We start from the raw sequence: 57,671 nt of genomic DNA, 5'->3' as shown, positions 1-57,671 counted from the left end.
GGCTGCCTATGGCTGTGGCTGGTTCCCGTCCTTGCAGGAATGTGCAACAGCGTTTATTCGTCCAGCGAAGTCCTATGAGCCGAACCCGGAAACGGTTGCCGTCTATGATGGACTGTTTGCACTGTATCAGGAAGTCTATGGACAGACACGTAGTCTCAATGATCGTTTGGCTGAATACCGTTAATTCATTTATTTCACTACATTAATCTTGTGATCACATTAAAAGCATCCGCGAAGGCGGGTGCTTTTTTGTCGTTCATCAAGATTAACCCCATGAAAGGTTTACTTGGCCTGCATATCCGCATTCCGGCTCTGCATAGATTGGAAATAGAGGATTGTGATTCGTCTAGGCATCGTGTGTCCGACATTTTAATAGGTAGAAGCTTGAGCATGGGGGTGAAGATTTGGATGGACATGAAGAACATGGAAGACCACATATTACCTTGTCGATGATCGTTCGTAATGAAGAGAATCGCTATCTCAGGCAGGCACTGGAGAGACATCGTCCCTGGATTGATCGCGCAGTAATCATTGATGACGGAAGCACGGATGGAACGGTCGCGCTGTGCAGGGAACTTCTGGATGGTATTCCACTCGTATTAGTGGAGAACGCTGCTTCACGTTTTGCAGACGAGGTAAGCTTGAGAAAACAACAATGGGAAGAGACGGTGGCGACCAATCCGGAGTGGATTTTGAATCTGGATGCGGATGAGATTCTAACCAGTGACTTTGGGGTGGTACGGGATCTGCTGCTCAGTGGCAATGAAGATGCGATCTATTTCAGATTGTTTGATATGTGGAGTGAGACGCATTACCGGGAAGATGAGTTCTGGCAGGCGCATGCCTATTACCGGCCATTTCTGATTCGTTATCACCCGGGGATGAGCTATGAATGGAAGGAGACACCCCAGCATTGTGGTCGTTTTCCGTTAACGATCCAGCATTGGTCCTATGGATGTCATGCTCCCCGGGTGAAGCACTATGGTTGGGCGCGGGAAGAAGACCGCATCCGCAAATATGAACGCTATCAAGCACTGGACCCTGAAGCAAGATACGGTTGGAAGGAACAGTACGAATCGATATTGGATCAAGAGCCACGACTGTTGGCATGGTTCGAGTAAGGAGAGGGGGAGTGAGCACGTTGAAGAAAGACCCGTTACGCAAATCGCAAGAAGAATCCCAACCTCTAATAGAGCTGAATTCACATGAGAAAGAGAATCAGAATGAGAAGCAACATGAGAGCGAGAAAGAGAGCCAGAGTAATCATCGACCGTCCAGACGTTCTGATAAATTGCTGGAAACCCGCCAATCGGAAGAGCATGAAGCGTTTGAGCAAGAAAGAATACTGATCGCCAGCCCGGTTCGCCAGACAACTCCGGTGCTCCGTGAATTTCTGGATTCTCTGCATGCATTGGAACGAACAACAGTAAAGACGGATTATCTGTTTGTTGACGATAACGTGGAAGAAGCTGCATCAAATATATTGCGTGAATTTGTGCTTCAGCATGAAGGGACGGTTATTCAAGCAGATGAACATGGTAGCGGTAGTCCTGACAACAAAGGGGTGTACAGCAAGGATGAGGGAGGACATTATTGGCAGGATGAGCAGATTTGGCGTGTAGCCGGTTTGAAAAATCGCATATTGCAATATGCACGCGACAATCACTATGATGCAGTTTTCCTGATTGATTCTGACTTGGTGCTGCATCCGCGGACGCTGGAGCAACTTGTATCGAGTGGCAAAGACATTGTATCCAATATCTTTTGGACCCGCTGGCAGCCGGATGCCAGGGAAATGCCGCAGGTATGGCTGCAAGATGAGTATGCTTTATATCGCCGCGGTGGCAAAACAGTAGACGGAACCGAGACGGAGGACGAGGGCACGCAAACGACTGCTTTTCTAAATCAGCTACGGATCCCGGGTTGTTATGAAGTTGGAGGGCTGGGGGCATGTACCCTTATTCGCAAAAATGTTCTGGCAGCAGGAGTTTCATATGACCAGATTCCCAATGTATCCTTCTGGGGTGAAGATCGTCATTTCTGCATCCGTGCCCAAGCACTGGGTTTTCGTTTGTTCGTTGATACTCATCTCCCCGCATACCACATCTATCGATTGTCCGAACTGCCGGGGGTTTCCGCCTTTAACCGCAGGGCCAGACGAGGCGAAGAGACGATCAGTATTACCCTGTGTATGATTGTGAAAAATGAAGAAGCTTCCCTTGCCAGATGTCTGGACTCGGTCAACGGTATTGCCGATGAGATTGTAATCGTGGATACCGGATCAACGGATCGCACTCGTCAGATCGCTTCCAGATATACGGATCGTATCGTTGATTTTGAATGGGTGGATGACTTTGCAGCAGCACGCAATTATGCCTTCGATCAGGCAAAGAGTGAATATATTCTTTGGCTGGATGCCGATGATGTGTTCGAACCGGAAGATCGGGCGAAACTGATCGCCTTGAAACGTTCGCTGGACCCGGATGTTGATAGTGTCACGATGGATTACAATCTGTCATTCACAGCAGATGGCAAGGTAGCCTACAGCCTGCGCCGGAATCGTCTGGTGCGTCGGGATCGGCAATTTCGCTGGATTGGCGCGGTTCATGAATATCTGGCTGTAGCGGGTAATCTGCTGCATAGTGATATAGCGGTTACCCACAAGAAAGATAAGGAGTATACCGATCGGAATCTGCGGATCTATCGCAAAAGGGAACAGGCCGGAGAGGAATTTGGGCCGCGTGACTTGTACTATTTCGGTAATGAACTGAAGGACCATGGACAGCATGAGGATGCGGTGAAGTATTATGAGAAGTTTCTGGATACCGGGCTGGGCTGGGTGGAAGATCAGATCGCTGCTTGCCAGAAAATTGCGGATTGTGAAGCTGCACTTGAACGTCCGGAGCAGGAAGTCACGGCGTTGTTCCGATCATTTGCCTATGATTTGCCAAGAGCCGAGATTTGCTGTCGATTGGGTGGTTATTTTGCCGACCGTGAAGATTATCGCAAGGCCCTGTTCTGGTATGAACAGGCGACTCGTGCTGTACGTCCTGATGATCCTATGGTGGTGCTGAATGAAGCAGCCTGGACCTGGATGCCGCATCTGCAACTATGTGTCTGTTATGACCGGATGGGTAACCGTGCCAAGGCCCGGGAACATAATGACATCGCACTCGCCTATCATCCAACACATCCAAGCATGTTATATAACGATCGTTACTTTAAAGATTTGGAGAAGGATAACGTATTGGAAAACGCTTAGGTTTCCGACGGAAATGATGCCTCTTTTGTGGAATTGAATGGGTGAATCAGCCCATGTTCCATGGAGAGGTTTTTTGCATTGTGATAAAAGCACATCATAGAGTTGGTGACAGACGCATTCACATTGAAATGGATTAATGTATTTCATCCAGGGGAGGATATGCTTTACAATAATGAATAACGGAAAAGCGGTGACCATGATTGCCTGTCTTCGGCTGCCGAATTGATAAAGCAAGGGGAACTGGATATGAATCTGACGGAAGTACTATTGGAGTCAAGGCTGGTAGCGATTGTGCGCGGTATAAGCCGCGAAGCGGCAGTAACAGCTGGACAAGGTATGACAGGTGGTGGAATCCGACTGATGGAAGTCACACTGAACACACCTGGAGCACATGATATTATTGCAGACTGGCGTGAGCGGCATGAAGGAAAGGCTTTTGTTGGAGCAGGTACTGTACTGAATGTGCAGATGGCAAAGGAAGCGGTCGCTGCAGGCGCACAATTTCTGGTGTCTCCTAATGTCGATCTGTCTGTCATTGAATATGCTGTAGAACATGGTGTCGAGATCTGGCCTGGAGCCATGACACCCACGGAAATTGTCGCTGCCCATGAAGCGGGAGCACGAGTTGTGAAGTTGTTTCCGATGGCGAGTCTGGGTATACCGTATCTGCGGGAGATCAAAGCTCCACTGAATCATATTCCACTGCTGGCAACAGGTGGTGCCACACTGGAGAATATTGCTGATTATTATGCAGCAGGCGCTGCTGCAGTGGGTCTGGGAAGTGCACTTTTGCCACGAGAAGCCCTTGCCTCAGGAGATCATGAGCAGATTGCAGCATGTGCTCGGAGATTTGTGGAAGCAGCCGAAGCATAGGCTCCAGTGTCATATGAGGGATATGTATATTTGGGTATATATATGAAGGCACCTTTAAATTAATTGTTGGATCAATCTTTATCATAAAAACCGATGTCCTTTAACGTACCGTTCATTCTATTGTTTTATGATGGATGTATGCCAGAATTCGGAGAGGAGAGATGCCCTGTGAAAGCTAAAACAATGATAGGCGGCATGATCGCCGTGGCCGCAGTAACGGCAGGTGGATTATGGAAGGCAGCGGTAAAGAGCCAGACACCCAAGAAGATTCCAATCACACTGACACCCCCAATGCCATTTGAGGATGTGACCTTTGAAAGTGGGGGAGGTCGGGTACATGGCTGGTTCATCCCGGCCAGAGCCGACATTCCGAAACCATGGCCGCTCGTTATTATTGCACATGGCTGGGGCTCTAATCGCTCCCGTGTTCTTCGTTACGCACGTCCGATCTGGGAAGCAGGATATGCCTTATTTATGTATGATGTGCGTAGTCATGGGGCCAGTGATCCGGTTCGTGCTGCATCTGCCTACCTGTTCCGGGATGATCTGCTCGCGGCATTGCAATATACGACTGCACGACCAGAGATTGATGCGGATGCCATCGGAGTGCTTGGACATTCTTTGGGTGGACTGGGTACGATTCTTGCAGTGACGGAGGGAATTCCTGTATCAGCAGTGATTACGGACTCGATGCCGTCGCAATTTGAGGTAATCGTCAGTTCAGAGCTGAGACGCCGGCGTCTGCCCTTGTTTCCACTGGCCCAGTTAATTCCGAGAATCTGGTTCTGGCGACTGGGTGAATCTCTGAAATCTTATCGTCAGCGTGATCCGGTGATGATGCTGAATGAACGGCGCAGGGGGATGCAACTGCCGATGCTTATGGTGCACTCCAAGGGAGATAATTTCATTCCCCCGAGTGAGCTTGAATATTTTATGTCCAAAGCCGATCCACCTGTTGAACATTTATGGGTCAACAGCGGAGGACACAGTTGTTCCGAGGAAGATCCAGCCTTCTGGGATACCGTTATTCCCTTTTTGAAAACCCATGTCCAAGGTCAGGAGAAGTCGAACGATTCGTCTATAGCGAGTAGTTGAAAAGATAGAATCAGCCTACATAAGAGTGCAGGCTAACAGAGAAAACGCCAACGTGGTTGGCGTTTTTTTGCTGTTATTAGCAATATGCAGAAATTCACATTTGTAAAATTGCCCGGAAAACGACGATTAAAAAGGAAGCTTATGGTATCATAGAATAGACTGGCAATATTCATGCGAGGTTATTTGTTATGCTTCTTTGTATGAAATTGAAGGGAGAGGTCGAGATTTGAGTTTGAATTGGAAGTTTAATTTACGTTTGAAAATGTTCGCAACCAAAGCAACAACCGCAGCGATGGCAACACTGCTGCTTGCTTCGCAAACACCAGGTTTTGCAGGCAGTGCATCAGCCGCGCAAGCAGAGCAGTTGACCGAAGCGACAACGGGGGAAAATGAACAACTAGACGCAACAAGCAATGACGTGCCTGAGGGAGCGAAAATCTCATCCAGGCAAGCCAGTGAAAATATACTGAAATTATTTCCATTGTTAAAAAAAGCAACAATCTCATCTGCACGATTCGATTCACCTAATTCCTATCCACCGCCAGACTACAAGGCATGGGAGATCGGGTTTCAGATTACACAAGGAAATCATACGTCGGGATTCAGTGGAACTGTACATGCAGGCACAGGGGAAGTGTTAAGTGTACATTTGCCGTCGGATATCCTGGATAAACATGTCTCGGAATCGGATGTGAAGTTAACCAAAGCTGAAGCTGAAGAAAAGGCCGTGGCATTGTTGTACCAAGCGATTCCAGGTCTTAAGGATAATGAATATGCTCCGCTTGGAGATCTGTATTCTTCCATTGAACAAGAGTCATTGTTTGGCAGAACAGAGTATCGATACGGGTACCAGTTAAAACATGATGGATTGTTATCTGACGCAGAGACAGTCTACATTAATGTGGATGAAAGTGGTTTGGTGACAGGTTACTCACGAGGTACGATCGAAGCCAAGTATCCCTCATCGAAACCGGCAGCTTCAGAAGAGAAGGCCAGACAGCAGTTTGAAGAACAGTTCGATGTGGAACTGGCTTATATCGCCAAAGATCGTCTATCTTCCAAACAGGGTCAGCAGTATTACCTTGCATATACACCCAAAAATATCAGTATCGTTCCGATTGAAGCCAATACGTTGGAACGGATTAATACATTAACAGGTAAAGCTGTAGATGAAGATTCTTTGCAGCAGGATACGAAGTTGAAAGGTGATGTAACGCCTTTTGCCCCGGCCAATGGTACGAGGTTAAATGTTCAGCAGGCCGCCACTCGGGTCGCAACAAACTTTGATATTCCCAAGGGTTATAAGCTGGAACATAGCCAGTTGGGCAAGGGATATTACTCAAGTCCGAACAGTCAGGTATGGAGTCTGAGCTGGAGCGACCGAAGTGCGAATATGTCCTATATGTTCATGCGGGATATCTCAGCACAGGTAGATGCAGTTACCGGGCAGATCTACAGTTATACGATGATGCAACGAATGGGACCGGAGATGGAACAGGAGAAGCCGGCTGAGGAGAAGGCAGGCAAATCGTTAACCCGGAAGCAGGCTGAGAAACTGGCGATGGACACGGTGATTGCGCTAGTTCCAGACGCAACGGAGCAGTTCCGACTGGCTAACGTGATTGAGGTGGATGATGCTCGCACATTTTTGTTCCAGCGTTATCTGAACGGAATTCCGGTTAAGGAAGATACGGCACAAGTACAGGTGTTGAACAACGGGACGATTAACGAGTTCTATACGCGTATTGCGGCAACGCCTGAACAACTGCCGGCAGATGTTAAGCCAGCCATCAGTTATGAAGAGGCCAAGGCACTCTATCTGGAGGAGTTCAAGCTGATCCTCGCATATTCCCGTTATGGCGGATATGGTATGAACGGTGGTCAAGTCATCCCAGCGGGGGTGAATCTTGCTTATATGCCTACACGTGATGAGAATTCGATCTATGGCAACTATGAAGCGCTGGATGCGAACACAGGGGACTGGAAGCTTTTATACGGGGACACAAGCTCTGCAACCAAGGTTGAACCTACGGATATCTTGGGTCATGTGGCCGAAGCAGCTCTACGCAATATGACACAGCATGGCGTATTGCTTGCTGATGAGCAGGGGCGCGTATTTCCGGATCGTGTAATCACCCGAGGAGATTGGTTTAACTATCTGGCAAGAGCGATTAATCCAAATATGGATCTGTACTACAGTGGGGACGGAGATGACAAGTTATACGCTGATGTGACACCTGACAGCCCTTATTATAAGGCAGTTCGGGCATTAATCGATCAGCGTTGGCTTGCCGGAGCGGACCCTGAACAGAATTTGAATCCGCAAGAAGAGATGACACGTGAAGAATTGGCAGTGTTACTTGTACGTATTTTACGCTATGAGAAGCTGGCCGGATTCTATACGTTGCCATCGGATCTTCCCAACATCGCGGATGCCAGTGCCATTACAAGTAAGGGAGCAGTCTCCCTGAGTCTGAAGCTGGGATTGCTTCCTTCGATTGAAGGACGATTCATGCCTGCACGCAAAGTGACGGTAGCTGAAGCGTCACAGGTATTGGAACGGCTCGCGAAGCTTCAAGGTAAGACAGATACGTTTATGAGTGGTAATCGTCTGTATTAGATGATGAACCACTCATATCGTGACCAAACGAATCATAGGATGAAGATAACGGGTAATCGTGATTCAATGAACTGAAGATCAAAGAGACCTTCCCTAGAAGGTCTCTTTTGATTTAATTTTTACAAAAATTATATCATTTCAACTAACATTTACACGATAACGGAGAGGTCAGAAATAACTTGAGGAAGCGAAGCGTACGCATTTATCACCGGATTTCCCCATTTGAATAAAGGATCAAAAAAATCTGGGGATAACAGCGATCGGAAAGTTGTTCTGACATCGGAGGTTGGTGTAAATATTCTTTAGTTGAAATGATATAGAAGAATGACGACAGAGCCTTTTGTGATACAATAGGGCGTGAGAACTTTGCAAAGAAGGGTGGGTTCCTTTCATGGGTAAGAACGGGAAACGAATTATCACCATACTGCTGGCAGGCTGTCTGATTGCTGTAGCGTTACCACGTACGGTTGATCTGGATCAACTGTATGCTGCATCAGGGACATCAGATATATCCACGGCAACAGATTTGCGCCAGACCTTGCTTACCGCAATGTCACAGCGAACGGAGGAACTTGTTTTTACATACAAAGGTAATGTGAAAGGCCTCAAAAAACAGTTACAAACCTCCATCGATGAGGCAATGAAGAGTGACCCTTATATCCAATATACCGTTAAAAGTTATGCATTCAATTATAAAGGCTCCAATGTGTCGGCCGAGGTCCATGTGACTCTCTCCTATCGGGAGACCAAGGAACAGACCGATTATGTGAATCGTAAAGTCACAAACGTGTTGAAAGAAATCATCAAACCAGGCATGACGGATCATGAGAAGGTCAAGGTCATCCATGATTGGATTGTGCTTAACCTTTCTTACGATACTTCGTTGAAGAAATATACGGCCTACGACGGGCTTGTTACAGGCAGTACCGTCTGTCAGGGATATTCACTGTTGGCATATCGAATGCTGGAGCGAGTAGGTATCGATAACCGGATTGTGGAAGGTACAGCAGGTGGGCAGCTTCATGCCTGGAATATCGTGAACCTGGACGGCAAGTGGTATCACATGGACACGACCTGGGATGATCCTACCCCTGACCGCAAAGGTAAGGTTAGCCATAGCTATTATTTGCTGAGCGATGATGAGATGGCACGTGACCATATCTGGACAGGCAAAAGCAAGTACCCCGCTGCGCCAGCCCCATATCGAGAAGCTTTATTAAAGCTGGTGAAGGCCGGAGATAGCAAAAAAGCCGCTTATCAGAAGCTGTACCATGCTCTGGACTATTCCCTGTATGATGAACAGGATGCCATCAAAGGCCATGCTGCGCTGAAGACCAAGGTTCAAAGTACACTGAAGGAAGGCGGAACCTCGCTCACGTTCAGGTACAAGGGTACGGAGTCTGGACTGATTGAAGATTTGCAGGATTTGTACCAGCTTGGCATGAAATCGATCTCTTATTATGTGTCCAAAATGGAAGGTACTACGGATCTGCGCGTCAAAATTAACTGGACAATATAAAAACCGTTTGAACAGGATGCTCCGCTTGAGGAGTATCCTTTTTTGTGTTCAATTTTGTGTTCAAAAACGAGGATTTTAGTGTTGTCTATTTTTTGTATATGTCGCTTTGCTATTCTAATCTTCGGCGTATGCCAACACTACGTACGAGGAGGATATGCAAACAATGAGGAAAAAAGTGAGCATAGTGATCATTGCTCTGTTACTGGTCACGCAAATGATGCAGGGTTGGATATTTACACCAACAATGCATGCTCAGGATGAATTAACTAATTTGCCAGCCAGTGCAATCAGCGATACAACGTCAGAAGAAGGTTTGGCAGTTTCGGAAGAGATGAACAACGTTGACGTTGCAGCCACTCCGGAAGAAGAGGGGGAGGGAAACCTCAACCAGAGCAGTTTAGCAATGGCAGCTGCAGGTCCGGTAATTACAGATCAATTGATTACCAGTGTGCAGATGTACAATCAGGTACCAGAAGACAACGGGAATGGCACGATTGAAGTCAAAGGAGATATGATCAAAGATATTCGACCACGCATTCAGGATGAGGTGGCTGTAGTCTTTACATGGGGACTTGCAGATGACAACCACAACTATAGCGATGGCTCTACGTTCACCTTTAACTTGCCCGATAAATTCATCATCGGGTCGCAGCTTAAGGGTAATCTGGATGGCGGTGTTGGGGAGTATGTGGTGAATCCAGATGGCACAATCATCTTTACCTTTAATGAACTGATCGAGCATGCGAAGCTAGAAGGTAACTTCTACGTGTGGATTAAGTTCGATGAGAGCAAGATGGAAGATGGTTTGAAACAACAGATAGACTTTAGTTCCGTAGGGCAGGGCATCATTGATGTACATTTTGCCAACACAGCCGTAGATAAGTTGAAGAAATCGGGAAGCGCAAACAAAGAAAACTTCAACTCCGACGAAATTGAATGGACCGTAGATTTTAACCAAGGCGAGAAGGCTTTGAAAAATGCGGTTCTTACAGATACGTTGCCAACAAACCTTGAACTCAAGGGCAATATCGAAATTCGCGAATTGGAAGTGCAATTGAATGGATCTGTAAAAGCAGGTCCAGTAGTTCAAACGGAACCACAGTTTCCAATCCAATTGGGGGATACAGATAAGGCCTATCGTGTGACCTACACGACAAGTGTTAAAGCACCAACCACTGCTCCGTTCACCAACGTGGAGTATCAAAACCAGGTTGCGCTTACAACGGATCAGAGTGAGCACAACGAAACAGATATTGGCCGAGTTCGTGTGAGTTTTAATGAGCCTTTGAACAAGTCAGGGCAAGATAGTGCGTATGATCCGGTGACACAGACGATCACATGGAAAGTTCAATATAACTACAATCAGCAAGAAATCATACAAGCGAATGCATGGATTGAAGACCGTTTTGATACGGCAAAACAGCAACTGATTAACAATTCCGTCAAAGTATATCAAGTGGACATTAGTGCAAGTGGAGCGGCTTCGAACAGAACACTGATCAATCCGAATGAGTACACACTTGAAGCGATGAATACAGGATTTGATGACGGCTTCAGATTACATTTTAAGAACGATATTACCAAGGCCTATGAGATCGAATATGATACACAATCCATTCATCGTGTTTATACAAACGACACCATTACGAACACAGTGAACATGTATGATGGTACTTCCAAAACAGGCCGAAGAGACATTCAGGAAGTCATTTTTGCAAAGAGTGTAAAAAGTGAAAACTTCAACACAAAAGAAATCGAATGGCAGATTGTTTTGAACCGTGATTTGCAGGACATGACGGATATCATCATCACGGATAATTACGAAGGCAGACACATGAAGCTGATTCCGGGTAGTCTTCAAGTGAGTGGGGTTAACAAAGAAGACTTCGAACTGACTCCAGACCCGGCTGATCCAACCTATGAAAAAGGATTCTCCGTTCGCCTGAAGGACGGCGTTACAATTAACACGGAACATGTCATTACCTATACAACAAGCTTTGACCCGACGGCAGGTATGCCAACGGATAATGAATATCGCAACTCTGCCAAGATCGATTGGGAAGAATCCAATGTAGCACAGACTGCGATTACCAAATCTGCTGTAGTCAAACCTCAAGAGTACACCATTCAAAATGGTAACAAAAAGGGCGAATACAGCGCCAAAGACAAAAAAATCACATGGACAATTGATGTAAACTACAACTTGTTTGATATTCACGAAGCCATCCTCAAGGATGCCTACACGGGTAACCAATCTTTTGTAGACGGTTCATTAAAAGTTCATGAGTTAGAGTTACAGGGAGCCAATAATGTTACTGCTGTAGGTAGCGAGGTTCCGCTCATACCTGGTCAATTCCAGCTGAACCCGGACGGTAAAGGTTTTACATTGGATCTGGGTAACATCGGCAAAACAGCTTATCGCATTCAGTATCAAACGAGCCTGGATGGACCTTATTCCGTCGAAGGCACGTATGCTAACCAGGCTGTTCTAACCGACGGTGAGGATGGTGAGGTACGCTTTAATCGATCAGCGAGCGTCACGCCAGTTCACGGTGGTGTGTATGTACAAAAAACAGGTCAACAGATCGGTACAACGGATAAAGCATCATGGACGGTAAATATCAATCCAAGTCAATCTTATATTCCAGCGGGTTCTCAATTAACAGATACCTTGTCGGAGAACCAAATTTTATTGGCTGATTCATTGAAATTATATGCAACGAACCTGCCTGCCAACAATTCAGGCAATGTATCCAACAAAGCTGGACTGGTTGATCCGGCTGATTATGAATTGATTGTGGAGGGCAATACATTTACCTTCACCTTCAAGAAAGATATCCATACTGCATTCATTTTGGAATATCAGTCCTATATTAATGCCGATCATGGCGCCCGAATTGAGAATAAGGTTGAATTTGCAGGCCAATCTTCTTCGGTGGTAGGGGAAGGCAATCAGGCGGGGATTAAAGTTTCATTAGCTGGAGCAGGTGGAGGAGCCTCCACTGGTTTAGGCAAAATCAGAATTCACAAAGTCAGTGATACCGGAGTTCCGCTGGAAGGAGCGATCTTCGCAATCTATAATGCGTCTGGAACTACGCTTCTGGAAACATTGAAACCAACGGACGAGAATGGAGTAGTTGAAAGCTCCAGAAACTATCGATTAAACAATCTGACCAATGGTGTACCTTATAAGTTAAAAGAATTATCTGCACCTGCAGGATACTTGGTTGATCCTGAATATGGCTCTGTCTCAGGTAAAACGATTGAATTTAAGGATGCGGATATCGCTTTTGAAATTGAAAATAAAAAGATTCGTCAAGGCTTCGAATTAACCAAGGTGGATGCTGCTGACAGCACGAAAACGCTAAAAGGTGCAACATTCGAACTGTACCTGAAAAATGGTCAAACCAGCCAGTTGATCGATACGATAACTTCGGGTGAGGATGGAAAGATCGGAGCAACAGATCTGGAGCCAGGGGATTATGAGTTGATTGAGGTCGAGGCACCTGAATTCTATCAATTGGATTCAACGCCCATACCTCTTACCATTGTAACCAATCAAACTCAGATTGTTACGCTCACACATACCAATACGCAGGGCACAAATGCCAAGCTGGTGGTGACCAAAGTGAACGCCAAGGATCAATCCGTGTTAGCTGGAATTGAATTCGAACTGCGTAATGGTACAAATGCGGTGGTTGACACACAGGTTACGAATATCAATGGGGTCATTGAATTTGATAACTTGCCGTATGGCCCATATACATTGGTAGAGACCAAGGCAGAAGGCTTTGTTATTGAACAGCCGGAGACGCTTGTATCTATTATCAAACCGGAAACTCAATTGACCATTGAAAATAAAAAAAATGATCGTTCTGTGAAATTGATTAAAACCAATGCGGGTCGAACTCAGCACCTTCAAGGAGCTGTATTTGAATTACGGGCTCAAACTGCATTGATGGATGCAAATGGGAATTGGGAGTTCCACAAGGTAACAGGTCTAGATGAAGCTTCACTGACAACCAATCAACAAGGTGAAATTGTACTTAAAGACCTGGATATCAATAAATATCAGTTGGTTGAAATAAAAGCGCCTAACGGATATATCTTGGACACAACACCAGTACCATTTGAAATTACGAACATACAAACGGAAGCTGTAGTTGTGGAAAAAACAAATCAGGCTATCCCGGTATCGGGTGGTGGATCGAGTGGACCTTATAATCCGGGAACCCCTACTACGGGGGGAACACCAGATCCGGAGAAACCAGTAAATCCGGAACCAGGAACACCAAATCCATCGGTTCCAGGCACGGTTGTTACTGAACCTACAGAGTCTGGGGGAGGAACCGAAAGCCCGACAGATGAAGATGGCGGGGTAGCGCCACCGACACCAGGCGTATCCAACGGTGAAGACACTGCACCTCCTGTTGGGGATACAGATGCACCGGATGGGGATGGTGCACTGGCACCTCCTGCTGGAGCGGATACAGATGGATCACAGGGCAATGGAAATTCTGCATCACAGCCAAACGGAAGTCCTGGATCTCAGGGAATGCTGCCACAAACAGGTGAAGAGAGCACAATGGCTTACACTGCTGTGGGCATGATGCTGATGGCGCTAGGTAGCGCGGGATTCATGTACTTCCGCCGCAGACAATTGCTTCAGCGCTAGATCGCAGCACGTAATGCAGGAACAGATCATATTTGGATAAAAAAACACCCTCTAACTTTCACAAGTGACTCAGCGTCATCATGTGAATTACTAGAGGGTGTTTTATTTTATTTCAGCTGCACCTTAGGGAGGATCAATATCCGGCAACCTCCGGATTCACTTCAATAGCTCTTACAATTAGGCGATGTGTTGGATTGACGAGTGGATCACAGGTAATTAAGGTAAGGACCTGGCCAAGTCCGGGGTCTTCCAGCACAGACAAGTCATTTGGCTCTACAACGGATATCTGATCTACCTTGTACTGGATAATCGTTCGATCTGCCAAGGTGACTTGCATCGAATCCCCAATCTGGAGTTCTCCCAGACGATTGAACAGCCGTCCTTTTTTGTGGGCGCGATGAGCGGCTATGGCGGCATTACCCTTGTTACCGATCCTAGTGGTTTCGACAAGATGGGTTGCAGCTACCTTCATGTTAGCTTCCGTTGCACCCTCCAGAATCGGTAAGCGGACATCAATCTTGTCAATGGATAGTACCCCCAACTTATTCGAGGAGGCCTCTTGCACTGTATCTGTACTATCCGTAGTCGGCTCTGCAGAAGTTGCATCCTGTATGCCTTGTTCGAAGGAGTGATTAAGCGTAGACAAGCCGTTTTGCAATTGCTCCAGATCGTTCATGACACGGGTTTGCTGCCAGTCATAATACGTTTCCCGCAGGAAAGGAAAGCTGATGATCAGGATGCCCAGTAGAACGAGCAGAATAGAGAATTTTTTCATTATACATCAACTCCCGTTGTCCAAGAAAAATTGTATACCTTTCTCTATTCTACTTAAGGATCTATACAAAATATGGACAGGGACGAAAGGACGTACAGAAATGTTCGAAGGGGGAAGCCGCCCCAAAACAAAACCTCCCCGTTTCGCTACAGTAGGAAAACTGCAACGCCACGCGGGGAGGTTTTATTATATGGAGTCAATTGTATCAGTTAATGGTGGTATACGTTGGAGCTACTATTTATCAGCTGGTGAATCGGTAGGTGTGAAATCACATTCCTGCAGCGGCACCACTTTGGTCTTTTTGATCCATTTGTAACCGAGCCACAACACCAGGAACAGGGGTACACTCAGGTAGGCAACGATGGCTCCACTCCAGTCGATCTGATCACCCGTGAATGCCTGGTAGTTCTGTCCGATGATCACGATGATACACAGGACAAAAGCAAAGATCGGCCCAAAAGGGAACCAGCGTGCACGGTAAGGCAGATCGCTCAGATCCCTGCCTTGTGCAACGTATGCACGACGGAAGCGATAATGACTGATAGCGATACCCAGCCAAGTGATAAAACCACACATACCGGATGCATTCAACAACCAGGTGTACACAATCCCATCGCCGAACAGGGAGGCAAGGAATGCCAACATACCAACAGCTGTTGTAAGCAAAAGTGCATTCATTGGAATGCCTTTTTTATTCAGCTTACCCAGGAAACGAGGGGCTTTACCGTCTCTGGCAAGGGCATAGAGAACCCGGCTTGAAGCATACATGCCTGAGTTACCGGCAGAGAGTACAGAAGTCAGAATAACGGCATTCATCACGGAAGCTGCAATGGCGAGGCCAGCTTTCTCAAACACCAGTGTAAACGGGCTGACACCGATATTTTCCAGATCACCTTTGAGCAGATTCGGATGCGTATACGGAATGATCAGACTGATCACGGTAATCGCCAAGATGTAAAAAATCAGAATGCGCCAAAATACCTGACGAATTGCACGAGGTACATTTTCGCGCGGGTTTTCACTTTCACCGGCGGCTACCCCGATAAGTTCGGTACCTTGGAATGAGAATCCAGCAGCCATGAACACACCAAGCACAGCGAAGAATCCGCCATGGATGGGCGCATCACCGATGGTGAAGTTGCTGAAACCAACCGCTTCTCCACCCATAATACCAAAGATCATGAGCACACCAACGGCCAGGAAGATGATCACAGTAGCGACTTTGATAATGGCGAACCAGTACTCGGACTCTCCATAGCCTTTAACGGATAACACGTTCAAGGCAAAGATCAGCACGAGGAACAATAAGCTCCATAACATGGATGAACTGTCGGGGAACCAGTACTTAATGAGTACAGTAGCGGCAGCAAGCTCTGCTGCAATGGTTACCGCCCAGTTGTACCAAAAGTTCCAACCCATGGCGAACCCGAGAGCAGGATCGACAAAACGTGCGGCATACGTATTAAATGAACCGGAGTCCGGCATAAAGGTAGCAAGTTCACCAAGGCTGGTCATTAGGAAATAAACCATGATGCCAACGGCCGCATAGGCAATTAATGCTCCACCAGGGCCTGCGGTTGAGATGGCGGTACCACTTGCGAGAAACAGCCCGGTACCAATCGAGCCACCGAGGGCGATCATCGTCATATGGCGTGCGCGTAATCCTTTTTTCAGGGAAGGTCCAGTTGTTGTTGGGTTACTGCGGTCTTGCATGGAAACACTCCTTCATTCGATATACTGATGTTTGCGATACTTGAATTCATAAACAAAAAGACCACAGGCATCAGCCTGCGGTCTTTAATATTTCAATGTCCGCACCATGTCCCAGATGATTAAGATAGCTCAACACAGAAGAATTCATACCTTTATATAAAGGAAATGTACTTCCGTGACAGTTCTGCGCCTTTCGACAGCAGCCCCAGCTCACCGGACCGTATAAGGAACGTCCAGTAAGCTTCGGCGGGTACACCTTTCGGCTGATCTCATAAGCGGCTCCTTAGCGCCTCCATCAGCGTACTGATCGCACCCGCGACCTCTACCTCACCATCAATGGATGAGGTGTATCTATTGTCTATGAAATTATGAACAACACAACTTAACACCGTGTGTCCTGTTTAGTAAACAGACAATCAGTATAACGCGCATGGTTTTCCAGTGCAATAACAATTGTTGGATGTGAGGTCTGAGAGAGGACTATTCCTCTTTTTTGTTACGGCCAGCCATCTGCTGCCATACCGTTCCAGCGGCCTGTTCGCCCGATTCGATCCGCTCCAGAGCCATCTTGGCTTGTAGGCTGACTTCAAATTCAGGATCATCGGCTGCAACTCGCAACGCTTGCTCTGCTTCTTCAGTTCCCACCTCATAGAGAAAACGTGCTGCACGCCAGCGTACAAGTTTACTTTTATCGGATAACGTAGCTGTCATTGCTGGAGTGGCGGCAGGATCACCGATATCAGACAAGGTATCCCCAGCAGTCCGGCGTACCGCAGGAGAACTGTCCTGAAGCGCTTCATACAGCAGTTCCATCGCTTCCGGTGTACGGATGTCACCCAGGTATACCACGGCCAAGCGACGTATCTGCATTTTGTTGTCATGTAAGGCATGGGCTACGAGAGGCAGTCTTTCTGCCGTAGGCTCCATGCCGTCAAATGCCGCATAGCGAACATTCCAATCCTCGTTTCGCAGAGCCTCTTCAAGTTCGGCTCCATCCAATTCACGGCGGCGCTCGACGAACTCTTCGGATTTGGTACCATGTTCAATGGCCTGTTTGATAACCTGCTCGAGTCGTTCCGGGGGATAAGCGGCTTCCAATTCCTGTTCGACTTCACGTGCGATGTCCGGTAACTCGCCATATCGAACGCCGTAATCGCTCAGTTTACGTTCTTTGATCATCGTTGCACTGGCGACTTCCGTCACTGCTTTGACAAAGCGGTCCGACAACGAGATTCGTTCTTCCTTGACCCCGGCCTTGACCCTAATTTGCATCGGTACACCTCGGAAGAATTGTACAAATACCTGTGCTTCTCCGAAGTGCTCGCCTGAACCATCTTCGGATTCAATCCAGTCCAGATCAATGCCTTGCTGTCCAAGGCGATTTTGGACTTCGCCCAAGATAACGGACCAGTCGGCATTCCCTTTACGATCAAGTGCGACAAAGTCTGTTGTGTGGAACACACTCTTTACACCGGGAATATGAAGCATCTGGCGAATGAACGCCGGAGCAGATCGTTCGTTGTCCAGGGTATATGTTTTGCGAATTCCGTCCTCCAGACGTTCATCGAGATGTAGCATCATCGTATTTGGACTCGGTGTTGGTTCAATGGAAACAATATTCATCAATGTAACCTCCTATAGTACCAGATTCATCTTTCACTTCCCGTAAATTAAATCACACGGGTATTTCTCTATTTTACATCAATGTGTGGAATCTGCGAAATCATCCAGAAATGAAGTGGACGTGTCTAACACTTAATGTGAAGAAGTACGAAATTTGTTAACACTTCTTTCATGTTCACGCACAAACATTTTTAAACGAAAATTGGCACAATAAAGATAAGAATCAACTGGAGGTTATACCTATGGAACCCATTACCGTGCTCTCGGATGGAAAACGTCGTATTGCATATGAGAATATTATTCAATTGTTCAGGAACTGGATTGAGGACTCAACATCCGGTTCTGCGATAGAAACACATCGGGGAAGTTGGGAAAATGCCCGTTATTGTATTGTTGACTATCAGAATGCCGAAGAAGCGGTGTCAGCAGCAAATGCCATTCGGGCTTTTATGCCACAACTTCCGTTACTGGTCATTACGGATTTCCATTCCCTAATTCGGAAGCGTCACCTGCAACAGATTACAGGTACAGGTGAGATGAAGATGATTCTCTGGAACGAGCAAGACCCGAATCAACTAATCAAGGATATGGAAAATTGGTTGCATTCTTCGTCTGTCCATAAATCAGAAATAGCCATACCGCCCATCTTATCCATGAGATAAAAGAGAGATATGGCCAAAGATGTTTAACTTTTTAATCGTTACGATCGTATTAGATCACATATTTATAGCCTGTTCCCCAAACCGTCTTAATATAACGTGGGTTTTTGGGGTCAGGCTCAATTTTTTTTCGCAGACTTGAGATATGAACATCAATGGTACGATCCAGATAGGCCCGTTCGGAGCCTTTGATCCGATCCATCAGCTCATTGCGGGTGAACACTTTACCCGGATTGCGGTACAATTCCTTCATAATCTCAAACTCAATATGAGTGACCTCGATTTCAACACCATCCACAAACAGAGTTCTTCTGTACTCATTCACATTTACATGTCCAGTAACCTCTGCCTGCTTGTCTTCTTTTACCGGTTTATCTTTATAGGAAATGATTGATCTTCGCAGCAGTGCTTTAATCCGGGCATCCAACTCTTTCAAACTAAATGGTTTGCACAGAAAGTCATCCGCACCATTATGTAATGCACGAAGTCGATCATTCAGCATGGTGCTTGCCGAGATCATCAGAATGGGCACAGTGGAGTGCTGGCGAAAGGCTTCTACGAGATCATTTCCATCCATTTCAGGAAGCATGAGATCAGTTACAACAATATCCGGCTGGAATTGTGGAAACAGTTGAAGTGCCTCGCGGGCATGATGAACCCGTTCAGTGATGTATCCTTCCTCCTCAAGAAAGAAAGCAATCATGTCGGCCAGATTTTTCTCATCTTCTATAAGAAGTACTTTGATAGTCATAGGGTCACACTCCTGGTGAAAATAATATGTTAAGAAAATGCTAAAAAAACAAGGTGAATTGCGAATAAATGCCGCAAATTTTTTAATGTTTCTATCCCAAAATATAGGATGTATATGTAGAGAAAGAATACGCTTTTTGAATGAACTTCAATATTCTAGCATGAATGCAGTTTGGTTGCCGATCAATCAGAATTTCCCAAAGCTACACCAAGTATTAATTACAGTATAATGGATCAGAACGAGTTAAGGGGAAAAAAAGTAATATTGTATCCGCTTAAGTTTATAGGGGGAACCAACGTTGTTGTTGAAAACAAAAGAAAAAATGATCCATGAGGGCAAATGCTTATGGATCGTATAAAGGCAAGACAAATGCTGGATTGGGTCGTGTTGAAGCTGAGAATACCCTGGATTGGGACCAGCATTCTGATCATTCTGGGCTCACTAAGCACCATTTTTCCGTTTAGTTTATTCTATGGTGTACAGTTTATGATTGGGAGCGCGGCAGCACTCGTTGCTCTTCGTTTGCATGGGGCCATCTATGGATTTGTCACCCTTACAGTCATCCATCTGCTGAATACTGTCTTTGTCGGCTTTGTGCCGCACAATCTAACTGTCATGCTTGCCCACTTCATGGAATTAATCTGGATGCTCGTTTGGCAGATCCGCTGGAAGAATGGCAGCTTAATCAAGGCTAATGCTGTCTTTTGGGTAGTCATGTTACTTCCTGTTATCTATACCGGGCATTTTATGTTGGGTTTAAATATAGACGATTTGAAGTATGAGTATATGTATATTGCTGTGATTGGTATGGTGAATGCGCTGATTGCGGGAATTGTAGTTGATTTTTGGATCACTACGGGTGAACACAAATCAAAACGCATGGGAACCATCCCATTAACAAGAATTGCGTTTAAATACGTAGTCGCCTTTGTGGTATTTGTTTCTCTCGTACTGTTATCCGCAGATAGCCGCAGACAATTGGATCAAATGAATGATGCCATATTACGTGATATGAAATATGCAGCGACTGCGGTTGTTCAGGATATTGATGAAGAGTATGTTACCTCCGAGAATATGGATCAGAATATGGCGCGTTATCATCATCTACTAGGCGTGAATGTGATTCTGCTGGATCGGAATGATACGGTCGTCGCTTCTGGATTGAATACTCTTCAGGCAGGCGATTACCTGGACATGGACAGATTCCGTCTTCTGAAATCAAGGGATAATCTCTTTCTGTTAAGTTCCGCAAATATCCATTACAGCGATGTATTGAATCACTGGAAACAAGCCTCTTTTATCTATGAAGCAGAAATGACAAGGTTAACACCTTATCGGGTATTCATTGTGACCGACTCGTCCGAGTATTACCCCCGAATCGAATCCATTTACCTGACCACGCTGCAATCCCTGTTCATCATCATCGTGGCTTCCATGATCGTAGCGGCTCCTCTCAGCAGTAAGGTTGTTAGCCCGTTGTTAAGACTGACTAGGATGACAGGCTCTCTTCCGAGACTGCTGTTTCGAAATGGGAAGATGGAGTGGCCAACCAGCCATGTAACCGAAGTACAGATCCTGATTGGCAATTTGCGCAAAATGGCTGATGTGCTGCTGGAACAATTCGAACAGATTCGTCACGACAAGTTAACGCTGGAGGACAGGGTTATTGAGCGTACCAAGGAACTCAAGAATAGTGAAGAGGTCAAACGTGCCATTATTGAATCCTCTATTGATGCGATTATCGCTGTGGACTCCAATGGGTTGATCGTTGAGTTTAATCCGGAGGCTGAAAGAATGTTTGGATTGCGTCGGGAAGAAGTGATTCTGCACAAGGAAGCGCCGACTCTTTTTCAAGGGGCCAGCTGCAAGGAGATCAAGAATTTGCTGGAGCGATTTGAATATGTTGAAGGTAAAAGATACACCATCGTTGAAGAAATTTCAGGTATTCGACGGGATGGTTCCGTATTTCCGATTGAGTACAAAATTGTTGAGATCCAGTTGGGCAAAAATGAGACATTATATAACCTGTTTATTAAGGATATTACAGAGCGGACCAGAGCAGAAGAAGATCGTGTACGTCATGCCCTGGCGCTGGAGAAGCTGAACTCAGAGTTGTTCAATGAGAAGATTGCCATTCAGGAACAGCGAGATATCAGTGAGCAATTTATTGAATCCGTACGAGAAGGGCTTGTGATGTCTGATCGATCAGGGACCATAACCATCGTCAACCGAAGGATAGAAGAGATGTTTGGTTTGGGTGATTTTATGGGCAGATCCATTGAAGATTTGGCGCAGGCGATTGATACGATGGTATTAACGGACAACTTCAATCTGATGGAACAGACGAGAGCATTCCTGAATGGAGAAACAGCGTTTATCGAGACCGAATTTATATTCAATAATGTGGATAAAAGTGTATTTTCCTTGTACATGAAGCAGATGGATGTCCCGGGTAAAAACCATGGGTTTCTGCTGGTGTTCCGTGACCGGACAGGAGAAGAACGGCTGGATCGGATGAAAAATGAGCTGATCAGTGTGGTATCTCATGAGCTTCGAACGCCTGTAGCCACCATTATGGGATATGTGGAATTAATGATGATGTATGACCTTCCGGCAGCTCAGCAGCGGGAATTCATGCAGACCATCTCTTCGGAGGGCAAGCGGCTGAGCAGTTTGCTCGATGATGTACTCGATATTCAGCGCCTCGACAACGAAGGTATGACTTACCACATGACGTATGTACCGCTGGTTGAGTTGGTAGAAGGGGTTGCCGAACAGTGGAATATGAAGTCTGCCCAACGTATCTACGTGCATACGTTTAATGGAGACTTTTTTGCTTATGCTGACCAGAACAGGATGGTTCAGGTTCTGCATAATCTGGTGGGCAATGCAGTCAAGTATTCTCCGGGAGCCGATCGTATCGATGTGACGTTATGGGAAGAAGAGGAATGGTTATGTCTTGATGTGCGTGACTACGGAATAGGCATTGCGGAGCAAGAGAAGGACATGCTGTTCAACAAATTCTATCGGGTCGATAATTCAGATCATCGGCAGATTGGTGGAACAGGAATTGGGTTGTACATTTCCCGTAAAATTGTAGAGGATCACAAGGGTACACTGACCTTTATATCTGCACCGGACAAAGGAAGTACGTTCAAGGTTCGACTGCCCAAGCAGGACGTATTGGTGTAAATTTAATGATGGATGAAGAAATGTATTTCACTTTTTTATAAATAATAATTATTTACGAGACCTACGGATAGAGCCTTTGCCCTTCAGCGCGTGAGCGTGATAAGGGGAAAGGCTTTTTTTGTTTTTCAATTTCCCCGGATAAAAAAACAACTTCTTTTGCAAACTGTCTATAGAGCCATAATTTGCATCCCATGCAAAAGGAGGACGGCAGGTATATGTTCCGTAAACAAGAGAAAACACTCATTATCGTCTGTCTGGTTGCAGCTGTGGTTGTGCTGTATGCCGTTGTGAAGAGCATCATCCGAATCATGAGTTATTGAGATACATGTTCAAGCAGAGTAACTGCTGTCGTACATAACGATTATGTGAAAGAGGAGTGTAACCATGTCATCTCTGGACCCTGTTTTGCTCAGCCGGATACTAACCGGCCTTACCCTGTTTGTGCACATTATTTTTGCATCTATTGGTGTAGGTGTTCCACTCATGATTGCCTTGGCCGAGTGGCGAGGACTACGAACCAATGATATGCATTACACCCTGCTGGCACGCAGGTGGGCGCGAGGTTTTGTCATCACCGTTGCCGTGGGCGTCGTTACAGGCACCTCGATCGGATTACAGCTCAGTCTGCTGTGGCCGATGTTTATGCGGGTCGCGGGTCAGGCGATTGCGTTGCCACTGTTTATGGAGACGTTCGCGTTTTTTATAGAGGCGATCTTTCTTGGGATTTACCTCTATACGTGGGATCGTTTCAAAAAGAAATATACGCATATGCTGCTGTTGATTCCGGTAGCTCTCGGCTCATCTGCATCTGCGATTTTCATTACAACGGTGAATTCCTTCATGAACCAGCCTCAGGGATTCACCCTGATTAATGGCATCATGAAGGACATTCATCCGATTGCTGCCATGTTGAATCCGGCAACGCCAACCAAAGTGTCCCATGTACTCGCCTCATCCTACACCTTGAGTGCAGGTATCCTGGCGGGGATAGCCGCCTTCAGTTTGCTTCGGGGACGGGATCATGTGTATTACAAAAAAGCACTGAAACTCACGACGGTATCTGCGCTCGTATTTGCCGTCAGTACCGTCATGATCGGCGATTCCTCCGGTAAATTTCTGGCGAAGTATCAGCCGGAGAAGTTGGCTGCCGCAGAATGGCATTTCAAGACGATGAAAGAGGCACCGCTCGTTTATGGGGGGATTTTGGATGAAAATAATGAAGTGAAATACGCGATTGAGATTCCTTATGCCCTTAGCATTTTGGCGGGTAATCGTCCAGATACGGAAGTGAAGGGTCTCGAAGAATTTCCGGCGGATCTGAGACCACCACTATCCATTCATTATATGTTCGATCTGAAAGTCACAACGGGAGTGATCATTCTGATGATTCCTGTGTTATATGTACTGCGGCGGTGGTTGCCAGGGCGCAAGCCGTATCCCAAATGGCTGCTGCTTGGCATTGTCTTGCTGGGGCCTCTGGCCATGATTGCCATCGAGCTGGGGTGGATGTTCGCCGAAGTTGGCAGGCAGCCTTGGATCTTACGCGGTTATATGAAGGTGGCGGAAGCGGCTACGACGTCAACTTCGGTAGGATGGATGCTGGTGTTGTTCATCTTGCTGTATCTGATCCTGTGTTTCTCGTGCATTCGGGTACTCAGCAAGCTGTTCCGTAACAAGGAAGCAGAGAAGGAACTGGAGTCTCTGGGGCTTGAAGGAGGGATCGTGCATTGAGTTTCGAAATTGCAGGCATCGCGATATTGTGGACGTTTTTGTTCGGTTATTTGATCGTCGCTTCGATTGATTTTGGCGCCGGGTTCTTCAGCTTTTATAGCATTTTGACCGGGCATGAGAACAAAATTCATAACATCATTCAGCGCTACCTGTCTCCCGTGTGGGAAGTGACGAATGTGTTTTTGATCTTTTTTGTGGTTGGACTGGTCGGATTTTATCCGGACAGCGCCTTTTATTACGGGACAGCCTTGCTGGTGCCGGGTTCCCTGGCTATTGTACTGCTTGCGATCCGGGGCGTGTATTACGCCTACAATACCTATGGCAATCATGGGCAGAACAGCCGGATCTATATGGCATTGTACGGAGCGACGGGATTGCTGATTCCGGCGGTATTCTCCACCATTTTGGCGATATCCGAAGGCGGGATCATTGAGCAGGTGGGCGATCAGGTGTTTTTTCGCTGGCGTGAATTTTTGACGAATCCCTATACCTGGTCGGTTGTTTTGCTTGCACTGGTTAGTGTGCTCTACATCTCGGCGATGTTTCTATCCTATTATGCAAAACGGGCGGGGGATGAACCGGCATATGAGGTGCTTCGGGAGTACGCGCTGCTCTGGAGTTTGCCTACCATTTTTGCGAGCTTTCTGGCTTTTCTGCAGATTAACAAACAGAATCCCGCACACTTTGAGCAGATGGTGGATATTTCGTGGATGTTCATCGCTTCGTTTATTTGTTTTGTCATTGCCGTGTCGCTGGTGTGGAAAAGTAAATATCTAGGTTGGTGTTTTGTCGCTGTCATGCTTCAGTTTGCCTTTGCCTGGTATGGCTACGGGCGATCCCACCTTCCGTACATTCTGTATCCTTACATCAATATTTACGACAGCTTTACAAATCGGACGATGGGGATTGCGCTCATTACAGCGTTTAGCCTGGGGCTACTCGTGCTCATTCCTTCGCTTGTGCTGATTATGAAGCTGTTCCTGTTTGATGCCAATTATGTGCGCGGTAATTCTGGTAAAAAGAAAGGATGAGTCTGTTCATGCACCCAAACATGTTCTTACTCATGACTCCCTTGCTGGATCCACTATCTACTGAGGGAGTCACGGGGATACCCGGTATAACCGGATTAAGCTTTTTTGAGACATTCACCATTATGTACGCCCCTCCACTGATCATTGCGGCTGCTATTGTCTTTCTGTTTGTATATCTGGCCGTATGTAAGAACCCAAAGGATTGATTGGCTGGTACGTCCATTCCCGTTTGGGGTAATCTCTTGTTAAGAAATGAGGAAGGGAGGAGGGCCCTTTCATGCCGAAAATCCGTTATAACAATATCGATAATGTAAGTACGGACAAAACGCTGAAGGAATTCAAACAATGGAGGGAGCAGCGGCGCAATAAAGTGAAGGACTACTCCTACACCGTGCCCAAACACCCGCCTGAACTGGATTATCTGCATGCCAACCGGGAGGACACAAGTATCACCTGGATTGGTCACTCCACGTTTTTCATTCAATATTATGGATTGAACATCGTGACTGACCCGGTGTGGGCCGAAAAAATGGGATTTCAACGAAGGCTCGGTGCCCCCGGCATTCCGATTCAGGATATTCCACCTTTGGATGTGATTCTGATATCCCATTCCCACTATGATCATCTGCATCTGGCTTCCTTGCGTAAGCTGATTACAGCCAAGACGTTGCTCATCGTACCCGATGGTCTGAAGCGTAAGATGATTCGCAAAGGATTCCATCGATGCCAGGAGATGAAATGGTGGGATCATATGACACTTGGTGGAGTCAAAATAACTTTTGTCCCTGCACAGCACTGGACGCGCCGAACGTTGTTTGATACCAATACGTCCCATTGGGGCGGTTATGTATTGGAATCGAACCATCCGGCAACGACTTCAGCAGCGGAAAGTGCTGCAACAACGAACAATCAGGATGAATCATCCACGGAATCAGGGAAGAACGAAACATCCAAAACATCAGGCGGTCCGCCTGTGTTGTATTTTGTGGGTGATACAGGTTACTTCCAGGGTTTCAAAACGATTGGAGAACGCTTTGACATTGGTGTTACCTTGATGCCCATCGGTGCCTACGATCCGGAATGGTTCATGACTTCTCAGCATGTGACACCCGAAGAAGCGCTGCAGGGGTTCGTTGAATCAGGTTCACAGCTCATGGTGCCAATGCATTACGGCACATTCAAGCTGGCGGATGATACGCCCAAGGAAGCGCTGGATCGGCTGGAAGTTGAACGTGAACGTCTAGGCATTGGTAAAGAGCGGATTCGGGTGCTTGGTCATGGCGAGACGCTCCGCATTCACCACGAGGAAGGCAAACAGGGCTAACAAAAATGAGTCAAATATGTTAATGTAGGGGTATGCCTGCATGAACAGTGTATTTACCAAATCTTTAATAAGTAAAAAGCGGCCAATTTTCGAATTTGCCGCTTTTTTGTGTTATAATATGGTGCCAGAATAGGCATCGGGATATTGAATCCATGATTTACGCAACTTGCTATTCATGCAGTATGCAGATTAACCAATAAAGGATGGTATGCTTAATGATCAGTACAAGCGGCATCACGCTCCGCTACGGAAAACGTGCACTTTTTGAAGATGTAAATATCAAATTCACACCAGGAAACTGTTACGGCCTCATCGGCGCCAATGGAGCCGGTAAATCAACATTCTTGAAAATTTTGTCCGGTGAAATTGAATCAAACTCGGGAGAGGTGCACATCACCCCGGGCGAACGTATGGCCGTTTTGAAGCAAAACCACTTTGAATATGATGAGTATCCGGTTCTCGAAACGGTAATTATGGGTCATAGTCGTCTCTATGCCATTATGAAAGAAAAAGATACGCTGTATGCTAAAGCAGACTTCACTGAAGAAGACGGCCTGCGTGCAGGTGAGCTTGAAGGTGAATTTGCCGAGTTGAATGGCTGGGATGCTGAGCCGGATGCAGCGGCACTCCTGATCGGTCTGGGTATCGACCGTGACATGCACGATAAGAAAATGAATGAACTAAGTGGTAACGAAAAAGTTCGTGTCCTGCTTGCACAAGCATTGTTTGGTCGTCCAAACAACCTGTTGCTCGATGAGCCTACCAACCACTTGGATCTCGAATCCATTCAATGGCTTGAGAACTTCTTGATGGACTATGAAGGTACTGTTATTGTGGTATCCCATGACCGTCACTTCCTGAACAAAGTATGTACGCATATTGCGGATATCGACTTTGGTAAAATCCAGCTGTACGTAGGTAACTATGACTTCTGGTATGAATCCAGCCAATTGGCACTTGCGTTGCAACGTGATGCCAACAAGAAAAAAGAAGAGAAGATTAAAGAGCTTCAAGCCTTTATTCAACGTTTCTCTGCGAACGCCTCGAAATCGAAACAGGCAACTTCCCGGAAGAAACAACTCGACAAAATCACGTTGGATGACCTTCGTCCATCGAACCGTAAATATCCGTTTATCAACTTCAAACCTGAGCGTGAAGCCGGTAAACAATTGTTGACTGTAGATCGTATCAGCAAATCCATTGATGGTGTAAAAATGCTGAATGATATCAGCTTTGTCGTGAACAAAGGGGATAAAATTGCATTTGTTGGCCCGAACGGAAATGCCAAGTCACTCTTGTTTGATATTCTTATGGGTGAAACGGAATTGGATAGCGGCGAATATACTTGGGGTGTAACTACAACTCAAGCTTATTTCCCGAAAGACAACTCCAAATATTTTGACGGTGTAGACATGACTCTTGTGGATTGGCTCCGTCAATATTCCAAAGATCAGGATGAAACGTATCTGCGTGGATTCTTGGGACGTATGCTCTTCTCAGGTGAGGAATCCTTGAAAAAGGCAAGTGTACTCTCCGGGGGCGAGAAAGTTCGCTGTATGCTGGCGAAAATGATGCAGACTGGTGCTAACGCATTGATTCTGGATGAGCCTACGAACCACTTGGATCTCGAATCCATTACAGCGCTGAACAATGGTATGATTGATTTTGACGGCACCATGCTGTTCACTTCCCATGACCATCAGTTCATTCAAACCATTGCTAACCGGATTATCGAAATTACGCCGAATGGCATCATTGATCGCCAAATGAGCTATGACGAATATCTGGAAAGTGCCGAAATCAAAGAACTGCGCAATAAAATGTATCCGGTAGAAGCTTAAACTAAGGATTATCTACGGCACATTATTATAGGAACAACAAAGAACCGCAAGCCTCTGTGAAGAGGGGGTGCGGTTCTTTTTGTAATTCAATGGGTTTCTCTGCGGGTTTAAGACCTAAGATCCACCAGTACGGCGACGTTGGTTGTTAGGCTTCTTGTTGTTTTGACTCTTCATCGCTTTAGGTCCGCCTTCAAAGTAGGCGCTGGATTGGTTACCGGAATTTGCTTGTTCTTTCTTTTGCGCCAGCTTTTGGCGTATAGCATCCTGCAAACTGACCTTTTTCGGTTCGTTATTTTCGCTCATCGTTATTTCCCTCCCGGTCTTACAGTGAGCCGTCCAGATTGGACGGGATGTACCTATTTTATACGTTTTACAAAAGCCCTACAAGGGCAACCTGATAAAATGCTCAAAACCTTTGGTTTTACCCAGGCCAACATTTTTTCTCATTAACTACAGCCCTGCCGTCTGGCAACTTTGTTTCGGCTTGCCTACAGCAATGCAGCCTGGCAACACTGTTTCTGTAGACCCACACGCTCCGCATTTGTTAACATGGAAAAACCGTAATACGAAACGTTAAAGGGGTGTCGCCCGGTTTGAACGCTTATGAAGAAATTCGAAAAGGGGAGCGAGGAGCTTGGGTTAGTATTGCAGCCTATCTCGTTTTGTCCGCCTTTAAGCTGATCTGTGGATATTTATTTGCTTCCAGCGCCTTGCTGGCCGATGGTTTTAATAACCTTACGGATATTGTGGCATCCATTGCTGTATTGATCGGGCTTCGGATCTCCCAGAAACCACCTGATTCGGATCATGCCTATGGTCATTTTAGAGCGGAGACTGTTGCTGCCTTGGTGGCTTCATTTATTATGGCTATGGTTGGGCTGCAAGTATTGGTTGAAGCCGTTCGCTCCTGGTATGAAGGAGCCTTTGTTGCTCCAAATCTGTGGGCGGCAGCGGTGGCTGTAGTCTGTGCTGTGGTGATGTTAGGTGTATATCGTTACAATCACCGTCTGGCTAAACAAATTAATAGTCAGGCTCTGATGGCTGCGGCGAAAGATAATCGTTCGGATGCCTGGGTCAGCATAGGCGCTGCAATTGGAATTATAGGTGCGCAGTTTGGACTTCCATGGCTGGATAAAGTAGCTGCCATTGCTGTAGGTCTGTTGATCTGCAAAACGGCTTGGGAGATTTTCCGGGATTCTACACATCGTCTTACCGATGGATTTGACCAGAAGGAACTGACGGATCTCAGATCCTCAGTAGCACGCGTTCCCGGTGTTGAGATGATCAAGGATGTGAAGGCACGTGTGCATGGCAGTCATGTACTTGTGGACGTAGTCATTGAAGTGGACGGAGGCCTAAGCTTGATTGAAGGCCATCAGATCTGTGACCGTGTTGAAGAGCGGTTGAAGCGATCGCATAACATCATGCATGTGCATGTACATGTGGAACCAAAGACGGAAGAAGTCACAAGGAACCCTTGAACAGGGAGTGAACATCTTGGAAAATGAAAAGAGGACAGCCGCGATTGTGCGTGCTGTCCTCTTTACTTATCATTAGAACGATTATACGATGTTACTGAATGGCAACGTGGATCCACGCTTTGCCTTTCCAAGTGTATACTTGTACCCACTCGCCGCCATCGAATCCATCAACCACTTCACCTGTTGTATCGATGACTTGGGAGCCTAATGCACCGATTGGTTTACCATTAGGTGCATCATAGAACCAAGTGCGCTCCAGAAGGTTCAGCAACATCGTTGGTGCCAGTACTTCATCGCCTGGTTTTACGAGTGGCTCTTCAAACATTTTGTCATCTGTAGTCGTAGCTGGCGTTTCAGTTGTAGTTGAAGTACCTTCTGCACCTGTAGTGTCTGTTGTTGTGCCTGTTACAGTCTCAGCAGTACCTTCTACTGTGTCTACAGCAGGTTTGTTCACTTCAACAGCTGGAGTTGTTGTGGTCGTTGGCGTTGTTGTAGCCTCAGTTCCTGTTTCCGGAGTTACCGTTCCAGTAACCGCTTCCTCAGCACCTGCAGCGGCAGCCATCGAACCCATCAACGTTAAAGCAGCAGCAAAACTTACGATTTTTTTCATTTTCTTTTCCTCCTCGGTTTGTTATGTAATTTGTTGTCCTGTGTTAAAAGTAACCAAGCAAGCTACCTTATGAATCACAAATTATAACAATATTTTCTTGCATTCTCCAGTGTCAACTGGCTCATATGTGGGTATATAGCAAGCCTGTAAATATCATACTTCAGTGGGATAAAACCGGGTTGGCTATCTCAAAAAGGTCCTGTTTTTTTGGGATTCATACGAGAGCGGATTGGAATAAAGCAGAAGGGAGTGCAATACATAATATAGAAAAGTTGACCTATGCCTGAACGCACAAAAGCCAATCGGCTTGGTAGCACGATCGGCTTTTGTATGTATTCGTTAGTAAACACTCAGTCATATCAGAGCCTGAGGTTATCGCATTCGGCTACGTCCCGTAATCAGGGAGATTACGAACAGTACAACAAAGATGAAGAAGAGTACTTTCGCGATTGAAGCAGCTGCTTCAACAATACCGAAGAATCCAAAAATACCTGCTACCAGTGCAATAATTAGAAATAATACAGACCATTTCAACATAAGTATTCATCCTTTCGTATAAATGATTGTGCAGTGAGTTGTGTTCACCTCACCGCCTTGTGTAGTCTAACTTTAACCGGGTGCTAACCGCTTGAAACATTGGTTTTTTTTCCAAGCGAGGGCATATATGAAGGGATATATAATATTGTTTCGTCCGGGAAATCGCCGGGTAACTATAGCAATAACAAACTGATGCACATATGGAAAGAGAGGTTCTTCTATGATCTATCAAATTAGCGTGGCCCTGATTGCAGTGGCATTTGCAGTACTGGTTTTCTTTTTAATTCGTACCTTGAAATCCGCTCAGGGTTCTTTGGACAATGTCTCACAGACACTGCAGGAGGTACAGAAAACCATTGATGAACTTAGTTATGAAGTGAAGCAGACGGTAAGGCATGCCAATGATATTACGGTGGATGTACAGCACAAAATGAAAAAAATTGATCCTGTTATGGAATCTGTTGAGAATCTGGGAGAAGTGTTGAACGAAGTGACGGCAGCAGCCAAACAAGTCTCCACAACGCTGATGGCGAGATTTCAGACTAAACGTAACAACGCTGAACAGACCAAACATGCTGAATCGGTTCATGTAACTGCACCGCCTGCTACATCAACGGATCGTACCCTGCAATCCTATGAAGCTACATATAATGGTGAAGCTAAGGGCGGGAAAAACTGGATGAAGTATATTGATGTTGCAGCGAATGTATGGCAACGGATGCGCAAGTAACATGACCGCTTTATAACCATGAAGAAGCCTTCAGAGCGGTGATGAACCTGATGAAAGGGTGAGAATCATGATGAAACTACTGCTTGTGATGTTTAGCGTAATTTCTCCCTTTTCCGTTCAACCGGCAGCGGTACCCGCTGCTCACGATATGCAATGGACGGTAATGGAAGAGAAGGCGTCAGAGGTAACTCTGGCTGTTGATCGATCCGAGACTTTCCAGCATTTTCGGACTCTGAATGGCATTTCTCTGGATGACACCATGGATGATTTGTTGGCCAACAAGGGCCAGCCGGGGCATAAGCAGGAAGATCCTTATCTGGGGTGTCCTGAATATCACTTTCATGATGTAAAGGTTGGTTTGTGTGAAGATACGGATGTTATTCAATATGTGCATATCGATGCATCTGAGAATCACATCATGTTAAACGGAAAGAGAATTGAGATGAATATTGAAGCGATCCATCATGCTCTCGGGAAACCTTATTATGTGGCAGAGGACGGAGAAGTGTTTCTCCGTGGAGACCAGGCTCTGAAAGTATATATGAAGTCAGGCTCTCAGCAGATTGAAGGCATTGATCTTTTTGATGACACAGTTTCCTAGGATTGGTTATTACCGAATCGTTTCAACCCCATATAGTATGGTTATATATTAAGTAGCTCGATACAGAAGATTAAATCAGAGGAGAGTGGAAACGATGAATTCAACCAATGAGCAAGCTTATGCAAAAGTGGTAGAAAACGGAGTCCAGGCGGTAGAAGCGGTGAAAGAATTGCAGATTACCGGATACCTTGCTGATCAAATCTTTGTTCTCGCCCATGAGAAGGATCGTACAGATCGAATTGCCGATACAGCAGATGCCAAAGAAATTGGCATAAAGGAAGAAGGCGTATTTGATTCCTTGGCGAATCTGTTCCGCTCACGTGGTGATGAACTCCGGGCCAAAATTGTTTCGATGGGCTTTACCGAAGCCGAAGCGGACTTCTACGAGAGTGAACTCGACAAAGGTAAAGTACTCGTTATTGCTAAAAAGAAAGATTAACCCGATATACGTTGCAAGTTGAAGTTTGCTGAACATAGACAAGCTTCTGAATCATTTATGTAAAATGCTTAATCAAAAACATAGATAAGGAATGGGGCTTTCCCCATTCCTTATCTATGTTTTTGCAAGTTTGGAAGCGGGATCAGGACGCTGCAAAAACAGGGTGGGTTGCGGGGAGAATCTCCAGCGATGGTGCCATTTACTGATAGAAGTTTTTTGTTTTTACGATTATAGTTATACTAGGAATTATTATGTCTACTGCCGTTTTGTATGCAAAATTTGTATAATCAACGTTTGTTTTAACCTAATAAGAATCGACAAACCCGGACGCCACAGATAAGGAGATATCAATGAGAATACTTATTGTTGACGACAATCCGACGAATGTCATTATCATTCGAGAAATTCTGAAAAAAGAAAACTATCGTGACATTGTAACGGCGAGTTCCGCCATGGAAATGTTTGAAGTGTTGGGAATTGGGGAGGAAAGCAACGAACTTCGTCCAAGACCGTCGGATATTGACCTGATTTTGCTAGATATGATGATGCCGGAGATGGATGGTATCGAAGCCTGCAGTATTGTGCAGAAATTTGAGAATCTGAAGGATATACCGATTATTATGGTGACTGCCATCGGAGATTCCAAGAAACTTGCCGAAGCATTGGATGCAGGGGCATCTGACTATGTGACCAAACCGATTAATAAAGTCGAACTGATGGCCAGAATTCGACTCGCACTTCGTTTGAAACAGGAGAAGGATTGGCACAAAGAGCGTGATCAACGTATTCAGGATGAGCTCAAGTTGGCAGCGATGGTCCAAAATGCTGTTTTAAGTCCGGCAATTAGGGACCCGTTGTTCCAAGTGCATGCCATCTATAAACCATCTTTTGAGCTTGCGGGTGATCTGTATTCTTGGTACCCACTTGGGGAAGGCCGTTACGGAGTTCTGCTGCTCGACATGATGGGACACGGGATATCTTCATCCCTGTTTACCATGTTTATCGCTTCTGTGTTAAAAGATACGGTTACCACTTATGTGGATCCAGAGAAGGTCATTCAAGAGTTGAACCGTCGTTTTAACCAGCTCCATCTGGAAAAACAATTGGTGCAGTATTATTTCACGGCAATTTATCTGGTCGTTGATACACGGATGAAGCGTATTGATTATGTTAATGCAGGGCATCCACCTGCTTTATTCTTCCGAAACGACGGCAGTGTCACCACATTTGACAGCGTCTGCTGTCCTGTTGGTTTATTTGACAAGATGGATATTGAACCACAAACGATCCATTACGAGGGTGACGGGCATATTGCACTATATACGGATGGATTATTGGAAGCTGTTCAGGGCGGGCAGGAAGAACAACATGAATTCCTGATCGAAAAACTGACCGGGTCACATCAGTGGAATGAAGCTGCCATGCAGGCCATGTTCTTTGACGACGAAATTCCCCAGGAGCGGGATGATGATAAATGTCTGGTCTGGATTACTTTGGATAAAGGGGCGGGGGATGAATGAAGATCAGGAATAAACTGCTGATTGGTTTTACCGCTCTGATGGCTATTTTGATCGTGCTCACGTTTGTGAGTTATGAACGGCTAAACAGCAGTAATAAACAGATTGATCAGATGTATCAGGAACGTTATCTCAAAGTAAGGTTCACTTCTGCTGTACGCGGAGAGGTCAATGATATTGCCAAAGTGCTGGCTAACTTGTTATTGAATCCGAACAATTCAATTAGTGCTGCTGAAGGTGACCTGAAGGAGATGAAGGATCGGGGGGATGGTTACCTCGTAGAAGTGAGAAACCGAGCAGACAGTGCACCTGAACATCAACTGGTGGATCGTGTGAATACTGCGTGGACTGCTTATACTTCCTATGCAACAAGACAGATCAACTTGATGTCCCAAAGCAGGGTAGAAGATGCGAATAACTACCGCAATGCAACAGGACTCGCGGTGCAAAAAGAAGCTGTGGATAGTTTGAATGCTCTTTCCCGTTATCAGGACCAAGAGATTGATGCCGAGATCAAAAACGCTAACGCAGCGTATACGAGAGCAGTACAGATCACGATAGGTATCATGATTGCGGGGTTGTTGCTTGCATTGGGTGTCATTATGTGGGTGCTGCCGAGTATCACACGGGGTCTGAACACGGTATCTATGATGATTACCAGCTTTGGTAAAGGGCGTTACCGAACCATTCGGCGCATACAGGTCAAATCAACCGATGAGATTGGTCAGATTGCCAGTGTGTTCAAGGATGTATCCAGTGATCTGGAAGAAAAACTGGAAATCGAGAGGGCTTATGTACAGGCTCAGCAGGATCAAAACTGGATGAGTTCGAATATCGCAAGAGTCCCGGAACTGCTTCGGGGGATTGGCTCCATTCGCCAAATTTCACAGATGTTTATCAGTGAGTTCACACCTGTGCTTGGCGCTCAGTTGGGTGTTGTCTATCTGATCGATGAGGAGAAACATCCCGACGAACTGAGACGTTACGGTGCATACGCATTTGAAGAGAACGAAGATGTTGGTAAAGAAATGTATCGCATCGGTGAAGGCTTGATTGGTCAAGCCGCGCTGGATATGACACCAATTATTCTGGAAAATACGCCTGAAGATTATGTGCATATTGGTTCAGCTTCAGGTTCAACACGTGCTGCGGGTATCATGATCTATCCTGTCGTGTTTGAAGATGAACTGATTGGTGTAGTTGAAATGGCTTCCTTTGAAGGTTTCAATGAACTTCACAAGCAGTTGTTCACACAACTGATTATGAACCTGGGCGTAATTTTGAACAACGTTCGACGTCGTTTGCGTGTGGAGGAGTTGCTGCGTGAATCCCAGGCACTGACTGAGGAACTGCAGGTTCAATCGGAAGAATTGCAGACACAGCAAGAAGAACTTCGTCGTTCCAATGAGAATCTGGAGGAGCAGACAGAGGCGCTTAAACGTTCCGAGGAATTGCTGCAGCGTCAGCAGGAAGAATTGGAGCATTTCAATACGGAACTCATTGCCAAGACGCGGGCGCTTGAAGAGCAGGTGCGTGAAGTTGAAGAGAAAAATGACGAAATTGAGAAAACGAAGACACAGTTGGAACAGCAAGCTACACAGCTGTCGATGACAAGCAAGTACAAGTCCGAATTTTTAGCGAATATGTCACATGAACTCCGTACACCATTGAACAGTCTGCTCATTTTGTCCCAGTTATTGTCGGAGAACAAGGGTGGGAATCTGACTGACAAACAGCAGGAATATGCGCAAACCATCTACATGTCGGGCGCCGATCTGCTGAAGATGATTGATGAGATTCTGGATCTGTCCAAGGTGGACGCAGGTAAGATGGATATCAATTATGAGACAGTTCGAATGGAAGAGCTGACCAGCTTTGTTCAGCAGAACTTCGGACCGATGGCGAATAAAAAGGAACTGAACTTGAATATCGATTTCGACAGCGATCTACCGGAATGGGTATACACCGACAGTCATCGCGTCAAACAGATTTTACGGAATTTGTTGTCGAACGCATTTAAGTTCACCAATCGAGGTTCGGTTAGTCTGATTGGACGACGAATGAAACCGGAAGAGCTGCCGGGTTATATGAACACCAATCAGGAATATCTCGGATTTAGTGTAAAAGACACCGGCATTGGTATTCCATCGGATAAGACGGATTTGATCTTTGAAGCGTTCCAGCAAGTAGACGGGACCACAAGCCGGAAATACGGTGGAACTGGCCTGGGATTGTCCATTAGCAGGGAGCTGGCACGTTTGCTTGGTGGCGCAATACAGGTGGAATCATCCGAAGGGGAAGGTAGCTGCTTTACCTTATACCTGCCGGATAATCATGAAGAGGAAGCCTTGGCAGAAGAAGGTGCTTCAAGAGAAGCGGCTGTATCCTCAGAGGATCTTTATGAACAGTCCATCGAAGCACGGACCATGCTTTCAAGTCATCAGTCCATTCTCTCTCCTGATCCGGAGCGTAGCGTGGGTAAAGATCTATCTCCTTCCCATACTCCAGATGTCACGCAGATCGAAGATGATCGGGAGAATATCATGGAAGGCGACAAAATCCTCCTCATCATTGAGGATGATGTGAACTTTGCACATATTTTGATGGATATGGCGAGAGGAAGAGGATTCAAAGCACTTGTTGCCCTACAAGGTGATAAAGGACTTGAAATGGCACGTCAATATTTGCCGGATGCCATTATCCTGGATATTCAATTGCCGGTAATGGATGGTTGGACCATTCTGGGCGAGCTGAAGAGCAGTTCGGCAACACGCCACATTCCGGTTCATGTGATTTCAGTTATTGATGATATGAAGCAAGGTCTGATGATGGGCGCCATTGCGTATCTGAAAAAACCTTCGAGCAAGGATTCACTGGATAAAGCATTCTCGCATATCAAATCATATACCGAGAATCAATTAAAACGACTGTTGATCGTCGAAGATGATGAGATTCAGCGTAAAGCCATTATAGAATTGATTGGTCATGATGATGTTGCAATCACTGCTGTATCGACAGGTAGTGAGGCGTTGAATGAATTACACAGCCAGCGTTATGACTGCATGGTACTGGATCTAATGTTAACGGATATGACCGGGTTTGAGTTGCTCGACCAGATTCGCGATGATGAATATCTGAACGATCTGCCGATTATAATTTATACAGGCAAAGAGCTGGATTCCAAGGAAGAAATGAAGCTGCGCAAATATGCGGAATCCATCATTATCAAAGATGTGAAGTCACCGGAACGTCTGCTGGATGAGACCACTTTGTTCCTGCATCGGGTAGAAGCCAATTTGCCGGAAGACAAGCGTCGAATCTTACAGAAACTACACAACAAAGAAACGTTGTTTGAAGGCAAAAAAATATTGCTTGTAGATGACGATATCCGTAACGTATTTGCCCTTTCAAGTGTCCTTGAAGGCTATCGGATGGATGTGACATTTGCGGAGAACGGCCGAGAGGCTTTGGAGATTTTGGACAAAAATCCTGAATTTGATCTGGTACTGATGGATATGATGATGCCAGAAATGGACGGTTATGAAGCAATGACACGAATCAGACAGATCCCGCAGTTTGAAAAGTTGCCGATTATTGCGCTCACGGCCAAAGCCATGAAAGAGGATCGCGGCAAATGTATTGAGGCCGGAGCATCTGATTATGTGAAAAAACCGATCCAGACAGATCAATTGTTATCCTTAATGCGCGTATGGTTGTATTCGTAAGTTCATTATTCGTATGTTGATTGTTTGGGTAATGAAAGACAATACGACGAATACGCAAGTAACAAATGAAGAAGTGGAGAGAACTTATGACACCGTGGGAACCTACCGAGACGGGGGCAGATTTGGTCCGTATGCCGCAAGATGAAGAACGTGAGCTGATCGAGATTGAGTTGCTGTTGGAAGGCATGCACCGTTTATATGGATATGATTTTAGAAACTATGCATTGCCATCCCTAAAACGAAGAATCTGGCATCATGCACATGCTGAAGGTGTTAAGAGCATATCCGGCTTGCAGGAGCGTGTTCTTCATGACCGTTCCGCGTTTGACCGTTTTGTACAGAACTTATCCATCCCTGTAACGGAAATGTTTCGAGATCCTTCGCTTTTCCGAATGTTTCGGGAACAGATTATTCCTATCCTGAGAACATACCCGTATATCCGAATATGGCATGCGGGATGCTCTACGGGAGAGGAAGTTTATTCCATGGCCATCATGTTGCATGAGGAAGGACTGTATGACAAGGCAAGAATCTACGCAACGGATATGAATGATCGCTCTTTGCAACAGGCCAAAGAAGGCGTATATGGTATTGAGAAAATGAAACTATTTACTACAAATTATTTGGAGGCAGGGGGTACCAGAGCCTTCTCCGAGTACTATACAGCGAAATATAATTCGGTGATATTTCATCCTTTTCTAAGGAAGAACATCATTTTCGCCGAGCACAACCTGGCAACAGACCGGTCATTTAACGAGTTTAATGTTATCTTTTGCCGTAATGTCATGATTTATTTTAATGATGAACTGCGGAACCATGTGCATGGGCTGTTTCATGAGAGCTTGAGCCACTTTGGTATTCTGGTTCTGGGGTCGAAAGAATCGATACATTTTACAGAGTTCAGTGATACCTATGAGCCGTTAGACCGGACCGAAAAAATATACCGGAAGATTAAATAGGGGGTTAGGGTTAGCCATGGGGCTCAATGAACCAATCCACATATTATTGGTAGATGACCGCCCTGAGAACTTGCTTGCTCTTGAAGCAGTTCTGGAATCGGAACAATATAAACTCGTTAAGGCAACTTCCGGAGAAGAGGCACTCCGCTGTCTGCTAAAAGACGAATTTGCGGTTATCGTTCTCGATGTGCAGATGCCTGGAATGGACGGAATTGAGACAGCAAAGTTAATTAAGGCACGGGACAAGTCCAAGGATGTGCCGATTATATTCATCTCTGCGAATAGTAGAGAAGCGGAGCACTTGTTTGCCGGATATTCAGCCGGGGCCATTGATTACATGGTTAAGCCATTTATTCCTCAGATTTTGAAATCCAAAATCGAGGGGTTTGTGGAGATGTTTATCACCAATAAACGTTTGAAGACACAGACCATGCTTCTTCACCAGAAGACACAGGAACTGGAGAAGATGAACCAACAACTCATTCAGGCCAAGGAAGAAGCAGAAATTGCAGCCAATGCAAAGACCGAGTTCCTGGCGATGATGAGTCATGAGATTCGTACACCGATGAACGGAGTTATCGGTATGGTTGATCTGCTGATGGAGACGGAACTGAGGGAAGATCAGAAGGAATATGCAGACATCGTTCGTCGCAGCGCGGATGCACTTGTCACGGTCATCAACGACATTCTTGATTTTACCAAGATGGAATCCGGCAAAATGGAACTTGAAGAGCATCCTTTTGAAATTGTCTCCTGTGTTCGGGAAGTGTTGGGATTGTTTGCTGCAGAAGCAGGCAAAAAGAACTTGGAACTGGATTATTTCCTGGAGGATTCTGTCCCTGAATTAATCTATGGAGATATGGCAAGGCTCCGTCAAGTTCTCTTAAATCTTATTGCAAATGCGATCAAATTTACCGATCAGGGTGGAGTGTATCTGATCGTGTCAGTTAAGGAAGAAAAGGATGGAGAAATGGCATTGGAGTTTGCCGTTAAAGACACCGGGATAGGTATCGCTTCAGACAAAGTTGATCGCCTGTTCCAGCCGTTTTCCCAGCTGGATACATCCATGACACGTAAATACGGTGGAACTGGCTTAGGACTGGCAATATGCAAGACTCTGGTTGAAATGATGGGTGGACAGATCTATCTGGATACAACAGAGCAACGGGGAGCAACGTTTGTATTTACAATTCAGGCGAAACGTTATGTAGAAACTGAACTGATCCAGAGGAACGGGGAAGAGAAGCCAACGGATGTGAAAAATGAGAATAAATATCCTACGGTATTAATCGTGGATGATCATCCTATTAACCAGAAGTTGATGGCGATTATGCTCGGTAAGCTTGGGTTGCTCTCAGACATTGCTGAAGATGGGCAGAGCGCACTCGATATGGTAAACGGCAGCCGTTATCCCTATGACTATGTGTTTATGGATCTGCAGATGCCTGTGATGGACGGTTTGGAATGCACACGGCGGATTCGAGAGAGCCTGTCCCAGTCTGATCAGCCAATCATTATAGCCATGACTGCTAACGTGATGGAAGGTATTCAGCAGCGCTGTATTGCTGCCGGCATGGATGATTATATTAGTAAACCGGTGAAAATGGGCAATGTGAAACAGAAAATAGCCCAGTTTCAGAAACAACGACAAATGTTAGATCCAGGCCCTTCAGCCATGAATCAGGCCAATTGAAACATTTTCCAAACTTCTTTCTGTTTCACTCGTGCTGAAGTTGGGTTATTAGGTAAGGAAACCATTGATCAGGAGAGAGATGTCTAATGAATACAAATAAAAATGAAAAATTCAATGCAAGAACTGAAACACAGGACGGCGTATGCACGGTGTATCTGACTGGCGAACTGGATTTGTCGGTTGCTCCTGACTTCCGCTTGGTGATGGAGCCGCTCGTGGATAACAAGGAACAGGATCTTGTGATCAACATGAAAGAATTGAAGTATATCGATAGTACAGGGATTGGTATCCTGTTATCTGTTCTGAAGGCAAGACATGGAATGGAAGCTCGCTTTGAAGTACAGGAAGTTCCTGCGCATATTCAGAAACTTTTTGATATGACGGGCATTGCCAAATTCTTTGTCACACAGAAGAATTCCCAATAGGAAAGGATCGAAAAAGGAATGAATGCAGAAGTTCAAAGAGTCACCCTTAATTTACCTGCGACAGCTGATTACGTTGATATTGTAAGACTCAATCTCTATGGAGTAGCATCCAAAATGGGATTTTCTTATGAAGACATTGAGGATATGAAAGTTGCTGTATCCGAGGCCTGTAACAACTCTGTATTGTATGCCTACTCACACGAAGGCGGCATGGTTGAAGTTGTATTCGAAGTGGATGGCGAAACATTGTCCATTATTGTCAAGGACGAAGGTGCCAGCTTCGAGAACATGAACCCTGCTGTGTCACGTGCCGGTCTACACGACAAAGAACTGACGGAAGCACAGATTGGCGGACTTGGGTTCTACCTGATGCAAGCCTTGATGGACGATGTCAGTGTGGAAAGTGAGACGGGCAAAGGTACGAAAGTAGTACTCGTAAAACGTCTTGCAAGAAGTGAGGAGAAAGTATGAATGAAAAAGTGACTCCCCCAGAGTCCATGTCTGAAGCTATAGGTTTGATCTGGGAATACCAGCAGACCCAAGATAATGAAATTGCAACAGTTCTCATCCGTAAGTATGAACCAATGGTAAAGATGGCAGCAGGTAAAATCGCTCGGAATCGCCCCGATCTATACGAAGACTTGTATCAGACCGGGCAGATGGCTTTGATTCGTTTGCTCAAGCAATACGATATCAATCTAGGTATTCCGTTTGAACCTTATGCCATGAAGAGCATGATCGGTCATATGAAGAACTACTTGCGCGATAAATCCTGGTATATTCAGGTGCCCCGGAGGATTAAGGAAAAGGGAGCACTTGTGCAACATGCCATTGATGAGTTAACCGTTAAGCTGGAGCGCTCACCCGGTGTGAACGAAATTGCTGAATACCTTGATTTGACTGCAGAAGAGACGATTGAAGTTCTGGCTGGTCGGGAATGTTACCACTATGTATCACTGGATTCTCCTTTATCTCAGGATGACAGTGCAGCAACATTGGGTGAACTGATCAGTGCAGATGTTAATGACTATGATTCGGTCGAAAAACGGATGGACTTGCAACAGGCATTGGGACAATTGAAGGAACAAGAGCAGCAGGTACTTATTCTAGCATTCCAGGATGGCCAATCTCAGCGGGCAATTGCCCAGAAGCTTGGTGTTTCACAGATGAGTGTATCTCGTATTCAGAAGCGAGCTACAGAGAAATTGAAACAGATTATGTCTAATGCTTCAATGTTATGAAAAATGGAACCCTAATGTTGTTGAGTACGGCATAAAGAAGGACACGTCATTGCACTGAAATGCATACGTGTCCTTTTTGGGATCAAAAAGATGGGTATGTAATGAAGAAGATGAGTGCAGGAGTGGATAAAGTGATTGTGAACCAAATCAAGTTGGAAGCTCGCCGTGACAAGTTATCTTGCTCGGACCATTGGCAATGGTGGGATTGGGTTGCACCTGACACCGATAGCATGAACGATGCTTTGGAGGAGCTGACAGAGGCGTTTCCGGATATGCGATATTGGCTTTATAAAATTCCGGAAGTCGAATCGAATTATTTGTCCGTCCGTTTTGTGAATGGTAAAGAACCAGTCATATTTGGTTCATTGTTGTATGCGATCAAGAATGAGAGAGATGACAAAAGAAAAGATAATCAGATGTTCTTTTATGTCGATCGTAGTAACCTGGTTACCTTGAATATGGATGACAATACACGAGGTATTATGAAGACGGATGAACGTGCCCATATGTTACAGCAATGTAGTGAGGCCAGGGACGGGATGTTTGTACTTTTTCGAGCTATACTGCATTACTACCATGTGGGAATGGATCATTTTGAGATGAACCTGCGTGATCTGGAACGGAAGATGGAATCTCGCAATGCCCGCACCTTGATGGACCAGATTCTCGCCGCTCGATTTGAATTATTGTATTGGAGTAATCTGTTCATCCCTTACTCGGAACTGATGGCTGCTTCACATGAGGCTTACCTTGATGAAATAAATGAAAATCGATATTTCCAGCAGCTCCAACATCGAGTAGAGCGAATGGAACGTTTGTTTAGTCACTACGAGAAAGAGATCGATACGTTAATCTCCATTGATAATGCAATCTCCGGTGTACGTGGCAATGAGATCATGAAGACGCTGACCATTGTCACTGCTGTGTTCATACCTGCCACGGCAGCTGGCGCGATATGGGGGATGAACTTTGAGAACCTGCCCTTTATCGACAAATCATGGGGAGTTGTACTGGTCCTTGTTGTCATTATCTTAAGCATGATCAGCATGTATGTATGGCTGATGATGAAAGGCTGGACAGGAGATCTGCTCAAAGTGAAATCCTCACAGCCTTCAGCTGAAGAGACAGAGAAAAAAGGAGCTACGGAAAAACGTAAGGGATAGCCTACTATTGGTTAGTCCTCTTAGTTTTTGTAATCTTCAATATAACCAAGCAAGTCAGCGATATATTGGCCCACAATCGGCATATTCACGAATTGGCTGAGAATGAATGCCAGCAAACCGAGAACAACAAAGGTACCCACAGTCAGCCCGAGACCTCGTGCCATGCCCGCTGTGAAATTGGTAATAATCCGCTTTTTGGGACTGCTATAATTCTCAATAATATCCTTGATCTGTGCTCTCTCCAGACTGTCCGCAATCTGGTCCAAACGGGTGTTCAATCGCTTTACCTCATGACGTAATTCAAAAGGATGCTCGCTTGTATCATACTGCTGTGTCGGTGTTGCTCCCTTAATTGGAGTATTACCGTTGATTGTAACTTTACTCATAGTATTCGTCCTCCTCAACTCTCATTGGATAAAAAATAGCCAGCTGGAGTGCAGCTGGCTATTGGTCACTCGATCTGTATCGCCTTACAGGCTAGTCGAGTTAAGTTCTTTACGTGCATCTTCCTTCGCTTCAACGGAAGCGGCAGCCACTTCATCAGATGCACGGGATGCTTCGTTAGCCACATCAGCGGACGCTTTTCTCACAGAGTCCATTACATCATTGCGGCCTTGATTTACCGTTTTTGCAATATCGGAAGTTTTGGAAGAGACCGTTTTAGCCAGTTCAGTGGCTTTGTCACTTACAACAGTTGCCACTTCTTTGGTGCGGTCAGTAACGATGCCCACTTTCTCGGAAAGGTCACCACGCAATTCACGTCCTGGTTTAGGCGCAAAGAGTAGTGCTGCTGCAGCTCCCAGCAAACCACCGATGAAAATACCTTTTGCGAAAGTTGAACCCGTCTGTACAGGATATTGCTCTTCTGCTTTATTCATGTCTAATCACTCCTTCTTCAATTTAAGAAACAAATACGAAACAACGAACACCTTGTTGCCCGAATCAGGCAGCCTGTCTTAGCAGTCTGGACACAAGCCCCAGCAAGAAAACAAAGAGCGCTGTACCAATGATGGCAGGGATGATGGCAAAGTTACCGATAACTGGTCCCCAGTTACCAAGCAAAAGTGCTCCCAGCCAGGCTCCGGCAAATCCTGCAATCATTGCACCGATTATGCCTCCAGGCATGTTGTGACCGGCAAGTGCATCTCCAATCAAACCGATGATGACAGCCATCACAATGCTGATAATGATGCCCCACATAACAACCGCCTCCTTTAAACTTGATGTAGGATGTTGTCTGTTCGCGTTTGCTTACTTCGTATATAAACCCCGTGCAACCCTGTGAAACAATAAAGATGAGGATGAATGAACTGGAAATCAGAGGAATTCATTCTTTAGCGGTTTTGTTTAATGCCCTTAACCATGCAGAAGATCCATGCCAATCCAGCAGTAAATCCAGTAAATACATCCGTAGGATAATGAACGCCCAGCATGATTCGGCTGAGCCCAATCAAGAAAATAAAACTGATACCACATAGAACAGGAAGCCACACACCGGAAGAGTTATGTCGCTGTCGTTCAATGGCCCAGATTACAAAGAGCATACCGTAGAAGCCCATGGAGATCATGGCATGTCCGCTGGGAAAGCTGTACCCGTGAACGACCAACAGATGATCCAGTTCAGGTCTGCTTCGTCTGAAAAATTCCTTCAATAACGTGTTTAGAATCCACATCATGGCAAAACTTCCCGTGAGCGCATATCCATATATAACAAACCTTGGACTACGTTGTATGAAGAAAAGAAGAGCAAAACCTCCTGCAGCCACAGCAGAGATTTTGAATGAGCCCAGTGCGGTTATGAATGCAGTGTAAGGGAATAGATGAAGACGTGAATCTGAATTCAGATAAAATAATTGCTGAATTTGATCATCCAGACGAATAATAACATCAGCACCCAACCAGGCACCCAGACCTGCCAGGATGAATACAACCGAAGCGCTGAGGGCCAGACCAATCAAACCCCAGTTGAGGAGTGGACGTAATAACGTGCCGGGAGTTGAACTGAATGAGGCTGGTGAATACGTTTTGCGCGGCATAATGAGTTTCTCCTTCAGTTATTGTAGTAGATGAACATAGATGATAAAGCTATACCCGAAATACCTGTCGAAAAAACTGTAAAAACGTCGCTTTTGTACTATACTATTTAAGATATCCCATGCGGCGTCGTGACGCAAAGCAGAGATGAAATCGGGAGCACAAAGGAGAGAACTCGCATGGAGAGTGCCTTGTTAATTAAAGAATACCGTGCAGGCGTTATGGAATGCGCCCATTACGGACACATAAGTATTACGGATGAGTATGGCCGAATCGTATACTCGGCTGGCGATCCTCATTTTAGAGCATTCACTCGCTCATCTGCCAAACCTTTTCAAGCCATTCCAGGTATTCGGGCAGGAATTGCCAGTCACTATGGTCTGTCAGCACAGGAGATTGCCATTATGTCCTCTTCGCATCGTTCGGAACCGGAACACATTCGGGTGCTGGAGCAGTTATCCGGTAAAATTGGATTGGGAGAAGAATGCCTGATCTGTGCACCAAGTTATCCGCTTAATGAAGAAAGCCGTAATCAATGGTTACGTGGACAGGGAGAGAAACGGCGCATCTTGCACAACTGCTCCGGAAAACATCTGGGGATTCTGGGGTACAGTCAGATGAAGCAGGTTGATCTGGGTAGTTACGCTGAACCGGATCATCCGGTACAACGAGAAATTCTTAAAACCTTTGCCGACCTGGCAGGTATTGAAGAAAAAGAGATTGAGCTTGGGACGGATGGCTGCGGCTTTCCGGTATTTTCTTTGCCGTTGTCGGCATTGTCGAACGCTTATCTGAAGCTCGCTTGTCCGGATCTTATCGCTGATCCTTCCACAAGAACAGCTGTAGAAACCATAACATCAGCTATGAATGAACATCCGTTGATGGTGGGTGGCACGGAGCGTGTAGATTCAGTGCTGCTGGAAGACGATAACATTGTAGCGAAGGGGGGATTCAAGGGGGTATTCGGTTTTGGTCTGAAAAAAGAAAGACTGGGAATCACCTTCAAGGTGCTTGATGGTTCCGAGGAAGAGTGGGCCTTCATCACCCAATCCATACTGAAACAGATTGGTTATTCCAATGAGAGAACCATTGCACGATTGGCTGAAGTGTTCCCTTCGGACATCCGAAATGATGCGGGTACCCTTGTAGGTCATGCAGATAGTGAGTTCATTCTCCACTCACTTGAAGATAGCGTATAACCTTAAGGAGGGGCGTGATTAGAGTTGCCGGCCCCCGGGTAAAGATGACATACCAACTGGTATTCATCTATACAATTCATATACACGCATGGACTGCCGCGGTGATGTGGCAGCTCTAAACCCTTGGAGGTGGATGAACATGATTAAAGTGGTGACATCGGAAGAAAGGCACACGTCGGATCGAGGTTGGATACACAGTGAATTCAGCTTTTCCTTTGCTGATTATGATGATCCAAGCAACGCCCATTTTGGCTGTCTGTTGGCTCATAATGAAAACACGCTGATGCCGCAAGAAGGCTTTAAGAAACATCCACATCATGATCTTGAACTTGTCAGTTATGTCATTTCGGGTACACTCAAACATACGGATAGTATGGGAACAGAACAATTGCTTGAACCGGGTACGGTCCAGGTGATGAGTGCGGGGACGGGAGTGGAACACTCCGAGACCAATCCGTCAGCGGATGAACCGGTACGTTTCCTCCAGATGTGGTTTTTGCCATCGGAGCGTATGCTGAAACCTTCCTATACGAATCGGAGAATAGAGCCGCAGGAGCATTTGAATCGTCTATGTCCGATTGTATCCGGGCAAGGGGGCGAGGGAAGCGAAGGCGCATTGCCTATTTCCCAGGATGTAACCTGTTACCTCTCCCATTTGGAGTCCGGGAAAAAGTTGATGTACCCGCAACACGAAGATCGACGGACACATCTTTTCCTGATCAGTGGGCATGTAGAGATTCATTGTTCGGATGGTAACTTCAACCTCAAGCCGGGCGATGCCGCACGAATTCGCAAAAGCTGTGATCTGCAAATCACGAGCACAGACAGTGAACCTGCCGAATTTGTTTTGGTTGACCTGCCTTAAGGATGGGATGTATTCCGTTAAGGATAGTCTGGAAATATAAATATGTGAAAAAGGACCTGTTCCCACGGTGATGTGGAAACAGGTCCTTTTTAGGCTTGCTTTTGAATAGGACTTCATATAGAAGTCACAAATGATCAAAAGCAACACTTTGCTAAGATTTACGAAGATTACCCAGTTCCGAAGCGACAGCTTCCACTTCAGAGATACTGAGATGTTCCTTGCTCAAAATCATTTCATACAGGTCAAACAGATCTTCATATTTCTCAAGTGGGAATGAAGAAGCTTGCATGGCGGCACCACTTGCCATACGAAGTTTGGTTTTGATCGCTTCAATCATATATTCCATATTGGCTGCTGTTGCTTGTGTTAAATCCATCGTTAAGTTCATCCCTTCCGTATCGGAAACTCTTGTTATTGTATCATGATTGGAAGCGCTCAGGCTAATGCTTTTGCGAGGAAACCAAGCATCGGTTACAATGATGGATACAACAACAGGATTTCATGGAAACCTGAGTGTACTGGAGGGAATACAGCTTGGCAGCGTATAAGCGAGAAATGGTTCGCCATCAAGGAAGGGAAGTCCGTAAAGGCGTGCCTGCAGAGAATTTGATCTTATTTTTCAAAAACATCGTTCAACTTCATTCTCCAGCTGAAATCACGTTTGTCTGCATCGGTACTGATCGTTCCACCGGGGATGCTCTGGGTCCACTGACAGGAAGTTTACTGCAAGAGAGCGGAATGGAGAACGTTATTGGCACGCTGTCTTCCCCTTGTGATGCAGATACGCTGGAAAAGAAATTGGCACTTATTCCTGCACACCATGCCATCATAGCGATTGATGCATGTCTGGGTCCAAAGCAGGCGGTAGGTACATACTATCTCTCGAATAACCCACTCATTCCGGCCCAATCGGTCGGAGGCAAGCTACCTCCTGTTGGACAATACAGTGTAGCAGCTGTGGTTAATGCGAATGGACCAAGGCCCTATTCCATTTTGCAGATGACCTCGCTTCACCTGGTCATGGGGATGTCCCGAACGATTGCAGACGCCGCAATTGAAGCAGGGAAATGGAGACAAACGTTTCATTCATGATATGTAGGCTTAATAATATACAACCTGAATTATTTAATTCGCGCAGAGAGAGGGATTCATATGGAAAAAGTGATGTGTGATGGAACGACGATTTGTTATGCCGAACAAGGTAAGGGAGAAGCACTCATTTTGCTCCACGGATACTGTGGCAGTTCATCGTATTGGGATGAGGTCGTACCTGAACTGGCACGCAGCTATCGCTGTATCGTCCCCGATCTGCGTGGACACGGAAAAACAGATGCACCTGTAGGAAGTTATACCATCGAACAGATGGGCAACGATGTATTACAGTTGATGGATGAGTTGAATGTGGAAAAAGCGGTCCTTCTGGGACACTCGATGGGGGGATACATTACGCTCTCGATTGCACAGCGTCACCCGGAGCGTTTGAATGCATTTGGTCTGATTCATTCGACAGCCTATCCGGACAGTGAAGAAGCCAAGGAAAAACGCCTTCGTGCTGTATCCACCATTCAGACCGAAGGTATCGTGAATTTTGTAGATGGACTGGTTCCCGGACTTTTTGCACCGGAACATGTGGAATCGCTATCTACGCATGTAACACGTGTGAAGGAAATTGGTTACCAGACTGCTCCTCAAGGTGCTGTTGGTGCTGCACTTGCTATGCGAGAACGTCCGGATCGCCGCGATGTGTTATCGGCTACACCTTTACCTGTATTGCTGGTTGCGGGAGAGAAGGATGCTGTTATCCCGCCAGAACGTACATTTACAAGTGACAAGCCACATATCGTGCAAGCCGTGATTGCGGGTGCGGGTCATATGAGCATGTATGAAGCTCCTGAAGAATTAATTCAGGTCATTAAACAATTTATGGCTGGATTATCGAAGTAATTGATGAAGTAATTTATGTTGATTTCATTAGGGCGTGTCTGAAAACTCCGAAGGAAGTAGATTTTACTGAATTTTCGTTCCAAGCAAGGAAGTTTTCCGCAGGCGTGCCGGGGCACGTCAAGGGGAAGTGACGCAGCATGGGGCGAAAAGGCGGTAAAAGATGCACTTCAGCGAGTTTTGAGACACGTCCTAGAATATAGTTTGGTTTCTGGATGATTCAACCTCTTGTGGAGGAGGAGTTACCAGTTCCATTTCAACCGAGCCCCTGCCACGTCCCTTTGGGATAGGCAGGGGTTTAGTGTGTTCATGGCCAGAGCAAAGACACGCGTGTCTTGTTTTTGGCTTTTTGTCATGGCATGAATTAAAATAAATATAAAGGAACGATATGAGAACGATTGGATGTATAGGGTCGAATGATGAGGGGGCATACAGCATGTTCAGAAAAGATTATCTGCTCCGCATGATGGAGGAAATGACTGAAGCAATAGGCAAAGTGTTCACGCTCAAACAGCAACGTAAGCACACCGAGGCATTGTCTGAACTGGATGAGCTGATGCGCAGGCAGTTTGGGTTGAATTTATCTCTACTGAACTCATTGCCAGCGGAGGATGTTATTGAAATGTTCCGTTTTCGCGGAATGATTGAGGTAGACAATCTGCAGCAGGCCGCGAGGCTGATTGAAGAAGAGGCTTACATTTATCAAGAGAAGGCCAAAGTGGAAGGCATAGATGATCAGGAGAGAATGGACGCAGAGGATGAGGCTGTCATTCGATTGATGAGATCACTTCATTTTTACCTGTATGCATTGAATCATGGCGCTAATCCCAAGTTGTTGGACGCACCGGAACGGGTGGAGGGTGTGTTGGGGCTTACGAAAGAATATGAACTTCCTGCCCGGACTGAAAGACAGCTTGCCCTCTATCGTGAACAACAAGGACGTTACGACCAGGCAGAGAACAGTTGGTATCGATTGCTCCAGCTTGGTGATGAATTCCCGATGAGCTACCGAGATGATGTACAGGCGTTTTATGAAAGGTTGAGCCAACTCACGGATGAACAACTGGAGCAGGGCGGTCTGCCACGGAACGAAGTTGAAGAGGGACTAGCTGAACTAAGTCGTCAAGAGATGAACTCATAAAATATGGATTGGATCAAGGCTTGTTACATGCCTTTACTTGGAGAGGGAACGGAATTGTGGTATGGTAACGGTTGACCAAACCAAACCGAAAGTGAGATGTACCCCGTGGATTCATTGCGAAAGCTTATACAAGACATCTTTGAACAGAATTCGCTGATTACAGCGACCTGGAGCCAGCTGCGCAGACGGGACAATGTCTCGTATACCAAAGTGCAAGTCAAGCCGGTGACACTGAAGAATCAGCTGCATTATCAATTTGCATTTCATTATAACAACAAAGTGCTGCACGAGAATTTGACTCCGGCTGAAGCGGCTGAGCGCATGACTTTGTTATGCGAAGAGACGTTTCGTCAAGGGCTGCTCTGTACGACCGAGGCAGACTATCAAATTTTGATCAGCAAAAAATATAAAGTATCCATTCTTACCAAATCTGCTTCCAAGACTGCGGTGGATCTGTCGCATAATCGCAAGAAGCAATATGTATTGGAAGAGGGAGTACCCGTATCGTTCCTCGTTGAACTTGGTATTATGAACGAAGAAGGTCGTGTGCTGGCCCGTAAATATGACAAGTTCAGACAGATCAACCGTTTCCTCGAAATGGTGCAGGATGTCATTCCACATCTGCCGGAAGGACGTCCACTGACCATCGTTGACTTTGGTTGTGGCAAGTCTTATCTGACATTTGCGTTATATCATTATCTGTCTGTACAACAACGTCGTTCACTCAAGATTATTGGGTTGGACTTGAAGGCAGATGTAATTGAACACTGTAATGATCTGGCTAATCGATTGCATTATGGCGATCTGAAGTTTCTGGTTGGAGACATCGCGGACTACGATGAATTGAATGAAGTGGATATGGTTGTCACACTGCATGCCTGTGATACAGCTACCGATGCTGCTTTGGAGAAGGCAGTTCGTTGGGGAGCTTCTGTTATTTTGTCTGTTCCTTGCTGTCAGCATGAACTGTTTGATCAAGTAGAGGCCTCCGTGATGAATCCGTTGTTGTCCCATGGCATCCTCAAGGAACGTTTTTCTGCACTGGCTACGGATGGGATTCGTGCCAAGTTGCTTGATCTGATGGGATACAAGACACAATTGCTTGAATTCATCGATATGGAGAATACGCCTAAAAACATATTGATTCGTGCTGTTCGCGGTCAGGCTGGCGAAGTGACGGAGATGTGGAATGAATATACGGCTTTCCGTGATTTCATTCATGCCGATCCATATTTGGAGCGGGCTTGTGCCGATTTGCTTCCTGGCGATGGCAAGCAGGCCAACGGGAAATCGAAATCGAGCAAAGAAACCGTTCAAGATTCCGCAAATTGCGACCTTTGCTGAGTGTGCCAACGCCTATACAGGGACATACTACAGTTAGGGTCTCTGAATGTAAACTTCAATAGAGTGCACATACTTCGTAGCAAGCAACATCATAACTGTCAGATGTATATCAGGCAGAAGGACCCGTTATCGGGATCTTCTGTCTTTTTGTTATGCATATGGAGCGGTGGAAGGAAGGAGGGAGGGTGGAGATGAAGAATAGGAGAATGGATAAGGGAGTTCTAAGGTATAGACGAGGGTATGAGGCGAACGAGTTAATGGTGGAACAGGCGTTTGACGGGTCTCGCCATGCAGAGGGTACAGAATATGTAGATAACAGGGACTTATGTAATGGGGGCAAGAGGGACGGTAGAGATAGTAAGGGCAGTAGGGACAGTACATATAATAGGGAAGATACATACAACAAAGATGATACGTATAAAAAAGATGACAAAAATAATCCAAATGGAGCTATTCAGACCGATGCGTCAGGGAGTTTTTCTCAAAGTTTGAAGTGTAAACGTTATTCAGGATCGGAGTGGACTGTTGGGTTGGGCATACTCTCCATTGTCTTGCTGCTTGCAGGATGTCTGAGTGGGGGACTGTATTATTCGGCCGATCTGTACCCTGTCCTTTTGATCGCAGCAGGAAGCATATTGATCATGTTTTTTCTTTTCCTTGTAGGTATTCGTTCACTCGTCTTCTGTGGACGAAAACCCATGTCATTAGGACAGGGTCAGGGGAACATCGAACGAATCATTGAAAAAATATTTCGATTTCCGGGAATGTTGCGGGTATTGTGGCCGCTGGGGATGATGACCTGTTTTGGTCTACATGCATGGGCAGGCTCGGTGAGTAAACAGGGCAGCATGGATGAAATGCTGCGGTGGAGCCTGCTTGCGATGTTTACTCTGCTCACTGCAATACTGGCTGCGCGCACGGATGGTGCGCGATGGTTAGCCTGCGGTTGGCAGATAGCGGGCGGCTTGCTTGTGCTAAGCGGCATCCTTGCCGTGTGCGGGATATTGCCGCTGCCCTTCGGGGTGATGCGGACTGCTGACCCCGAGATCAGCTCCGCCGGAGCAAGGCTCGGCGGATTATTGCAGTACCCGAATGCGTACGGTGCCATTGTTGGCATGTACGCATTGGAGCGGCTGACAGCCGCCGCGCGAGTCATAGCCCGGCCTGTGCCGGCCGGGCGACTCATCGCGGCAGTGCTGCCGCTCATGCCCGCGCAAGCCGCGCTCCTGCTGAGCGAGTCGCGCGGCGCTTGGCTGGCGACCGGCTGCGCCGCGGTCGCCGCCTTTGCTTTGCAGCGGCGCGGTGCCCGCCTGCCGCTGCTGCTGGCCATGGCCGCGCCACTGGCGTGCGCGGCCTGGCTGTACCGCCAGCTGGCTGCTGCTCAGCTGGCGCCTGCACCCGTGCCCGGCCTGCTGGCACTGGCCGGGGCATGGGCAGCTGCGCTGCTCGGCACGCTGCTGCTGTGCCGTCTATGGCACAGCGGCGCCGCCAAGGCTCCGCGCGCCGCTGCCCTGACGGCCATCGTGCTAGCGGGAGCCGCCGCCGCACTCATGGCCGTGGCCTCCACCGCCGATCGCCTAGCGGCGGGTGTCGGCACTGGGGTGTCCCGCCTACAGATGTGGCGGGACGCCCTCCAGCTGTGGACCGAGGCCGCATGGCTTGGCCACGGGGGAGACACATGGCGCAACATGTTCCGCGCCATTCAATCCTCGCCTTATGTTGGAGGCGAGGTCCACAACGGCTTGCTCGATCTTGCCCTGGACACGGGCTTGATCGGCATCGTGCTTGTCGCAGGGTGGTTTCTCCTCACCCTGCGAAGCATCTTTCATTTTGCACCGCAGCTCTTTCCATCCGTGCTTGTTTTTGGCCTGCATGGGACCATGGACTTTGACTGGAGCTTCACACTATTTTGGATGCTTTTCATCTGGCTCGGTGCTTGGGCAACCGCATTGAAGACGGAAACAGAGGGGGGCCAGCGATCCGAAGGAATTGCTGACTACACTCCCTCCAGATTCAAACTGAGATCTAAATCCAGATCTCTTTTCTTGCGATATTTACCTACCCATTCCCGTCCATTATCTGTCCCGATGCGTTCCTTCTTTCATATTCTTCAGGAAGTAACTGCTCGGCTATTAAGGGTATCCACAGTGATGATCATCCTTTTCTGGTTTGCTGGAACAGTCTGGCTCACCTCCCGATATGCTTTAGCAGAAGTGCAGTACCGTCAGGCGCTGTCTGAACCGGATGGCACTCCAGCACAGAAGGTGCATCTTATGGCTGCCCTTCAGTCTAACCCGAATCGACCGGATATCGTGATATCCCTTGCACGATCTCTCCCGGGACGAGAAGCAGAATCACTTCTTTTGAACAGCTTGTCCCATTCCCCGATGCACCCTCAGATTTACATCGAACTGGGACGATTGGCAGCCCAATTCGGCCAAGGACAACAGGCTGGAGAATATTTTGAACAAGCGATCGCATTGAATCGGTATGATGGCATTGGCCAATCCACGGCTTTGCATTGGATGGAGCAAGCAGCGCGGCGGGAATGGAAGGCAGGATATAGAGATCGAGCCCGACAGACTGCCGCCGCTGGTGTACAGATGTATGAACGGTATCAACTGCTGGCTGAGGAAGTGGGAGCAGGAAACGTTCGCAATGATCGTCGTTTTGTACTGGAAGAACATGCTTCAGGTTATGGAGAGAACCTGCGCAGGCTTGCCTCGGCTTTTTCTCCTCCGTTTACTCCAGAGTTGACCAAGCGGAGCCCTTAAATCACTGCTGGATCTTGACGTTTACCCATGCGATATAATGTTGGATGTCAGCGTCTAAAAAGTCTGGGAGTCCAAGCTGGCTGCTCTTTGCGGAGGGTATGCGATTTTCTAAGGAACACAGGACGTCTTATTTGGCCTCTAGCTCCTCTTTTTAAATTGTAAGGAACATCAGACACGTTATTTCCCGAAACTCCCTAACAAAAACGTTATAAAAGGCCAAAAATGCCGAGATAACGTGTCTCAGATTCCTTAGATTTCTAAAATTGCTTCAAATCCTTGAATAAGACGCCTCAGATTCGTTACCACTCGTGGGCTTGAGCATGAAAAATTACTCGGTGTTTATGTTCATACTCACAGTTTATATTCATGCCCACCTGGAGGTCGGCTCCATGCTCTGCTCCAACCGCAAGGGGTCGCCCTCGAATTCCACCTAGAGTGAAGCTTTACATCGGAAAGAGAAAATCGCATTTATGTTGTCTCTATCGCTTGCTCGTACGTGAAGAACGCATTAACATCACACGTTAAGGACACAGTGCCCTTGCCTGTTCCTAACATGTTCAGATTCGCTTTAGCTTTGCTGCGTCTTTCAGTAGGTTTGAAGACACAGCTACCTGCCTAATTCCTGCATTCCTACAGACGATACCCGCCAAATGCATGCTGAAACGCATCTTTTAATGGTTCAACATCTACTTCCCACATCGCAGCGATCTCTGCACTGACATCCGTGTTCCACCACTCACATAATTTCTTGCGGTTGTCGCGATTCTCCCCAATCCAGAGCAGATTTGTGATCACCTTACCGTAATAATATTCTTCTGCCTGCTTCATCCGTTCGGGAGAGACATATACTTTTAGCCTTTTGGCTGTCCGGTACAATTCCTTGCTGCATGCTCTTCGAATTCCTCTGGCGGAAGGAAGGTTTTGACCGGATTGCGTATGTTTGACCGGCGGAGAACCGGGTATTGACTTGTGTGACATCTTCTCACGCTCCTCTCCCCATACCATATGCGGACTGCTGCGAACGGGACACTATCCCAACCTCGTGAAGTAGCAACGTCCACAGCCCTGTGATAAAATAGGGACGAACATCCATGGTGCGGAGGGGCACCGCCAATCAGGATGGAGAAAGAGGGTTGAGATGGACTTTATTCATAACCTTGTTGGCCAATTGTTCGATTGGATTCAAAGTCTTGGGTACTTTGGAATCATGCTTGGATTAATGTTGGAAGTTATCCCGAGCGAAATTGTGCTGGCGTATGGAGGTTTTCTCGTTTCACAAGGTAATATCAACTTTTTCGGTGCTATGATTTTTGGTACGGTGGGCGGTGTGATTGCCCAGTTATTTATCTACTGGATTGGCCGTTATGGCGGCAGACCTGTGCTTGAACGCTATGGGAAATACATACTCATCCAGAAAAAACACATCGACCATTCCGAGGAGTGGTTCCGCAAGTATGGTACAGGTGTCATTTTCACAGCGCGTTTTGTTCCGGTGGTAAGACATGCAATCTCCATCCCGGCTGGCATCACGAAAATGCACACAGGCAAATTCATCTTGCTTACTACACTCGCTGTTATACCTTGGACTGCATTGTTTATATATTTAGGGATGATTCTTGGAGACCAATGGAAGCATATTGATGAGAAAGCGGCACCATATGTTATGCCTATTTTGCTTGTCGCTCTCGCCCTTATGATCGTTTATGTACTTATTAAATGGATGAATGCTCGTAAAAAGAAAGGAAGTGTCTAGTCATGGGTAAACCCAACTTGTCTCACAAATTCGGTAAAGGTCTGCCACCGAAGGATTTTATTGAAAGTATGACCAAGAACCAAAGTGAATTCCAGGCCAATTATGATAGCTTTACTTGGTCGAACGAAGAGGATCGTGAGTTTTTTGAGAGTCTGAACCATCGCGATGATCTGCGTGTGTTAATTCTGGCTGCTGACTGGTGCGGGGATGTTGTCCGTAATATTCCGGTTGTGTTTCAGGCGCTTGAAATCTCAGGAATCCCAACTGAAGTTTTGATCATGGAGAACCATCCTGAAGTGATGGATGAGTTCCTGACGATGGGTGGCCGTTCCGTGCCAGTCGTTATTTTTGCAGATACAGGTGGACATGTGTTAGGTCAGTGGGGACCTCGTCCGCAGCATGTACAGGAAGTCATGATTGAATTCAAACGCCTTAATCCAGATCGTGAAGCAGCAGATTATCAAGAAAATTTGGCTGTGGCGCGTCAAGAGATTGGTAAACGTTATGGGGAAGGAACGGAGTCACATGCGGCCATTATCCGTGAGCTGCGTGAACTGATTTCGGGTTACTAAGCCGATATGCTTAACATTCGTACGTTTACACTAGGCCCGCTTCAGACCAATGCTTATCTCCTACAAGGAGATGATCCGGGCAAAGCCGTCATTATCGATCCAGGCATGAATCCAGGGCCGCTGCTTAAGGCGATCCAAGACTTGGAGATTGAAGCCATTCTCCTCACTCATGCTCACTTTGATCATATGGGCGGGGTAGATGAGATCCGTAAATTGAAGGGATGTCCCGTTTATCTTCATGAC

Annotated in this window: 50 protein-coding genes and 1 riboswitch (2 of these 51 only partly in view); of the genes, 37 read left to right on the top strand and 13 right to left on the bottom strand. The window is 46.3% G+C overall.

Going from position 1 to position 57,671, the window contains the following annotated elements:
• From xylB to NZ043_RS04680, 8 genes are all read left to right on the top strand, one after another.
• On the top strand, positions 1-184 hold the end of the coding sequence (xylB, locus tag NZ043_RS04715) for a xylulokinase (protein ID WP_339310820.1). The gene continues 1,310 nt to the left of window position 1, outside the view; the window shows 184 of its 1,494 coding nt (coding positions 1,311-1,494); its start codon lies beyond the left edge, outside the window; it ends in the stop codon at positions 182-184.
• 220 nt (positions 185-404) lie between these two features.
• Positions 405-1,121: a glycosyltransferase family 2 protein gene (locus tag NZ043_RS04710; RefSeq protein ID WP_339310818.1), complete on the top strand. Its 717-nt coding sequence runs from the start codon at positions 405-407 to the stop codon at positions 1,119-1,121.
• Positions 1,122-1,132: 11 nt separating this feature from the next.
• On the top strand, positions 1,133-3,262 hold the full coding sequence (locus NZ043_RS04705) for a glycosyltransferase (protein WP_133387159.1): 2,130 nt from the start codon (positions 1,133-1,135) through the stop codon (positions 3,260-3,262).
• Positions 3,263-3,508: 246 nt separating this feature from the next.
• On the top strand, positions 3,509-4,135 hold the full coding sequence (locus NZ043_RS04700) for a bifunctional 4-hydroxy-2-oxoglutarate aldolase/2-dehydro-3-deoxy-phosphogluconate aldolase (RefSeq protein WP_133387158.1): 627 nt from the start codon (positions 3,509-3,511) through the stop codon (positions 4,133-4,135).
• A 168-nt stretch (positions 4,136-4,303) separates the two neighbouring features.
• Positions 4,304-5,230, top strand: coding sequence for an alpha/beta fold hydrolase (locus NZ043_RS04695; protein WP_240768311.1), 927 nt, complete (start codon positions 4,304-4,306; stop codon positions 5,228-5,230).
• A gap of 226 nt (positions 5,231-5,456) precedes the next feature.
• Positions 5,457-7,850 (top strand): S-layer homology domain-containing protein, encoded by a 2,394-nt coding sequence (locus NZ043_RS04690; protein WP_091038542.1) that lies wholly within the window; start codon positions 5,457-5,459, stop codon positions 7,848-7,850.
• A 391-nt stretch (positions 7,851-8,241) separates the two neighbouring features.
• Positions 8,242-9,369, top strand: a complete 1,128-nt coding sequence (locus tag NZ043_RS04685) for a transglutaminase domain-containing protein (RefSeq protein WP_091038543.1) — start codon at positions 8,242-8,244, stop codon at positions 9,367-9,369.
• A gap of 163 nt (positions 9,370-9,532) precedes the next feature.
• Positions 9,533-14,044 carry a collagen binding domain-containing protein gene (locus NZ043_RS04680; protein WP_339310816.1) on the top strand — a complete coding sequence of 1,504 codons (4,512 nt, stop codon included), beginning with the start codon at positions 9,533-9,535 and terminating at the stop codon, positions 14,042-14,044.
• Positions 14,045-14,177: 133 nt separating this feature from the next.
• On the opposite strand, the gene NZ043_RS04675 is transcribed toward NZ043_RS04680, so the two are convergent.
• The 3 genes from NZ043_RS04675 to NZ043_RS04665 form a co-directional block, all read right to left on the bottom strand.
• Positions 14,178-14,819, bottom strand: a complete 642-nt coding sequence (locus NZ043_RS04675) for a class D sortase (protein WP_339310814.1) — start codon at positions 14,817-14,819, stop codon at positions 14,178-14,180.
• 234 nt (positions 14,820-15,053) lie between these two features.
• Positions 15,054-16,532, bottom strand: a complete 1,479-nt coding sequence (locus tag NZ043_RS04670) for an amino acid permease (protein WP_339310812.1) — start codon at positions 16,530-16,532, stop codon at positions 15,054-15,056.
• 117 nt (positions 16,533-16,649) lie between these two features.
• A riboswitch (Lysine riboswitch) is annotated at positions 16,650-16,865 on the bottom strand.
• A 147-nt stretch (positions 16,866-17,012) separates the two neighbouring features.
• The gene (locus tag NZ043_RS04665; RefSeq protein WP_047841582.1) at positions 17,013-18,155 is read right to left on the bottom strand and encodes a virulence factor; all 1,143 of its coding nucleotides are present in this window, start codon (positions 18,153-18,155) and stop codon (positions 17,013-17,015) included.
• Between the two features lie 242 nt (positions 18,156-18,397).
• Between NZ043_RS04665 and NZ043_RS04660 the strand changes: the two genes are divergently transcribed.
• Positions 18,398-18,817, top strand: coding sequence for a hypothetical protein (locus NZ043_RS04660; protein ID WP_091038549.1), 420 nt, complete (start codon positions 18,398-18,400; stop codon positions 18,815-18,817).
• 49 nt (positions 18,818-18,866) lie between these two features.
• Here NZ043_RS04660 and NZ043_RS04655 read toward each other — a convergent pair whose 3' ends face one another.
• Positions 18,867-19,565, bottom strand: coding sequence for a response regulator transcription factor (locus tag NZ043_RS04655; RefSeq protein ID WP_036668013.1), 699 nt, complete (start codon positions 19,563-19,565; stop codon positions 18,867-18,869).
• Between the two features lie 345 nt (positions 19,566-19,910).
• Here NZ043_RS04655 and NZ043_RS04650 point away from each other — a divergent pair, with 345 nt between their 5' ends.
• From NZ043_RS04650 to NZ043_RS04625, 6 genes are all read left to right on the top strand, one after another.
• Positions 19,911-22,757, top strand: a complete 2,847-nt coding sequence (locus NZ043_RS04650) for an ATP-binding protein (protein ID WP_339310809.1) — start codon at positions 19,911-19,913, stop codon at positions 22,755-22,757.
• A gap of 384 nt (positions 22,758-23,141) precedes the next feature.
• The gene (locus NZ043_RS04645; RefSeq protein ID WP_091038553.1) at positions 23,142-24,488 is read left to right on the top strand and encodes a cytochrome ubiquinol oxidase subunit I; all 1,347 of its coding nucleotides are present in this window, start codon (positions 23,142-23,144) and stop codon (positions 24,486-24,488) included.
• Positions 24,485-25,519 (top strand): cytochrome d ubiquinol oxidase subunit II, encoded by a 1,035-nt coding sequence (locus NZ043_RS04640; protein WP_091038554.1) that lies wholly within the window; start codon positions 24,485-24,487, stop codon positions 25,517-25,519. The genes NZ043_RS04645 and NZ043_RS04640 overlap by 4 nt, the downstream gene beginning before the upstream one ends.
• A gap of 8 nt (positions 25,520-25,527) precedes the next feature.
• Entirely contained in the window at positions 25,528-25,725 is a 198-nt protein-coding gene (locus NZ043_RS04635) for a hypothetical protein (protein ID WP_091038556.1), read from the top strand.
• A gap of 71 nt (positions 25,726-25,796) precedes the next feature.
• The gene (locus NZ043_RS04630; protein WP_091038557.1) at positions 25,797-26,843 is read left to right on the top strand and encodes an MBL fold metallo-hydrolase; all 1,047 of its coding nucleotides are present in this window, start codon (positions 25,797-25,799) and stop codon (positions 26,841-26,843) included.
• A gap of 215 nt (positions 26,844-27,058) precedes the next feature.
• Complete coding sequence (locus tag NZ043_RS04625) at positions 27,059-28,684, top strand: ATP-binding cassette domain-containing protein (RefSeq protein ID WP_339310806.1); 1,626 nt, start codon at positions 27,059-27,061, stop codon at positions 28,682-28,684.
• A gap of 114 nt (positions 28,685-28,798) precedes the next feature.
• Here NZ043_RS04625 and NZ043_RS04620 read toward each other — a convergent pair whose 3' ends face one another.
• Positions 28,799-28,987 (bottom strand): hypothetical protein, encoded by a 189-nt coding sequence (locus NZ043_RS04620; protein WP_017692261.1) that lies wholly within the window; start codon positions 28,985-28,987, stop codon positions 28,799-28,801.
• Between the two features lie 290 nt (positions 28,988-29,277).
• Here NZ043_RS04620 and NZ043_RS04615 point away from each other — a divergent pair, with 290 nt between their 5' ends.
• Positions 29,278-30,165, top strand: coding sequence for a cation diffusion facilitator family transporter (locus tag NZ043_RS04615; protein ID WP_249913179.1), 888 nt, complete (start codon positions 29,278-29,280; stop codon positions 30,163-30,165).
• A gap of 91 nt (positions 30,166-30,256) precedes the next feature.
• On the opposite strand, the gene NZ043_RS04610 is transcribed toward NZ043_RS04615, so the two are convergent.
• Positions 30,257-30,775, bottom strand: a complete 519-nt coding sequence (locus NZ043_RS04610; RefSeq protein WP_091038561.1) for a hypothetical protein — start codon at positions 30,773-30,775, stop codon at positions 30,257-30,259.
• A 372-nt stretch (positions 30,776-31,147) separates the two neighbouring features.
• Positions 31,148-31,312 (bottom strand): DUF1328 domain-containing protein, encoded by a 165-nt coding sequence (locus tag NZ043_RS04605; protein ID WP_017692264.1) that lies wholly within the window; start codon positions 31,310-31,312, stop codon positions 31,148-31,150.
• A 220-nt stretch (positions 31,313-31,532) separates the two neighbouring features.
• Between NZ043_RS04605 and NZ043_RS04600 the strand changes: the two genes are divergently transcribed.
• The 11 genes from NZ043_RS04600 (at position 31,533) to NZ043_RS04550 (ending at position 43,805) form a co-directional block, all read left to right on the top strand.
• Complete coding sequence (locus NZ043_RS04600; RefSeq protein WP_133387150.1) at positions 31,533-32,042, top strand: DUF948 domain-containing protein; 510 nt, start codon at positions 31,533-31,535, stop codon at positions 32,040-32,042.
• A gap of 67 nt (positions 32,043-32,109) precedes the next feature.
• Complete coding sequence (locus tag NZ043_RS04595) at positions 32,110-32,643, top strand: hypothetical protein (RefSeq protein WP_076328906.1); 534 nt, start codon at positions 32,110-32,112, stop codon at positions 32,641-32,643.
• A gap of 94 nt (positions 32,644-32,737) precedes the next feature.
• Positions 32,738-33,082, top strand: coding sequence for a general stress protein (locus NZ043_RS04590; protein ID WP_017692267.1), 345 nt, complete (start codon positions 32,738-32,740; stop codon positions 33,080-33,082).
• 350 nt (positions 33,083-33,432) lie between these two features.
• Positions 33,433-34,602 (top strand): fused response regulator/phosphatase, encoded by a 1,170-nt coding sequence (locus tag NZ043_RS04585; protein WP_047841574.1) that lies wholly within the window; start codon positions 33,433-33,435, stop codon positions 34,600-34,602.
• Positions 34,599-38,324: a response regulator gene (locus tag NZ043_RS04580; RefSeq protein WP_091038562.1), complete on the top strand. Its 3,726-nt coding sequence runs from the start codon at positions 34,599-34,601 to the stop codon at positions 38,322-38,324. Before NZ043_RS04585 ends, NZ043_RS04580 begins: the two co-directional genes overlap by 4 nt.
• An 86-nt stretch (positions 38,325-38,410) precedes the next feature.
• Positions 38,411-39,283, top strand: a complete 873-nt coding sequence (locus NZ043_RS04575; RefSeq protein WP_074096446.1) for a protein-glutamate O-methyltransferase CheR — start codon at positions 38,411-38,413, stop codon at positions 39,281-39,283.
• Positions 39,284-39,299: 16 nt separating this feature from the next.
• Positions 39,300-40,976 (top strand): response regulator, encoded by a 1,677-nt coding sequence (locus tag NZ043_RS04570; RefSeq protein WP_091038563.1) that lies wholly within the window; start codon positions 39,300-39,302, stop codon positions 40,974-40,976.
• Between the two features lie 86 nt (positions 40,977-41,062).
• Complete coding sequence (locus NZ043_RS04565) at positions 41,063-41,401, top strand: STAS domain-containing protein (protein WP_339310802.1); 339 nt, start codon at positions 41,063-41,065, stop codon at positions 41,399-41,401.
• 18 nt (positions 41,402-41,419) lie between these two features.
• Positions 41,420-41,872, top strand: coding sequence for an anti-sigma B factor RsbW (rsbW, locus tag NZ043_RS04560; protein WP_036606993.1), 453 nt, complete (start codon positions 41,420-41,422; stop codon positions 41,870-41,872).
• Positions 41,869-42,642: a sigma-70 family RNA polymerase sigma factor gene (locus tag NZ043_RS04555; protein ID WP_047841571.1), complete on the top strand. Its 774-nt coding sequence runs from the start codon at positions 41,869-41,871 to the stop codon at positions 42,640-42,642. Before rsbW ends, NZ043_RS04555 begins: the two co-directional genes overlap by 4 nt.
• Before the next feature lie 110 nt (positions 42,643-42,752).
• On the top strand, positions 42,753-43,805 hold the full coding sequence (locus tag NZ043_RS04550) for a magnesium transporter CorA family protein (protein WP_339312658.1): 1,053 nt from the start codon (positions 42,753-42,755) through the stop codon (positions 43,803-43,805).
• Between the two features lie 20 nt (positions 43,806-43,825).
• Here the strand turns inward: NZ043_RS04550 and NZ043_RS04545 are convergent, their stop codons facing one another.
• The 4 genes from NZ043_RS04545 to NZ043_RS04530 all read right to left on the bottom strand — a co-directional run bounded on the left by NZ043_RS04545 (position 43,826) and on the right by NZ043_RS04530 (position 45,841).
• Positions 43,826-44,191, bottom strand: coding sequence for a DUF5665 domain-containing protein (locus tag NZ043_RS04545; protein ID WP_091038566.1), 366 nt, complete (start codon positions 44,189-44,191; stop codon positions 43,826-43,828).
• Between the two features lie 84 nt (positions 44,192-44,275).
• Entirely contained in the window at positions 44,276-44,683 is a 408-nt protein-coding gene (locus NZ043_RS04540) for a YtxH domain-containing protein (RefSeq protein ID WP_076212649.1), read from the bottom strand.
• A gap of 64 nt (positions 44,684-44,747) precedes the next feature.
• A complete protein-coding gene (locus tag NZ043_RS04535; protein WP_017692278.1) occupies positions 44,748-45,005 on the bottom strand; it encodes a GlsB/YeaQ/YmgE family stress response membrane protein in 258 nt (85 codons plus the stop codon).
• A 134-nt stretch (positions 45,006-45,139) separates the two neighbouring features.
• Positions 45,140-45,841: a phosphatase PAP2 family protein gene (locus NZ043_RS04530; protein WP_133387148.1), complete on the bottom strand. Its 702-nt coding sequence runs from the start codon at positions 45,839-45,841 to the stop codon at positions 45,140-45,142.
• 177 nt (positions 45,842-46,018) lie between these two features.
• Here NZ043_RS04530 and NZ043_RS04525 point away from each other — a divergent pair, with 177 nt between their 5' ends.
• Both NZ043_RS04525 and NZ043_RS04520 read left to right on the top strand, forming a co-directional pair.
• Positions 46,019-47,038 carry an asparaginase gene (locus tag NZ043_RS04525; RefSeq protein WP_339310799.1) on the top strand — a complete coding sequence of 340 codons (1,020 nt, stop codon included), beginning with the start codon at positions 46,019-46,021 and terminating at the stop codon, positions 47,036-47,038.
• Between the two features lie 139 nt (positions 47,039-47,177).
• Positions 47,178-47,903, top strand: a complete 726-nt coding sequence (locus NZ043_RS04520) for a pirin family protein (RefSeq protein ID WP_036607001.1) — start codon at positions 47,178-47,180, stop codon at positions 47,901-47,903.
• A gap of 151 nt (positions 47,904-48,054) precedes the next feature.
• On the opposite strand, the gene NZ043_RS04515 is transcribed toward NZ043_RS04520, so the two are convergent.
• Positions 48,055-48,279: a DUF1128 domain-containing protein gene (locus NZ043_RS04515; protein ID WP_017692283.1), complete on the bottom strand. Its 225-nt coding sequence runs from the start codon at positions 48,277-48,279 to the stop codon at positions 48,055-48,057.
• Between the two features lie 158 nt (positions 48,280-48,437).
• Here NZ043_RS04515 and yyaC point away from each other — a divergent pair, with 158 nt between their 5' ends.
• The 5 genes from yyaC to NZ043_RS04490 all read left to right on the top strand — a co-directional run bounded on the left by yyaC (position 48,438) and on the right by NZ043_RS04490 (position 55,103).
• A complete protein-coding gene (gene yyaC / locus NZ043_RS04510; RefSeq protein WP_091038572.1) occupies positions 48,438-48,995 on the top strand; it encodes a spore protease YyaC in 558 nt (185 codons plus the stop codon).
• Positions 48,996-49,055: 60 nt separating this feature from the next.
• The gene (locus NZ043_RS04505; protein ID WP_091038573.1) at positions 49,056-49,847 is read left to right on the top strand and encodes an alpha/beta hydrolase; all 792 of its coding nucleotides are present in this window, start codon (positions 49,056-49,058) and stop codon (positions 49,845-49,847) included.
• Positions 49,848-50,280: 433 nt separating this feature from the next.
• The gene (locus NZ043_RS04500) at positions 50,281-50,985 is read left to right on the top strand and encodes a DUF6483 family protein (RefSeq protein ID WP_133387143.1); all 705 of its coding nucleotides are present in this window, start codon (positions 50,281-50,283) and stop codon (positions 50,983-50,985) included.
• Positions 50,986-51,081: 96 nt separating this feature from the next.
• Positions 51,082-52,329, top strand: a complete 1,248-nt coding sequence (locus NZ043_RS04495) for an SAM-dependent methyltransferase (protein ID WP_051447021.1) — start codon at positions 51,082-51,084, stop codon at positions 52,327-52,329.
• 191 nt (positions 52,330-52,520) lie between these two features.
• Positions 52,521-55,103, top strand: coding sequence for an O-antigen ligase family protein (locus NZ043_RS04490; RefSeq protein WP_339310797.1), 2,583 nt, complete (start codon positions 52,521-52,523; stop codon positions 55,101-55,103).
• A 630-nt stretch (positions 55,104-55,733) separates the two neighbouring features.
• On the opposite strand, the gene NZ043_RS04485 is transcribed toward NZ043_RS04490, so the two are convergent.
• Complete coding sequence (locus NZ043_RS04485; RefSeq protein ID WP_074096436.1) at positions 55,734-56,081, bottom strand: dehydrogenase; 348 nt, start codon at positions 56,079-56,081, stop codon at positions 55,734-55,736.
• Positions 56,082-56,241: 160 nt separating this feature from the next.
• Between NZ043_RS04485 and NZ043_RS04480 the strand changes: the two genes are divergently transcribed.
• The 3 genes in view from NZ043_RS04480 to NZ043_RS04470 are tightly spaced (at most 6 nt apart) and all read left to right on the top strand, a layout consistent with a single transcriptional unit that may run on beyond the window.
• A complete protein-coding gene (locus NZ043_RS04480) occupies positions 56,242-56,856 on the top strand; it encodes a DedA family protein (RefSeq protein WP_091019353.1) in 615 nt (204 codons plus the stop codon).
• A 2-nt stretch (positions 56,857-56,858) separates the two neighbouring features.
• Complete coding sequence (locus NZ043_RS04475; RefSeq protein WP_017692292.1) at positions 56,859-57,428, top strand: thioredoxin family protein; 570 nt, start codon at positions 56,859-56,861, stop codon at positions 57,426-57,428.
• A 6-nt stretch (positions 57,429-57,434) separates the two neighbouring features.
• Positions 57,435-57,671, top strand: partial view of an MBL fold metallo-hydrolase gene (locus tag NZ043_RS04470; RefSeq protein ID WP_036607016.1) — the beginning only. The gene runs 396 nt beyond the window's last position; only the first 237 of its 633 coding nucleotides appear in the window; the start codon lies at positions 57,435-57,437; its stop codon lies beyond the right edge, outside the window.

Origin of the sequence: Paenibacillus sp. FSL k6-2145 (assembly GCF_037976585.1) — a bacterium.
Classification (GTDB): Bacteria; Bacillota; Bacilli; order Paenibacillales; family Paenibacillaceae; genus Paenibacillus.
Note: the sequence above shows the minus strand (reverse complement) of the source record. Positions and strands in the feature narration are given on the sequence as shown.

What these genes read in the sequence shown, in the direction of transcription:
- NZ043_RS04700 (WP_133387158.1), top strand. Translation starts at nt 3,509, where the DNA reads ATGAATCTGACGGAAGTACTATTGGAGTCAAGGCTGGTAGCGATTGTG.
- NZ043_RS04685 (WP_091038543.1), top strand. Translation starts at nt 8,242, where the DNA reads ATGGGTAAGAACGGGAAACGAATTATCACCATACTGCTGGCAGGCTGT.
- NZ043_RS04680 (WP_339310816.1), top strand. Translation starts at nt 9,533, where the DNA reads ATGAGGAAAAAAGTGAGCATAGTGATCATTGCTCTGTTACTGGTCACG.
- NZ043_RS04675 (WP_339310814.1), bottom strand. Translation starts at nt 14,819, where the DNA reads ATGAAAAAATTCTCTATTCTGCTCGTTCTACTGGGCATCCTGATCATC.
- NZ043_RS04670 (WP_339310812.1), bottom strand. Translation starts at nt 16,532, where the DNA reads ATGCAAGACCGCAGTAACCCAACAACAACTGGACCTTCCCTGAAAAAA.
- NZ043_RS04665 (WP_047841582.1), bottom strand. Translation starts at nt 18,155, where the DNA reads ATGAATATTGTTTCCATTGAACCAACACCGAGTCCAAATACGATGATG.
- NZ043_RS04660 (WP_091038549.1), top strand. Translation starts at nt 18,398, where the DNA reads ATGGAACCCATTACCGTGCTCTCGGATGGAAAACGTCGTATTGCATAT.
- NZ043_RS04655 (WP_036668013.1), bottom strand. Translation starts at nt 19,565, where the DNA reads ATGACTATCAAAGTACTTCTTATAGAAGATGAGAAAAATCTGGCCGAC.
- NZ043_RS04650 (WP_339310809.1), top strand. Translation starts at nt 19,911, where the DNA reads ATGGATCGTATAAAGGCAAGACAAATGCTGGATTGGGTCGTGTTGAAG.
- NZ043_RS04645 (WP_091038553.1), top strand. Translation starts at nt 23,142, where the DNA reads ATGTCATCTCTGGACCCTGTTTTGCTCAGCCGGATACTAACCGGCCTT.
- NZ043_RS04635 (WP_091038556.1), top strand. Translation starts at nt 25,528, where the DNA reads ATGCACCCAAACATGTTCTTACTCATGACTCCCTTGCTGGATCCACTA.
- NZ043_RS04630 (WP_091038557.1), top strand. Translation starts at nt 25,797, where the DNA reads ATGCCGAAAATCCGTTATAACAATATCGATAATGTAAGTACGGACAAA.
- NZ043_RS04625 (WP_339310806.1), top strand. Translation starts at nt 27,059, where the DNA reads ATGATCAGTACAAGCGGCATCACGCTCCGCTACGGAAAACGTGCACTT.
- NZ043_RS04620 (WP_017692261.1), bottom strand. Translation starts at nt 28,987, where the DNA reads ATGAGCGAAAATAACGAACCGAAAAAGGTCAGTTTGCAGGATGCTATA.
- NZ043_RS04610 (WP_091038561.1), bottom strand. Translation starts at nt 30,775, where the DNA reads ATGAAAAAAATCGTAAGTTTTGCTGCTGCTTTAACGTTGATGGGTTCG.
- NZ043_RS04605 (WP_017692264.1), bottom strand. Translation starts at nt 31,312, where the DNA reads ATGTTGAAATGGTCTGTATTATTTCTAATTATTGCACTGGTAGCAGGT.
- NZ043_RS04600 (WP_133387150.1), top strand. Translation starts at nt 31,533, where the DNA reads ATGATCTATCAAATTAGCGTGGCCCTGATTGCAGTGGCATTTGCAGTA.
- NZ043_RS04595 (WP_076328906.1), top strand. Translation starts at nt 32,110, where the DNA reads ATGATGAAACTACTGCTTGTGATGTTTAGCGTAATTTCTCCCTTTTCC.
- NZ043_RS04590 (WP_017692267.1), top strand. Translation starts at nt 32,738, where the DNA reads ATGAATTCAACCAATGAGCAAGCTTATGCAAAAGTGGTAGAAAACGGA.
- NZ043_RS04585 (WP_047841574.1), top strand. Translation starts at nt 33,433, where the DNA reads ATGAGAATACTTATTGTTGACGACAATCCGACGAATGTCATTATCATT.
- NZ043_RS04580 (WP_091038562.1), top strand. Translation starts at nt 34,599, where the DNA reads ATGAAGATCAGGAATAAACTGCTGATTGGTTTTACCGCTCTGATGGCT.
- NZ043_RS04575 (WP_074096446.1), top strand. Translation starts at nt 38,411, where the DNA reads ATGACACCGTGGGAACCTACCGAGACGGGGGCAGATTTGGTCCGTATG.
- NZ043_RS04570 (WP_091038563.1), top strand. Translation starts at nt 39,300, where the DNA reads ATGGGGCTCAATGAACCAATCCACATATTATTGGTAGATGACCGCCCT.
- NZ043_RS04565 (WP_339310802.1), top strand. Translation starts at nt 41,063, where the DNA reads ATGAATACAAATAAAAATGAAAAATTCAATGCAAGAACTGAAACACAG.
- rsbW (WP_036606993.1), top strand. Translation starts at nt 41,420, where the DNA reads ATGAATGCAGAAGTTCAAAGAGTCACCCTTAATTTACCTGCGACAGCT.
- NZ043_RS04555 (WP_047841571.1), top strand. Translation starts at nt 41,869, where the DNA reads ATGAATGAAAAAGTGACTCCCCCAGAGTCCATGTCTGAAGCTATAGGT.
- NZ043_RS04550 (WP_339312658.1), top strand. Translation starts at nt 42,753, where the DNA reads ATGAGTGCAGGAGTGGATAAAGTGATTGTGAACCAAATCAAGTTGGAA.
- NZ043_RS04545 (WP_091038566.1), bottom strand. Translation starts at nt 44,191, where the DNA reads ATGAGTAAAGTTACAATCAACGGTAATACTCCAATTAAGGGAGCAACA.
- NZ043_RS04540 (WP_076212649.1), bottom strand. Translation starts at nt 44,683, where the DNA reads ATGAATAAAGCAGAAGAGCAATATCCTGTACAGACGGGTTCAACTTTC.
- NZ043_RS04535 (WP_017692278.1), bottom strand. Translation starts at nt 45,005, where the DNA reads ATGTGGGGCATCATTATCAGCATTGTGATGGCTGTCATCATCGGTTTG.
- NZ043_RS04530 (WP_133387148.1), bottom strand. Translation starts at nt 45,841, where the DNA reads ATGCCGCGCAAAACGTATTCACCAGCCTCATTCAGTTCAACTCCCGGC.
- NZ043_RS04525 (WP_339310799.1), top strand. Translation starts at nt 46,019, where the DNA reads ATGGAGAGTGCCTTGTTAATTAAAGAATACCGTGCAGGCGTTATGGAA.
- NZ043_RS04520 (WP_036607001.1), top strand. Translation starts at nt 47,178, where the DNA reads ATGATTAAAGTGGTGACATCGGAAGAAAGGCACACGTCGGATCGAGGT.
- NZ043_RS04515 (WP_017692283.1), bottom strand. Translation starts at nt 48,279, where the DNA reads ATGGATTTAACACAAGCAACAGCAGCCAATATGGAATATATGATTGAA.
- NZ043_RS04505 (WP_091038573.1), top strand. Translation starts at nt 49,056, where the DNA reads ATGGAAAAAGTGATGTGTGATGGAACGACGATTTGTTATGCCGAACAA.
- NZ043_RS04500 (WP_133387143.1), top strand. Translation starts at nt 50,281, where the DNA reads ATGTTCAGAAAAGATTATCTGCTCCGCATGATGGAGGAAATGACTGAA.
- NZ043_RS04495 (WP_051447021.1), top strand. Translation starts at nt 51,082, where the DNA reads ATGTACCCCGTGGATTCATTGCGAAAGCTTATACAAGACATCTTTGAA.
- NZ043_RS04490 (WP_339310797.1), top strand. Translation starts at nt 52,521, where the DNA reads ATGAAGAATAGGAGAATGGATAAGGGAGTTCTAAGGTATAGACGAGGG.
- NZ043_RS04485 (WP_074096436.1), bottom strand. Translation starts at nt 56,081, where the DNA reads ATGTCACACAAGTCAATACCCGGTTCTCCGCCGGTCAAACATACGCAA.
- NZ043_RS04480 (WP_091019353.1), top strand. Translation starts at nt 56,242, where the DNA reads ATGGACTTTATTCATAACCTTGTTGGCCAATTGTTCGATTGGATTCAA.
- NZ043_RS04475 (WP_017692292.1), top strand. Translation starts at nt 56,859, where the DNA reads ATGGGTAAACCCAACTTGTCTCACAAATTCGGTAAAGGTCTGCCACCG.